The organism is Haloarcula sp. Atlit-7R (assembly GCF_003666065.1).
Taxonomy (GTDB): Archaea; Halobacteriota; Halobacteria; order Halobacteriales; family Haloarculaceae; genus Haloarcula; species Haloarcula taiwanensis.
Genome location: NZ_QXIK01000002.1, coordinates 500,221 through 552,782, shown reverse-complemented (window position 1 = coordinate 552,782; position 52,562 = coordinate 500,221). Strand labels below are relative to the sequence as shown.

Annotated in this window: 64 protein-coding genes and 1 tRNA gene (1 of these 65 running past the window's edge); 34 read left to right on the top strand and 31 right to left on the bottom strand. The window is 63.3% G+C overall.

The features are described 5' to 3' along the window. Positions 1–19: 19 nt before the first annotated feature. The 3 genes from D3D01_RS06780 to D3D01_RS06770 form a co-directional block, all read right to left on the bottom strand. Positions 20–271: a KEOPS complex subunit Pcc1 gene (locus D3D01_RS06780; protein WP_121511665.1), complete on the bottom strand. Its 252-nt coding sequence runs from the start codon at positions 269–271 to the stop codon at positions 20–22. 99 nt (positions 272–370) lie between these two features. Beyond that, entirely contained in the window at positions 371–505 is a 135-nt protein-coding gene (locus D3D01_RS06775; protein ID WP_004517024.1) for a DNA-directed RNA polymerase subunit P, read from the bottom strand. Between the two features lie 26 nt (positions 506–531). After that, the gene (locus D3D01_RS06770) at positions 532–840 is read right to left on the bottom strand and encodes a 50S ribosomal protein L37ae (protein ID WP_053967600.1); all 309 of its coding nucleotides are present in this window, start codon (positions 838–840) and stop codon (positions 532–534) included. A gap of 12 nt (positions 841–852) precedes the next feature. Here D3D01_RS06770 and D3D01_RS06765 point away from each other — a divergent pair, with 12 nt between their 5' ends. Together D3D01_RS06765 and D3D01_RS06760 are read left to right on the top strand one after the other, a co-directional pair. Beyond that, the gene (locus tag D3D01_RS06765) at positions 853–1,140 is read left to right on the top strand and encodes a hypothetical protein (protein WP_233563250.1); all 288 of its coding nucleotides are present in this window, start codon (positions 853–855) and stop codon (positions 1,138–1,140) included. Positions 1,141–1,175: 35 nt separating this feature from the next. Continuing rightward, positions 1,176–1,817: a hypothetical protein gene (locus tag D3D01_RS06760; protein ID WP_101350637.1), complete on the top strand. Its 642-nt coding sequence runs from the start codon at positions 1,176–1,178 to the stop codon at positions 1,815–1,817. A gap of 18 nt (positions 1,818–1,835) precedes the next feature. On the opposite strand, the gene D3D01_RS06755 is transcribed toward D3D01_RS06760, so the two are convergent. Continuing rightward, on the bottom strand, positions 1,836–2,564 hold the full coding sequence (locus D3D01_RS06755; RefSeq protein ID WP_121511664.1) for a DUF2103 domain-containing protein: 729 nt from the start codon (positions 2,562–2,564) through the stop codon (positions 1,836–1,838). Between the two features lie 62 nt (positions 2,565–2,626). After that, on the bottom strand, positions 2,627–3,463 hold the full coding sequence (locus tag D3D01_RS06750; RefSeq protein ID WP_101350639.1) for a pantoate kinase: 837 nt from the start codon (positions 3,461–3,463) through the stop codon (positions 2,627–2,629). A 135-nt stretch (positions 3,464–3,598) separates the two neighbouring features. On the opposite strand from D3D01_RS06750, the gene D3D01_RS06745 reads away from it, so the two are divergent. From D3D01_RS06745 to D3D01_RS06735, 3 genes are all read left to right on the top strand, one after another. Further along, the gene (locus D3D01_RS06745) at positions 3,599–3,901 is read left to right on the top strand and encodes a UPF0175 family protein (RefSeq protein WP_004957605.1); all 303 of its coding nucleotides are present in this window, start codon (positions 3,599–3,601) and stop codon (positions 3,899–3,901) included. Beyond that, positions 3,898–4,407: a hypothetical protein gene (locus D3D01_RS06740; protein ID WP_121511663.1), complete on the top strand. Its 510-nt coding sequence runs from the start codon at positions 3,898–3,900 to the stop codon at positions 4,405–4,407. Before D3D01_RS06745 ends, D3D01_RS06740 begins: the two co-directional genes overlap by 4 nt. A gap of 129 nt (positions 4,408–4,536) precedes the next feature. Then, a complete protein-coding gene (locus D3D01_RS06735) occupies positions 4,537–4,854 on the top strand; it encodes a hypothetical protein (protein WP_101351463.1) in 318 nt (105 codons plus the stop codon). Between the two features lie 13 nt (positions 4,855–4,867). Here D3D01_RS06735 and D3D01_RS06730 read toward each other — a convergent pair whose 3' ends face one another. Beyond that, complete coding sequence (locus D3D01_RS06730; protein WP_101350641.1) at positions 4,868–5,170, bottom strand: hypothetical protein; 303 nt, start codon at positions 5,168–5,170, stop codon at positions 4,868–4,870. A 270-nt stretch (positions 5,171–5,440) separates the two neighbouring features. Between D3D01_RS06730 and D3D01_RS06725 the strand changes: the two genes are divergently transcribed. Then, positions 5,441–5,830: a prefoldin subunit beta gene (locus D3D01_RS06725; RefSeq protein ID WP_053967593.1), complete on the top strand. Its 390-nt coding sequence runs from the start codon at positions 5,441–5,443 to the stop codon at positions 5,828–5,830. Positions 5,831–5,834: 4 nt separating this feature from the next. Then, positions 5,835–6,071, top strand: a complete 237-nt coding sequence (locus D3D01_RS06720) for a DUF3194 domain-containing protein (protein ID WP_101350642.1) — start codon at positions 5,835–5,837, stop codon at positions 6,069–6,071. Positions 6,072–6,124: 53 nt separating this feature from the next. Here the strand turns inward: D3D01_RS06720 and D3D01_RS06715 are convergent, their stop codons facing one another. Then, entirely contained in the window at positions 6,125–6,451 is a 327-nt protein-coding gene (locus D3D01_RS06715; RefSeq protein WP_121511662.1) for a hypothetical protein, read from the bottom strand. A 102-nt stretch (positions 6,452–6,553) separates the two neighbouring features. Then, positions 6,554–7,021, bottom strand: coding sequence for a hypothetical protein (locus tag D3D01_RS06710; protein ID WP_101350644.1), 468 nt, complete (start codon positions 7,019–7,021; stop codon positions 6,554–6,556). A gap of 295 nt (positions 7,022–7,316) precedes the next feature. Here D3D01_RS06710 and D3D01_RS06705 point away from each other — a divergent pair, with 295 nt between their 5' ends. The 5 genes from D3D01_RS06705 (at position 7,317) to D3D01_RS06685 (ending at position 12,830) form a co-directional block, all read left to right on the top strand. Beyond that, entirely contained in the window at positions 7,317–7,778 is a 462-nt protein-coding gene (locus D3D01_RS06705; protein WP_101350645.1) for a bifunctional nuclease family protein, read from the top strand. A 43-nt stretch (positions 7,779–7,821) separates the two neighbouring features. Next, a complete protein-coding gene (locus tag D3D01_RS06700) occupies positions 7,822–8,496 on the top strand; it encodes an HAD family hydrolase (RefSeq protein ID WP_101350646.1) in 675 nt (224 codons plus the stop codon). 90 nt (positions 8,497–8,586) lie between these two features. Beyond that, a complete protein-coding gene (locus D3D01_RS06695; RefSeq protein WP_121511661.1) occupies positions 8,587–11,040 on the top strand; it encodes a bacterio-opsin activator domain-containing protein in 2,454 nt (817 codons plus the stop codon). Between the two features lie 99 nt (positions 11,041–11,139). Next, a complete protein-coding gene (locus D3D01_RS06690) occupies positions 11,140–11,439 on the top strand; it encodes a HalOD1 output domain-containing protein (RefSeq protein WP_101350648.1) in 300 nt (99 codons plus the stop codon). A gap of 422 nt (positions 11,440–11,861) precedes the next feature. Further along, a complete protein-coding gene (locus D3D01_RS06685; RefSeq protein ID WP_121511660.1) occupies positions 11,862–12,830 on the top strand; it encodes a terpene synthase family protein in 969 nt (322 codons plus the stop codon). 74 nt (positions 12,831–12,904) lie between these two features. Here D3D01_RS06685 and D3D01_RS06680 read toward each other — a convergent pair whose 3' ends face one another. After that, a complete protein-coding gene (locus D3D01_RS06680; RefSeq protein ID WP_121511735.1) occupies positions 12,905–14,413 on the bottom strand; it encodes a (R)-citramalate synthase in 1,509 nt (502 codons plus the stop codon). A gap of 193 nt (positions 14,414–14,606) precedes the next feature. After that, on the bottom strand, positions 14,607–14,954 hold the full coding sequence (locus tag D3D01_RS06675) for a DUF192 domain-containing protein (RefSeq protein WP_121511659.1): 348 nt from the start codon (positions 14,952–14,954) through the stop codon (positions 14,607–14,609). 82 nt (positions 14,955–15,036) lie between these two features. On the opposite strand from D3D01_RS06675, the gene D3D01_RS06670 reads away from it, so the two are divergent. The 4 genes from D3D01_RS06670 to D3D01_RS06655 all read left to right on the top strand — a co-directional run bounded on the left by D3D01_RS06670 (position 15,037) and on the right by D3D01_RS06655 (position 19,305). Then, a complete protein-coding gene (locus D3D01_RS06670; protein ID WP_121511658.1) occupies positions 15,037–15,585 on the top strand; it encodes a hypothetical protein in 549 nt (182 codons plus the stop codon). 71 nt (positions 15,586–15,656) lie between these two features. Next, a complete protein-coding gene (locus D3D01_RS06665) occupies positions 15,657–16,754 on the top strand; it encodes an ATP-binding protein (RefSeq protein WP_121511657.1) in 1,098 nt (365 codons plus the stop codon). 69 nt (positions 16,755–16,823) lie between these two features. After that, positions 16,824–17,393: a GMP synthase subunit A gene (locus tag D3D01_RS06660; RefSeq protein WP_121511656.1), complete on the top strand. Its 570-nt coding sequence runs from the start codon at positions 16,824–16,826 to the stop codon at positions 17,391–17,393. Positions 17,394–17,448: 55 nt separating this feature from the next. Next, on the top strand, positions 17,449–19,305 hold the full coding sequence (locus tag D3D01_RS06655) for a DUF2070 family protein (RefSeq protein WP_121511655.1): 1,857 nt from the start codon (positions 17,449–17,451) through the stop codon (positions 19,303–19,305). Between the two features lie 187 nt (positions 19,306–19,492). On the opposite strand, the gene D3D01_RS06650 is transcribed toward D3D01_RS06655, so the two are convergent. Continuing rightward, positions 19,493–19,577: transfer RNA gene (locus tag D3D01_RS06650), tRNA-Ser, on the bottom strand. Between the two features lie 85 nt (positions 19,578–19,662). Here D3D01_RS06650 and D3D01_RS06645 point away from each other — a divergent pair. Beyond that, a complete protein-coding gene (locus D3D01_RS06645; RefSeq protein WP_121511654.1) occupies positions 19,663–20,610 on the top strand; it encodes a MoxR family ATPase in 948 nt (315 codons plus the stop codon). Here the strand turns inward: D3D01_RS06645 and D3D01_RS06640 are convergent. Then, on the bottom strand, positions 20,607–21,017 hold the full coding sequence (locus D3D01_RS06640; RefSeq protein WP_121511653.1) for a GtrA family protein: 411 nt from the start codon (positions 21,015–21,017) through the stop codon (positions 20,607–20,609). The genes D3D01_RS06645 and D3D01_RS06640 overlap by 4 nt on opposite strands. 6 nt (positions 21,018–21,023) lie before the next feature. Further along, positions 21,024–22,442 (bottom strand): sulfatase-like hydrolase/transferase, encoded by a 1,419-nt coding sequence (locus D3D01_RS06635; protein ID WP_121511652.1) that lies wholly within the window; start codon positions 22,440–22,442, stop codon positions 21,024–21,026. Positions 22,443–22,662: 220 nt separating this feature from the next. Between D3D01_RS06635 and D3D01_RS06630 the strand changes: the two genes are divergently transcribed. After that, the gene (locus tag D3D01_RS06630; RefSeq protein WP_121511651.1) at positions 22,663–23,190 is read left to right on the top strand and encodes a GNAT family N-acetyltransferase; all 528 of its coding nucleotides are present in this window, start codon (positions 22,663–22,665) and stop codon (positions 23,188–23,190) included. 18 nt (positions 23,191–23,208) lie between these two features. Here D3D01_RS06630 and D3D01_RS06625 read toward each other — a convergent pair whose 3' ends face one another. From D3D01_RS06625 to D3D01_RS06615, 3 genes are read right to left on the bottom strand one after another with little or no spacing between them, the layout of a single operon-like run. Further along, positions 23,209–24,927 (bottom strand): AarF/ABC1/UbiB kinase family protein, encoded by a 1,719-nt coding sequence (locus D3D01_RS06625; protein ID WP_121511650.1) that lies wholly within the window; start codon positions 24,925–24,927, stop codon positions 23,209–23,211. An 18-nt stretch (positions 24,928–24,945) separates the two neighbouring features. Beyond that, positions 24,946–25,302 carry an Hsp20/alpha crystallin family protein gene (locus D3D01_RS06620; RefSeq protein ID WP_101350660.1) on the bottom strand — a complete coding sequence of 119 codons (357 nt, stop codon included), beginning with the start codon at positions 25,300–25,302 and terminating at the stop codon, positions 24,946–24,948. Between the two features lie 47 nt (positions 25,303–25,349). Next, positions 25,350–26,126, bottom strand: a complete 777-nt coding sequence (locus D3D01_RS06615; RefSeq protein WP_121511649.1) for a GIDE domain-containing protein — start codon at positions 26,124–26,126, stop codon at positions 25,350–25,352. A 199-nt stretch (positions 26,127–26,325) separates the two neighbouring features. Between D3D01_RS06615 and D3D01_RS06610 the strand changes: the two genes are divergently transcribed. Next, on the top strand, positions 26,326–27,252 hold the full coding sequence (locus D3D01_RS06610; RefSeq protein ID WP_121511648.1) for a molybdopterin-binding protein: 927 nt from the start codon (positions 26,326–26,328) through the stop codon (positions 27,250–27,252). Here D3D01_RS06610 and D3D01_RS06605 read toward each other — a convergent pair. From D3D01_RS06605 to D3D01_RS06580, 6 genes are all read right to left on the bottom strand, one after another. Beyond that, positions 27,240–27,887 (bottom strand): HAD family hydrolase, encoded by a 648-nt coding sequence (locus D3D01_RS06605; protein ID WP_101350663.1) that lies wholly within the window; start codon positions 27,885–27,887, stop codon positions 27,240–27,242. The genes D3D01_RS06610 and D3D01_RS06605 overlap by 13 nt on opposite strands. A 107-nt stretch (positions 27,888–27,994) precedes the next feature. Further along, complete coding sequence (gene lwrS / locus D3D01_RS06600) at positions 27,995–28,414, bottom strand: LWR-salt protein (RefSeq protein WP_101351465.1); 420 nt, start codon at positions 28,412–28,414, stop codon at positions 27,995–27,997. A gap of 10 nt (positions 28,415–28,424) precedes the next feature. Next, entirely contained in the window at positions 28,425–28,703 is a 279-nt protein-coding gene (locus tag D3D01_RS06595) for a 4a-hydroxytetrahydrobiopterin dehydratase (protein ID WP_101350664.1), read from the bottom strand. Between the two features lie 41 nt (positions 28,704–28,744). Further along, positions 28,745–30,091, bottom strand: a complete 1,347-nt coding sequence (hemA, locus tag D3D01_RS06590; RefSeq protein ID WP_121511647.1) for a glutamyl-tRNA reductase — start codon at positions 30,089–30,091, stop codon at positions 28,745–28,747. Further along, on the bottom strand, positions 30,088–30,735 hold the full coding sequence (locus D3D01_RS06585; protein WP_121511646.1) for a bifunctional precorrin-2 dehydrogenase/sirohydrochlorin ferrochelatase: 648 nt from the start codon (positions 30,733–30,735) through the stop codon (positions 30,088–30,090). Before D3D01_RS06585 ends, hemA begins: the two co-directional genes overlap by 4 nt. 46 nt (positions 30,736–30,781) lie before the next feature. Beyond that, positions 30,782–31,837 carry an Lrp/AsnC family transcriptional regulator gene (locus D3D01_RS06580; protein ID WP_121511645.1) on the bottom strand — a complete coding sequence of 352 codons (1,056 nt, stop codon included), beginning with the start codon at positions 31,835–31,837 and terminating at the stop codon, positions 30,782–30,784. A gap of 111 nt (positions 31,838–31,948) precedes the next feature. Here D3D01_RS06580 and D3D01_RS06575 point away from each other — a divergent pair, with 111 nt between their 5' ends. After that, positions 31,949–32,239 carry a hypothetical protein gene (locus D3D01_RS06575; protein ID WP_101350668.1) on the top strand — a complete coding sequence of 97 codons (291 nt, stop codon included), beginning with the start codon at positions 31,949–31,951 and terminating at the stop codon, positions 32,237–32,239. A gap of 5 nt (positions 32,240–32,244) precedes the next feature. Here the strand turns inward: D3D01_RS06575 and D3D01_RS06570 are convergent, their stop codons facing one another. The 3 genes from D3D01_RS06570 to D3D01_RS06560 all read right to left on the bottom strand — a co-directional run bounded on the left by D3D01_RS06570 (position 32,245) and on the right by D3D01_RS06560 (position 33,223). Then, positions 32,245–32,655, bottom strand: coding sequence for a DUF5778 family protein (locus D3D01_RS06570; RefSeq protein ID WP_121511644.1), 411 nt, complete (start codon positions 32,653–32,655; stop codon positions 32,245–32,247). A gap of 176 nt (positions 32,656–32,831) precedes the next feature. Further along, complete coding sequence (locus tag D3D01_RS06565) at positions 32,832–33,026, bottom strand: cold-shock protein (RefSeq protein WP_004517064.1); 195 nt, start codon at positions 33,024–33,026, stop codon at positions 32,832–32,834. A 2-nt stretch (positions 33,027–33,028) separates the two neighbouring features. After that, on the bottom strand, positions 33,029–33,223 hold the full coding sequence (locus D3D01_RS06560) for a cold-shock protein (RefSeq protein ID WP_004517065.1): 195 nt from the start codon (positions 33,221–33,223) through the stop codon (positions 33,029–33,031). A gap of 115 nt (positions 33,224–33,338) precedes the next feature. Between D3D01_RS06560 and uppS the strand changes: the two genes are divergently transcribed. Then, positions 33,339–34,265 carry a polyprenyl diphosphate synthase gene (gene uppS, locus D3D01_RS06555; RefSeq protein ID WP_121511643.1) on the top strand — a complete coding sequence of 309 codons (927 nt, stop codon included), beginning with the start codon at positions 33,339–33,341 and terminating at the stop codon, positions 34,263–34,265. Here uppS and D3D01_RS06550 read toward each other — a convergent pair whose 3' ends face one another. Beyond that, entirely contained in the window at positions 34,266–34,874 is a 609-nt protein-coding gene (locus D3D01_RS06550) for an undecaprenyl diphosphate synthase family protein (RefSeq protein WP_101350671.1), read from the bottom strand. It lies immediately after the preceding gene. A 90-nt stretch (positions 34,875–34,964) separates the two neighbouring features. Here D3D01_RS06550 and D3D01_RS06545 point away from each other — a divergent pair, with 90 nt between their 5' ends. Together D3D01_RS06545 and D3D01_RS06540 are read left to right on the top strand one after the other, a co-directional pair. Next, positions 34,965–36,323 carry a DUF92 domain-containing protein gene (locus D3D01_RS06545; protein ID WP_121511642.1) on the top strand — a complete coding sequence of 453 codons (1,359 nt, stop codon included), beginning with the start codon at positions 34,965–34,967 and terminating at the stop codon, positions 36,321–36,323. Next, positions 36,320–36,736, top strand: coding sequence for an N-acetyltransferase (locus D3D01_RS06540; protein WP_121511641.1), 417 nt, complete (start codon positions 36,320–36,322; stop codon positions 36,734–36,736). Before D3D01_RS06545 ends, D3D01_RS06540 begins: the two co-directional genes overlap by 4 nt. On the opposite strand, the gene dnaG is transcribed toward D3D01_RS06540, so the two are convergent. Both dnaG and D3D01_RS06530 read right to left on the bottom strand, forming a co-directional pair. Continuing rightward, positions 36,733–38,061, bottom strand: a complete 1,329-nt coding sequence (gene dnaG, locus D3D01_RS06535; RefSeq protein ID WP_101350674.1) for a DNA primase DnaG — start codon at positions 38,059–38,061, stop codon at positions 36,733–36,735. The genes D3D01_RS06540 and dnaG overlap by 4 nt on opposite strands. Before the next feature lie 177 nt (positions 38,062–38,238). Continuing rightward, positions 38,239–38,949 (bottom strand): sugar phosphate isomerase/epimerase, encoded by a 711-nt coding sequence (locus D3D01_RS06530; RefSeq protein ID WP_121511640.1) that lies wholly within the window; start codon positions 38,947–38,949, stop codon positions 38,239–38,241. Between the two features lie 51 nt (positions 38,950–39,000). Between D3D01_RS06530 and D3D01_RS06525 the strand changes: the two genes are divergently transcribed. The 7 genes from D3D01_RS06525 to D3D01_RS23995 all read left to right on the top strand — a co-directional run bounded on the left by D3D01_RS06525 (position 39,001) and on the right by D3D01_RS23995 (position 45,833). Next, entirely contained in the window at positions 39,001–39,345 is a 345-nt protein-coding gene (locus tag D3D01_RS06525; RefSeq protein ID WP_121511639.1) for a tRNA-binding protein, read from the top strand. A gap of 75 nt (positions 39,346–39,420) precedes the next feature. Beyond that, the gene (locus tag D3D01_RS06520) at positions 39,421–39,630 is read left to right on the top strand and encodes a DUF3311 domain-containing protein (protein WP_101350677.1); all 210 of its coding nucleotides are present in this window, start codon (positions 39,421–39,423) and stop codon (positions 39,628–39,630) included. Between the two features lies 1 nt (position 39,631). After that, a complete protein-coding gene (locus tag D3D01_RS06515) occupies positions 39,632–41,158 on the top strand; it encodes a sodium:solute symporter (protein WP_121511638.1) in 1,527 nt (508 codons plus the stop codon). 90 nt (positions 41,159–41,248) lie between these two features. Continuing rightward, positions 41,249–41,671, top strand: coding sequence for a DUF2892 domain-containing protein (locus D3D01_RS06510; protein ID WP_121511637.1), 423 nt, complete (start codon positions 41,249–41,251; stop codon positions 41,669–41,671). Positions 41,672–41,742: 71 nt separating this feature from the next. Continuing rightward, positions 41,743–42,660, top strand: coding sequence for a DUF6293 family protein (locus D3D01_RS06505; protein WP_101350681.1), 918 nt, complete (start codon positions 41,743–41,745; stop codon positions 42,658–42,660). Between the two features lie 230 nt (positions 42,661–42,890). Continuing rightward, positions 42,891–45,563, top strand: a complete 2,673-nt coding sequence (locus D3D01_RS06500) for a valine--tRNA ligase (RefSeq protein ID WP_121511636.1) — start codon at positions 42,891–42,893, stop codon at positions 45,561–45,563. A gap of 93 nt (positions 45,564–45,656) precedes the next feature. Then, a complete protein-coding gene (locus D3D01_RS23995) occupies positions 45,657–45,833 on the top strand; it encodes a hypothetical protein (protein WP_004957739.1) in 177 nt (58 codons plus the stop codon). A gap of 36 nt (positions 45,834–45,869) precedes the next feature. Here the strand turns inward: D3D01_RS23995 and D3D01_RS06495 are convergent, their stop codons facing one another. Further along, positions 45,870–46,640, bottom strand: coding sequence for a DUF1405 domain-containing protein (locus D3D01_RS06495; RefSeq protein ID WP_121511635.1), 771 nt, complete (start codon positions 46,638–46,640; stop codon positions 45,870–45,872). 153 nt (positions 46,641–46,793) lie between these two features. Between D3D01_RS06495 and pdxS the strand changes: the two genes are divergently transcribed. Beyond that, positions 46,794–47,702, top strand: a complete 909-nt coding sequence (gene pdxS, locus D3D01_RS06490) for a pyridoxal 5'-phosphate synthase lyase subunit PdxS (protein WP_004517082.1) — start codon at positions 46,794–46,796, stop codon at positions 47,700–47,702. 89 nt (positions 47,703–47,791) lie between these two features. Then, entirely contained in the window at positions 47,792–49,015 is a 1,224-nt protein-coding gene (locus tag D3D01_RS06485; protein ID WP_121511634.1) for a mechanosensitive ion channel family protein, read from the top strand. 1 nt (position 49,016) lies between these two features. On the opposite strand, the gene D3D01_RS06480 is transcribed toward D3D01_RS06485, so the two are convergent. Further along, the gene (locus tag D3D01_RS06480; RefSeq protein ID WP_101350685.1) at positions 49,017–49,325 is read right to left on the bottom strand and encodes a hypothetical protein; all 309 of its coding nucleotides are present in this window, start codon (positions 49,323–49,325) and stop codon (positions 49,017–49,019) included. 214 nt (positions 49,326–49,539) lie between these two features. Between D3D01_RS06480 and D3D01_RS06475 the strand changes: the two genes are divergently transcribed. Together D3D01_RS06475 and D3D01_RS06470 are read left to right on the top strand one after the other, a co-directional pair. Next, a complete protein-coding gene (locus D3D01_RS06475) occupies positions 49,540–50,121 on the top strand; it encodes a DUF2150 family protein (RefSeq protein ID WP_101350686.1) in 582 nt (193 codons plus the stop codon). Positions 50,122–50,167: 46 nt separating this feature from the next. Beyond that, positions 50,168–52,174 carry a hypothetical protein gene (locus tag D3D01_RS06470; RefSeq protein WP_121511633.1) on the top strand — a complete coding sequence of 669 codons (2,007 nt, stop codon included), beginning with the start codon at positions 50,168–50,170 and terminating at the stop codon, positions 52,172–52,174. A gap of 20 nt (positions 52,175–52,194) precedes the next feature. On the opposite strand, the gene D3D01_RS06465 is transcribed toward D3D01_RS06470, so the two are convergent. Next, positions 52,195–52,562 carry the 3' portion of a CAP domain-containing protein gene (locus tag D3D01_RS06465; protein ID WP_121511632.1) on the bottom strand. The gene runs 382 nt beyond the window's last position, so only the last 368 of its 750 coding nucleotides appear in the window; its start codon lies beyond the right edge, outside the window; the stop codon is at positions 52,195–52,197.

Here is a 52,562-nt window from a genome sequence, read left to right as displayed (position 1 = left end):
TATTTCGGCGCTGCTTCTCTCACTGCCGTCCCACGAGAGCGGCTTCGGCAACGCCACGTAGCGTCAACCACGTGTTGATACCCGCCCGCAGTGCGACGAGGTCAGTCGCCTCGACCGTGAGTTCGACTCGCTGTCCATCCCGGCCGAGCCGCGCTGTCGTCCGGTCGCCCTCGATATCGTCGATTTCGGGACGAATGCTCCGCTCGATAGCGCGAGCCCTGGCAGCGCTGTCGTACTCGGCGGTGAGGTGGGTCTGATGTGGTGCAGTCATACTGTTGGTGGGTATCGAATCGGTCGCAGGACTGCCCCAGAAAAGCCGCATGTAACGTGGCGCAGTCGACCATCGACTGTCGGCCGTGAACCGACCGCCTCAGTTGACGTTGATCTCTTTGACGTCTGGCGACCGCTCCTTCAGCAGGACGCGGTGTCCGCAGTACGGGCAGCGAACGCCGCCGTACTCGTCCAGCGTCACGTCGCGCTTACAGCGTGAACACTTGTAGCTCATAGTTGAGAGATAGGAGCGGAGGTCCTTTACTCCTCGTCTTCGGACAGTGCAGCCCGAATGGAGCGTCGAACGGTCTTGCCGCCGGGCGTCTCCGGCTTGTAGCTGCCGCCGGTGAATTTGTAGTCACAGTACCCGCACTGCCAGATGCCCGTCCCCTGACGGTCGACGCGGTCCTCGCCGCAGTTCGGACAGGCGTGGTCCTCGTTCATCTCCGATTCAATCTCCGCGACGCGGCGTCGAGACACGCGACCGTAGCGAGCGCCGAAACGGCCCGAGCTACCGGTCTTTCCGCTCTTGCTAGCCATAGTAGTCTGTTGTCCGCCGAGCGGCCACATAAGGCCTTCGAGATGCGGTCCAGTCGGCCGACGGCCACAGGGATTAACACGCTCGGCCAGCAACGCCCGACCGACATGGACGAGATACTCGACGTCGTCGACCTCGTCGCGGACTCCGGATTCGAGGGTATCGTCACGTGGCTCGTGCGAATCGTCGGGCTCGTCGCGCTACTGGGCGGCCTCGGTCTGTGGCTGTTCACCGACATGGGACTGCTCGTCGTGCCAGCAGTGCTGCTACTCGTCGGTCTGGTCCTCCTCATTGCCCCCAGCGTCCTCCTGCTGGCCGCAGAGCTAGCCTAGAGCACTCAAGAGGGAGGCGAGCAAACCATCGGTCGATGGCAGCCAACGAACTCCGCAGTCGCATCCAGCGGGTCGCGCCAGCCACGAGCGGGCGGCTTACAGCATCGGAGTTCTTGCTCTCGGGTGCAGCGGCCGGGCTGGTCGGCTGGGGTGGTACGCAGGCGGTTGCGTGGTCGGACCACGCTACCGGCGCGCTGCTCGTCACGGTGCTGTGGGCCGTCCTGATCGGCGGCTTCGTCGGCCTGACCGTGCTTCACGCACCGGACTCCATCCGCTTCTCCGACGCGATGTTCGCCTGGGGAGCAGTCAACAGCACTGCGATGGCGCTGACCGTCGCTGGCCTCTTCAGTGTCGTCCCCGGACAACTGGCGTTCTGGCACGCGTGGGTCGGTGCGACAGCCGTTGGCTACTGCTGGACCGGCGGCGTCCTCGAAGGAGCCGGACAGCCCGTGCGCGGCCGCGGGTACCTCGGTGCCGGCGTTGTCGGACTCGGTCTGTTGGCCATCGGGGCGGTCGCGTTCCCGCTTGTCTCCTCGGCCGGCTACCTGGCGCTCGCCGCGCTCCATGCGCTCCCGATGCTTCTCGACGTCCGAACGGCGTTACCGGCTGCTCACCGGACTAGTGTCGTCGGTGTCGCGGTGGCCGCAGTGCTTGTTGCGGGCGTCGTGGTGGCGTGACCACAGGTGCTGCGGGTACTACTCCTGCAATTCGGCTTCTCTGAGTGCTTCGTTCAGGTCGGCCCGGACGTGTTCGCCGAGTTCACGGTCGCCGGCCGTCGTGACGACACGGTTCTCCTGAACGCTAGAGCCGTCGCGGATGAGCACCCGGACGTTGCCGTTGTCGTCGGCGCGGGTCGCCTTCGCCCGGACGCCCGTCGGCGAACTCGCGCCGCCGGCGTCGATGGGACCGGGGATGACCTTCTTGACGTGGGGGTGGCCGGCGACGGTCTGGATGACCCGCTGGCCCGACCGGCCGCCGATGAGCGTCGAGTGGCTCCCGCCGAGTTTCTCCGCCGGCGCGGCGTCGACCACCTCCAGCGCGGGTTCGCCCTGGCGGTCGATGACCCGCTGGACCGGGTCCTCACCCTCGACGCGGAAGAACTCGTAGTGCAACTGCGGGCGGACGGCGGCGATGACGTCGCGGTCGCCCGTGACGTACACCTCCTCGGGCCGCTTGCGCCGGACTTCGTCCGCGACGAGGCCGGCGAAGTTCCGCAGTTCGACGACGACGGCCTCGTCGCTGCCCTCGCCCTCCGGCGTCGTCGTCACCGCCCGCTGGCCGACGACAGCCCCGTCAAGCAGCGCTGTCACCGTCGCCCGCTCGCGGTCGAGTTCGAGGACGACGGCGTCCGTGTTGGCAGTGTGACAGACCAGGCAGTAATCGCCCGGTCGGTCGAGCGGCGTGGCACACTGCCGACAGTCCATAGCTGTGGCTACGGGTCCGCGCTGATAAGGGGGACGGTTCGGCAGTTTCCCGAGGCGCTGCGTCAGCCCTCGTCTTCGATGGTCGCCCCGGGCGGGTAGACCGTCGTAACGGTCGCGTCATAGCCGGCGTCGGAGAGCCCGGTACCGAGCGCGAACACCGTCTCGCCGAGCATCGCCATGGCGGCGTCACCGCCGGCTTCGGCCACGTCGTCGATGACCGACTTGACCTCCGGCGTCAACAGGTCCGCCTCGCGGGAAAACTGCCGAGCGGCCTGCATGAACGCCGATAGTTTCGGCTCTTTGACGACGGTAGAGAGCGCGCGCTCGCCGGCAGCCGTCAGCGGCTCCGTGTCACCACCGACCACGTCCGCCGTCGATAGCTCGCCGAGCGTGAGATATTCGACGCGGCTGCGGGCCGGGATGGCGTCGAGGTAGTTGAACTGCGGCCCGCCGGGTTCGAGGCGAAGCGGCACGCCGCCCCGGGCCTGCGCGACAACGTCGCCGAGGCCCGAGCCGGACTGGACTTCCGCGCCGTGGGCGATGGTCACCAGTTCGTTGTACGACAGGCCGTGGCCGAAGGCAGCGTTGGCCGCTAGCGCAGTGCCGAGCGCCAGTCCGCCAGAGACGCCGAAGCCGGACCCGAGCGGAAGCGGCGTTTCGGCGGTGACAGTCGCCGTTGTTCGCAGGGCGTCAAGCACTCGCTCGACAGCCTCCACCGCAATCGGCTCGCCGTTCAGCGTTATCTCGGTTTCAGCCTCGCGGCTGACAGTAACAGAAACGCCATCAGACAGGGTTAGCCCCCCGCCGCGAGAGCCGGTCTCGATCGGATCGTCGCCCCGGTCGACGGTAAAAAAGCCCGTGATGTGGCCGGGCACGAACGCGTGTGCTTCGTCGCTCATTGCCTCCCCGTGGGTTCCGGCGGCGTTAAGGGTTGGTGGTCGCCTCGTCTGCCCCGTCCAGACGTTCAGGCCAGCCGACAGGCAGTTCTCCGACCCGTAGTTTGATGTGCGTTTACGGCGGATGACTGTGCAAACATGCCGACGATAAGCGCGCGACTCCCGAGCGAAGAGAAAGCCGAACTGGACGATGTCGCCGAGTTGCTCTCAGAGGACCGGTCGACCACGATTCGAAAGGCCCTCCGGGAGGGACTGGAGACGCTCCGACTCCGCGTCGCTGTCGAGCAGTACCAGTCCGGCGACGTGTCGGCGGCCGAAGCCGCACAGCTTGCGGACCTCTCCATCGCGGAGTGGCTCGACGTGGCCCGCGAGCGGAACCTGACGACACAGCTCGAACTCTCCGATCTGGAACTCGATGCCGACACAGCCGCGGAGCTATGACTCGCATCTACGTCGGGCCGACGTCGCTGTACTCGCTGGGGCAGGTTGGGGAGCTGTCGCTGCTTGACGCCTTTGACGGCGACATCGTCATCCCAGAGCCAGTCATCGGCGAGGTACAGGTCGAACCGACCGCGACGAACCTGACCGAATACCGCGAGAACGGTGTCGACACCGGCGTCGACGAGGACCACATCGACCAAGCCAGGTCTCTGCTCGGCGATTCCGAACTCGGAGCCGCTGTGACAGTGCTCGCTGGCGTGTTAGCTCACCGTACCAGCGACGACCGCTCCGCCGTGGCTGTCGTCTCTGAGGATCGCACCGTCCGCCGGATGGCGCAGGGCCTCGGCGCGGAAGTAACGAGCAGTTTCGGCGTCGTAGTCCGGGCCGCTATCGAGGACAAGTACCTCAAACCGTCCCAGGCAAAGCGAATCGTCAGGCGAATCGACCAGCACGGGATGCATTTGACTGGGGAGTTGCGGGAACGGGCCGTCGGCGAGGTCGCATAGCGCCAATTGAACACGCGCCGGCGTTAGCCCATCTGTGCTGGGGTAAGGGACTAATAAACACGGTCCGTACTCCTTGCCGTGTCAGAACAACCCGCGCCTCAGTTTCTCGTGGCCTCGGCCGCCGTCTGCGTGCTGGGCTGTCTCGTCGGAGCACTGCTCCCGGTTGTTGTCGGGTCATCAGCCGCGTTTACCGGCAGCGTGACTTCGAGCGGGCTTCTCGGACTCGTTTTCACCGTCCGAAACCTCCAACTGCTCCGCGTGACCGGCGAGCCGAGTTTACCACCGGCTGTCCTGACGACGATTTTTGGCGGCTGGTTCATGCTCGCCCCGCTGTTGTACACGGATGTCGGCTTTCTCGCCACTGCGGGAACACAGCTCGCCGGAACGGTCATCTCGACGTTCGGACTGTACGTCACAGTCGCCGGCCTAGCCGACGGGCCAGCGTAGCTAGCCGCGACAACTACTCGCCGGCCGCGGCGGCCAGTTCCGTGGTAACGGCATCGACAGCGCTCTCGATATCTGGATATCGACCCGTTCCGACGTCTTTGCACCCCTGTTTTCTATCGACCCGGACCGCGCTGGCGTCGAAAAGCTCGGGTCGAACGACGAGTTTGGCCGCGGCACAGACGCCGTCGTCGTCCGGAATCCGATACTCGACGATACCACCGTTGGCATCAGTCCGCTGCCACGGTTCCAGCGGGTCCGGCAGTGCAGCGACCAGTTCATCCGGGTCAGCGGCTGTCTCCGGTGACGGGTGGGACATACCGTAGTCAGGGCTGTGAGACGCAAACGTGTTACGCTGACCCTCTCGGTGCTTTGTTCAGACACCGTCATGATGCCATGCTCTCAGGACTTCGTCTATCCCTGTGGTCCCGTGTCGTTCTACTGTCGGTGCGTTGGGCTGACTCTGCCCCCAGTTCGGACGTTTTACGCCGATATCGGACGATTCGGACCCTGAGCCTGCCGCGGTTTCGACACCTATGTTCGGAGCTAGATGCATGGGTTTAACACTCCGGCTCCCAACTCTGAAGGTATGCAGGGTAATCTTCCGCCTGAAGCACAGGAGAAGCTCGAGGAACTGCAGGACCTTCAGCAGACAGCACAGCAGGTCGCTGCACAGAAACAGCAGGCCGAGACAGAGCTCCAGGAGTCCCAGACGGCGCTCGACGAGCTCGACGACATCGACGAGGACGCGACCATGTACCGCGAGGTCGGCGAACTCCTCGTGAAGACCGAGTTCGACGAGGCACAGGACGACCTCGAGGAGAAGGTTAACAGCCTCGAAGTCCGCGTGGAAACGCTCGAAAAGCAGGAAGAGCGTGTGCAAGAGCAGTTCGAAGACCTCCAGAGCGAGCTCCAGCAGATGCTCGGCGGCGCGGGCGGCGCGGGTCCGGCCGGCGGCCCCGGCGCTGGCGGCGCATAAGGCGATGCCGACAGACGATGAGGTCGTCGAGACGGCCTCGGCCGCCGCCGAAGACGTTGTCTTCTCTCGGTACGACGTCGGCGCAGTCGAGGACCTCGACGTGACTGTCACCTTCGAAGACAGCGTGCTGGACGTCGACGTGTACGTCAACGCGCCCGACAGTCGTCAGGACGAGGCACAGGTCGCGGACGACGCCGCCCTCGCCGCCCGGGCTGCCGTCGACGACCTGTTCGAAGAATAGGCACCCGCACCGGCGCGGGCAGTCACTCGGTGTTCTACCGACGCCGAGAACCGTCAGTCGTGGCCATCGAGGGCTGGGTCTCCGGTCCGGTCGCTCGCGAATCCGGTCCGAAACGCGATCCAGCCGAGCACTGAGACGAACAGTATCGGCGGGAGAATCATGAACCCCCACAGCGGGTCCAGCCCCCAGCCGAGCAACAGGGCCAGGTCGAACAGCCCGATAGCGAGAAACGGCGAGACAAACAGAAGGGCCCGCTTCCGGTTCATCTCGCTCGACGATTCTGACGCCGACGAGTCCTCGTCACCCGCAAGGAGGTCCGCTGTCGTGCGGTCACCAGTTCCGTCGTCGGCGTGGACGCTGGACTCGGCGGTGTCATCCATACACACCACTCAGAGGTCAGCAAGCAAAAAAACCGCGCTTGGTCAGTCGTCGGTGGAGAGCCGGCGAGTCAGGGGGAGGTACGCGTCACTGTCGTCGTCAGTTCACTGGTCGCCGTCCGAATCCGTCTCGCCAGTCGGCTCCTCATCAGCGTCGTCCGCGTCACCGCTTTCGTTCGCAGTCGCATCGCTCTCCTCACTGGGAGTCAAGTCGCTGATCTGTTCGCCCAGATTCCCTGTGAGTTCACCGGCCTGCTTCTGGTCGATGAGCGTGTGAATCTCGCTGACGAAGTCAGGGACCTGTTCGGGAAGAGCCGATGGCGGGCCGCGCTGGTCGGCTGCCTGGCCGGCGTCAGCGGGCGGGCCGCGTCGGTCAGCCGCCTCGGCAGCGCCGCCCGATTCGTTCTCGTTTGCGGTCGTTGTTTCGTTCGCTGCCTGCTCCGTCGCGGTGTTCGCCTCTGCGTTGTCCGCGTGGGCATCGGCCTGTGCACCTGCTGCGCCGGGCAGTGCCGCCGCCGAGCCCGTGATAACGAGCACGGCGAGTAGGCCGCCGGCAATCGTAGTGAGTTTCATTGTGGTCGTTGCCTCCGCTTGGCTCTCTGGCCCAGTAGCATATGAAGGAGGGAAGCGGAAAACGCGGATTAAGCCGAATTTATCCGAATTGGGTTCTCTAACGTCCGTTTTAATTCGGTTTAATTCCGATTCGACGCCCGTTCACAGCTCAGTCACACTGTAGCCGGACTGCCGGATGAGATGGCTGGCATGCGCGCCGTGCTGCCGGTCCAGACGGCGAGCGAATCGTACACGGAACAGCTCCTGAAACCACCGGCGGGGTAGCTTTTCATACCCGCGAGCCCAACACTGGTCCATGGAACACGATGCCACGGTCGAAGGGGTCGGCGTCGGCGTCAGCGAGGAGGGGGGCGGCACGCCGGTCGTGCTGCTCCGGGCGCGTGAGGAGATCGTCCCAATCTTCGTCAGCAAGGACCAGGCCCAGTCGATGCAGCTGGCGATGGCCGGCGAGCCCTTCGAGCGCCCGCTCACCCACGATCTGCTGGTCGAGATGGTGACGGAATTCGGGGCTGCCATCGACCGCGTCCGTATCGACGACTTGGCCGACGGGACGTTCTACGGGAAAATCGACGCGGAGCAGTACACCGACGACCGGCGGAAGGACATGGTGTTCGACGCCCGCCCATCGGACGCTATCGCAATTTCCCTGCGAGTAGATTGCCCAGTCGTAGTAACCGATGACGTTATCGACGAGGCCGGGCGACCGCCGGAGCAGTTCGATCAGGGCGGAAGCGACAGTGAGGATCTCGGCCTGTGAGGACGCGAAACCTTTCTGCGCCTGTCCGTCCTAAAAATGCGTGATGGGGTACGAATCGGTCATCTTCGACAACGACGGCGTGTTGCTGACGCTGACGGACATGGATGCACACTACGTCGGCGCGCGGCAGGCCTTCGAGGAACTGGGGGTGGTCTCGCCGTCGACAGCCCACGTCGAAGCGATGAGCATCGGCGTGACAGTTTCTGAACTCACTGACATCTGTACGGAGTACGATATCGACCCCGAGCGGTTCTTCCGGGCTCGTGACGAGGCCCTGACCGCGGTGCAGCAGGCGCTTATCCGGGCCGGCGAGAAACAGCCCTACGCCGACGTAGCCGAGCTTGACCGACTTGACTGCCCGCTGGGTGTGGTTTCCTCGAACCAGCGCGAGACCGTCGCCTTCGCCTTCGAGCATTTCGATATCGGCCACTATTTCGACACCGTCTGGGCGCGCGAGCCGACAGTCGAGAGCCTTCGGCGGAAGAAACCCCGGCCGTACTACATCGAGCGGGCGATGGCGGACCTCGATGTCAGTGACGCCCTGTTCGTCGGCGACAACGCATCCGACATCGAGGCGGCACACCGGGCCGGCATCGACTCGGCGTTCATCCGTCGACCCCATAGGGTCGACACGCAATTCGACGTGACCCCAGACTACGATGTGTCCGGCCTCGAAGACGTAGTTCGAATCGCCGGTCGACGTAGCGGGAGCGACTGAGCCGTATCCGGACCCAACAGATACACAGTCGCCGCATTCTGGTACGTATACTGAAAGCAACCTTTCCCATGGCAAGTGCCGTGAAACGGTATGGAGAAGCCGGTCGGTGGAACGGATGAAGACGAACAAGCGGCACCTGACACACCGGCACAGCAGTCCCCCCCTGTGCTGTTGGAGACGCTCGCCGCGCGAATGCCCGAGCCAGTGGTCGTCGTCGCCGCGGACGGGGAGATACGGACCGGGAACGATCACCTCTGTGCGCTCCTTGACTCCGACCCGTCGGACGTGTTTGGAAGCCAGATAGCTGCGTTCTTCCCAGCTCTGCGTGACGCTGACCTCGGGACCCACTGCAGTGAGTCACCGGGAACACCGCTGACGTCGTCGTGTACTGCCGGCGACACGGAACGGTGGGTCGAAATCGCCTTCGAGCCCCAGCAGTGGGACGGCGAGGAACTGTATCTGGGTATTGTTCACGATGTCACCGAGCGCCACGAGCGGACGGAGATGCTCGAGCAGTACGAGCGCATCGTCGAGACCATCGAGGACGGCATCTACACGCTCGACGAGGGGTTCACGATGCAGACGGTCAACAGCGCCGTCGAATCGATGACTGGCTACGACAAGGACACGCTGGTCGGGTCAAACGCGACGCTGCTGGCGGACGAATCCGTCATCGAGGAGGCCGCGGAGATGTCGCGACAGTTCATCGAGGGCGAACGCGACGTGGGGACGCTGACGACGGACCTCCGGACCGCCGACGGCGAGACGCTCCCGATAGAGACCAAGTTCACCACATACGACCGCAAGGACGGGAGCTACCGGCAGGTCGGTGTCGTCCGCGACATATCGGACCGGAAGCGGTTCGAGGAGACGCTCGCAGCGCTACATGAGTCGACCCGGAAGTTGCTACACACGGAAACGAAGACGGCTGTGGCCGAACAGATACTCGACACCGCCGTCGACGTGTTGGAGTTGCCCGACGTAGAGATCTACCTGTTCGACCGGAGTGACAACACCCTCCGAAGCGTCGGCGACGTCGAGACGGATCGAAGCGCGTCTGTCGGACCGGGCGAGAGCACGGTGTGGGACGTGTTCGTACAAGACAGCCCAGTCGAAGTCGCCCCCGGCGACTCCATCGACCTCGGGGCGGGACCAGTAACGGCGGACGCGAAGCGACTCTGTCTCCCGCTCGAAGACCACGGCGTGTTTTACATCGAACTGGGTGAGCAACACAGCGACGCCAGAACGCGCGAGATGGTAGACCTGCTCGCCGCCAGCGCGGAAGCCGCACTCGCACGCGTCGACCGCGAGACGACGCTCCGAGAACGCGAGGCTGAACGCCGCGAACAGAACCGCGAACTGCGGCGGCTCAAGCAGGTCAACGCGATCATTCGACGGATCGATCAGGTACTCGTCGAAGCGGAGACCACCGAGGAGATCGAACAAGCGGTGTGTGACCAGTTGGCCGACTCACAGTGGTTCTCTTTCGCCTGGCTCGGCCGGCAGGATGCGACGGAACTCGTCCCCCGGGCGTGGGCGGGCGACACCGCGAGCTATCTGGACGCCATCTCGCTGTCACTCGAACGCGGCGGCGGACCGCCGGCCGTTCAGACCGCACAGTCCGAAACGATGACTGTTGTCCCGTCAGTGGCCGACAACCTCCGGGGCGACCACTGGCGGACTGAGGCGCTCTCTCGCGAATTCCAGTCGGCGCTCAGTATCCCGCTTGAGTACGACGACTTCGTCTACGGCGTCCTGACGGTGTACGCCGACCAGGAAGACGGGTTCGATGAGATGCTCCAAGAGGTGTTCGCCGAACTCGGTGAGACAATCGCGAATGCGATACGGGAAATCGAATCCCGGCAGCGACGGGCCGGCGACGGCACTGTCGAACTCGAACTATCGCTGTCTGCTCCGCAGTCGTTCCTGACCCAGCTCGCGGACCGGCTCGGCGTCTCTGTCGTCTGCGAAGGCGCCGTACAGCGAGGCGACGGTGCACTCCGTCTCTTCCTCGCTGTCTCGGACTGTGACCCGGTTGTTGTCGAGGAACAGCTGCTATCGATGGCTCGTGTCGACACCGCGCGAGCGATCTCTACCGACCAGCGGGACGGGCTTTACGAGGTTGTCGTGACTGGCCAGACCGTCGCAGGGACGCTACTGGAGCAGGGCGGGCGGTTGAAATCGATCCGAACGTCGACGGGCGGACTCACGGTGACAGTTGTCGTTTCGGGTGAGACCGACATCCGGAAGTTTGTCGAACAGTTCGACGAGCGCTACGCCAACGTCGCGCTGATTGCGCGCCGTGACGGCGCAGAGTCTGACAGTCAACAGGACGGGACAGTCCGGTCGGCGCTGGAAGAGCAACTCACAGACAGACAGTTTGAAGTCCTCCAAACGGCGTACCTGAGTGGCTTTTTCGACTGGCCCCGAGAGACGACCGGGCAGGAAATCGCGGCCAGTCTGGACGTGTCACAGCCGACGGTCAACCGGCACCTCCGCGTCAGCGAGCGAAAGCTGCTCGAACTCGTGTTCGGCGATAGCTGACGCCGTCGCTATACTATTAGTGGTCAGTCAACCGAGCTGTATCTGTATAGCCACAATCACCTTTTCAATCACTCATCAAACCACAAACAGCGACGAACAATGTCCCAGGCAAAACTGGTCTACAGACCGACACCCAACGAACCGCTGAGCGAAACCATCGTCCACGCCGTGGCTGACACGCTGGGTGTCGACCCCGTCGACCTCGATGATCGAATTAGTGACTGTATCGATCCAGATGCGCTGGACCGGCTGTTCCGCCCAGACACGGATGGGGCACCGAGTCCTGACGGCCTGGTCGTGTTCAGTATGGCCAACTGCCGCATCGAAGTTGAGGGGAACCGCTCAGTTCTGGTGACACCGTCCCGTGACGTTTCGGCCGCAACCGGACTCGAAGCGTAACTTGACCCCACGGCTGTTCTCCTGACACTCTCTATCGTGAGTGGTCCCGCCGACAGGTGGGTTATTATTACCTTATTTTCCTCTCTGAGTTGTATATCGCCGATACGTTTCAGTAAGTAGATATTTCTTTTCCGGTAGCAATTGAAAAACTGGTACGTAACCTGGAGTAAAACCGGTCAAATACCTTGTTAATAGTATACTACCAGCAGGCTAGGCGTCAGTACCACTATAGGCTCAACTTCGCCTTTCGGATGTATGGACGTCGGACACCAACTGATCGAAACCGGCTCGCAGTCGGGTAAGAACGCCAAGGCAGTGACCGTTCAATCCGAGGCAGTAGAGACAGCAAAACCTCAGTTAATCAGACATTATTCCACCGACTGTGCCGGAATAGAGGCTGCAAGCGTTGGAGGGCAGTCACGATGAGCGTTGAGTCTCCGTCGGTTGATGCACAGAGCCTTCTCGAAGAGGTTCGGACGACCAGCCTCCCGGACCGGGTTGCAGAACTGGCAGACGAGTACGAGCGGGTCTGTGGCGAGCGTGATCGGTTCCTCTGGCAGTGGATCTACTCGCTGTTCCCCGAGTTTACCCTCTCCTCTGTCCATCCGGCCCACGCAGACCACGTCCGGACACAGAAGACGATTCTCACGATGTACGTCACGATTCTGGACGATATCGTCGAGAACGACGGAGACCGAGACACCTTCGAAGAGGCCCGACGGCTTGTTCAGGACCCGTCAGCCGTTGACCCGAGCCGTGCGGCAGTAAGTGAAGACTATTTCTCCTTTATCGAGCGCGTCTGGCGGGAGTTCGAGGGGGGACTGACCGACGCGCCGCGCGTCAACGAGTTCTACGACGTGTTCACGTACGATATGCGACAGACGCTGAACGCGATGGACTACAGCGCAGTCGTCAACGAGAACCCCCGGATTGCGAACCTCAGCGGGGCAGAAACTTATGGGGCACATAACATGGTAATGTTCCCCTACGCGGCTGTTGACCTCATGTATTCGCCGGATTTCGAACTCGCTGACTACGGCACCGTTCGGGACCTCATCTGGGACCTACAGGAGATGGCCCGAATCGGCAACTGGCTCACGACATGGGAACGAGAGGTCAAAGAAGGGGACTACACTGCGGGAATCGTCGTGTTGGCACTTCAGGAAGGGTTCGTCACACCCGAAGAACTGGAAAATCCCGACGGGAAAGCCGAACTCATCGACAAAATCAAAGCCGAACAGTTCGAGGCCCGGTTCCGGGACCGGTGGGCCGACATCTACCAGTCCGTTCGCGACCGCGAGTTCGACACCGAGAGCGTGGACCTCGATGCGCTGGTTCGAGGCATGGAAACAGTGTTCCAGTACCACGAGGCCAGCCGCGGACACAAGTAACAGAACGATATTCCGTGTTCTGCGGAGAGGCCCGAACTGGTTTTGTGTGATTAAAACAGGAGTCTGCTGTGCCGTCAGTCGTCGGCGACGAGCGTTTCTTCGTCGTCGGCGACGAGACGGTCCATCGCATCGACCATCGCACGCACGGACGCCCGGGTGATGTCCGAGTCGCTGGCAGAGACGACAACGTGATCGTCACCGCGTGACATCTCGATTTCGACAGTGACGAGTGCGTCTGTCCCGCCCGTGATAGCGTCGACGTGATAGTCTTCGAGTGTCGCGTCGGCAGTGTGGGACAACGCCACTTCGGCGGCGTTCATCGCGGCGTCGACCGGTCCAGAGCCGACCGCTGCCTCCTTGCGTTCCTCGCCGTCGACCGACAGTCGGACGCTCGCTGTCGGCGTGTCAGAGCCCGAAACAGCGGTTAAGCCGAGGAGTTCGACCCGGCGGTCACGCGCATCGCCGGTCACCTCATCGGCGATAGTCAGCAGGTCGGCATCGGTGACTCGCTTGCCGCGGTCCCCGATCTCTTTGACGCGGCTGACAATTTCCGAGAGCTGGTCTTCGGTGACCTCAACATCGTGCTCGTCGAGGGCGGCCTCGACACCGGCCCGGCCCGCGTGCTTGCCGAGCGCGAGGCGGCGCTCGCGCCCCACCTTCTCGGGCGGGTACGGCTCGTACATCGAGTCGTCTTTGAGCGTGCCATCGGTGTGAATGCCGGACTCGTGGGTGAAGGCGTTCTCGCCGACGACCGCCTTGTTCGGAGCCAGCGGGATGCCGGTCCGGTTGGCGATGAGCTGGGCGAGGTCGTACACCTCAGTGAGGTCCATCGACTCGACGCCGTAGCCGTGGTCGAGCGCGATGGCGACCTCTTCGAGGGCGACGTTGCCGGCACGCTCGCCAATGCCGTTTATGGTCCCATGGACAAGGTCCGCGCCCGCTGCGATAGACACCAAGGCGTTGGTCACCGCCAGCCCCAAGTCATCGTGGGTGTGGGTGCTGACCGGACCCAGATCCGAGAGCCGAGAGACGCATTCAAGCGCGCGGTCCGGCGTCGCGTGGCCGACTGTGTCGGCCCAGCAGATGCGGTCCGCACCGGCCTCGGTGGCCGCTCCGAGCAGTTTTTCGAGGTAGTTTAGGTCGGCCCGCGAGCCGTCCTCTCCGATGACCTCAACCCAGAGCCCGTGATCGACAGCGTACTCCACCAGTTCGACGGTGTTGTCGACGTTCTCGGTCTTCGAGGTGCCGACCTTCTGTTCTACGTGCTTGTCGCTGGCCGGAACGACGAGGTTGATGCCGTCGACACCACAGTCGAGCGCGAGGTCGATATCGTTCTGGATCCCACGACAGAAGCTGGTGACAGTACTGTCGAGGTCAAGTCCCGCGACGCGGGAAATCGTCTCGCGTTCGCCGGGGCCAGTACAGGCGCTCCCGGCTTCGATGACATCGATACGCGCCGCATCGAGCGAGCGGGCGATGTCGGCCTTGTCGTCCGGCGTCAGCGAGACGCCGGGGGCCTGCTCACCGTCGCGCAGTGTCGTGTCGAGAAACTGTACCTCACCGACATCTGAGAGCGCACGCATCGCTGGGTGCCCCTCGAACAGTGTGTTCTGACTCACAGAAGATGCTCCATCACGCGCCACGAATTTCGCGGCCAGCCGCCTCGCGGCGACTTCCTCTATCCTCCGTCGGGTGTTCCGACATAGTGGTGACTACTCTAATCCTCACGGTCTAAAAGGTGACGGAACCGACGACCACACTTCATACCGGTCGTGTTCAGGATTCTAAGCGGACCATGTCACCCACAGAGACGTCTGATGCCGCGCCGCGAGGCAGTTCGATGACAGTGTCCGCGTTCGCGTAGCCGACCGAGCGCCAGGGTTGCATGGTTTCGACGGCTTGGACCTCCTCGTCGACGAGCCAGAGTACGTCCAGCGGGAACCGGACGAACAGCATGTGGATAAACTGTCGGCTGGCGCGGTTGAAGGGGAAGACAAGCGCGTAGTCGTCGGGAATCGATGACCGGAACATCAGCCCCCGGCTCTGTTCGAGTATCGATTCGGCGTATTCCACTTCCGTCGCGAGAGGGCGAGCCGCGCCGCCGGGGTCGTGGACGAGCCGCATACCACCGCGGAAGTCGTACGAAGTCAAAAAGTCTTCTGTCGGAACAGAGGGTTTGAGGGGGCATGGCCACGGACTATATGACATGGAGAAGGCTCCCGGGGGGACATCCGTCGGCGTTGACGACCCGTACGACCACGTGACGCGGTGTGACTTCGTTACCAGAGAGGGGAAGTGCCGCTGGGCGCGCGAACACGGCCGCCACGACCCCGAATTCGCCAACACACGGAGCGCTGACGACTTTCGCTGTCCGGCAGCAATCGCGCCCGACGACGCAGATGAAGACACAGAGCCGGAATGGGACTGGGCCGACTGCCCGCATTTCCGCTCCCGGAACCACGACCGGGAGTGTGTTCGCTGCGGACTCGAAGAGCGGCGTATGGCCCACTCCGACGAGCGGCCGCTACTGGAGGAACACCACCTCTCGTACCGCGGCGACGGCGACGAGCTATCGCACGAAATAACGGTGTTTCTCTGCCGGTGGTGTCACGCCAAAATCCACCAGTCCTGGGCGCGGCTCGACGACGACGTGAATCCAGACCCCGAAGCCATCGCACAGCGGGAACAGCGCCGCTCTAAGGAGCAATCCGAACTGGGGTTTGAATTGGCAGCCGACCGCTACGACGACTCGTAACTCCATCTTAATATCAAATTTGATATCTGGTGGCAGACCCATAAGTAGGATCACAGTAACTGAGTAGTATAGTGACCTCTCCGGCGCTCACGAAGCAGTCGCTGGGGACGGGATATGTCGTCGCAACCGGTGTTGTGATCACCGGCGCACTGCTCGCCCACGGCATCTCTACCGTCCGGCCGTCCCTGATTGACATAGTCATCCTCAGCGTGGGGCTGACACCGGCGCTAGCTCTAGTAGCGGCGAATTACTGGCTTCCGGTGAGCGGACTGTCCGGCGACCAGATATGGACTGCTGCGGAGTGGTGCGGGCTGGGCATCGCGCTGTTTACGCTCATCAAAATCGTCGTACTGCTCGCCCCGATGCCGCAGTCCTCGATGATCCCGTCGATACTCGCAAGCGGGGTCGCAGTCGGCGGGTTCGGCGGGATTTTGTTCGGATGGCTGCTCGAACTCCGGCGGTCCCGACGCCGACTCGCCCAGAGCAACGAAGTGTTGTTTCGAGTGCTCAGGCACGACCTCCGGAACAATCTCAACGTGGCACTCGGACACCTCGGCGAACTGCAGCGGGAGACGGCAGAACGCGGCAGCCCGAAGTCGCGTGCACACGTCGAGCAACTGAGCGGGACCATCAATGGCATCATCGACACCACAGAGAAGGCGAGACAGATAGAGTTCGCGTTCGATGCGGACCGCCGCGCACAGGAGCCGATTGACCTCGTACCGTGTATCAGAGAACAGGCGAAACAGATCACGCAGTCACACCCGGAGGCCACCGTCGAACTCGACCTCCCTGAACAGTCGCAGGTGTACGCCGACTGGATGCTCGACATCGTGTTCCGGAATGTTGTCGAGAACGCAGTCGTCCACTGCGAGGAGACCCCGACACTGTATATCTCGGTCGAAGAACACGGCCGAACCGTGTTCGTCCACATCGCCGATAACTGTCCGTCGATTCCACAGCACGAACGGGAGGTCCTCGACAGCGGAGAGGAGACGCAACTGCACCACTCGAAAGGAGTCGGACTGTGGCTGACGACGTGGATCGTCGAAAGTTACGGCGGGGCCGTACACCTCACGACCTCGGACGACGGCAATGTCGTGACGCTGGAACTGTGCGGCCCGACGGTCCTCGACGAGATTCGCCAGACCCTTCGAGAGTGGCCCTGAAACCGGACGCGAGGGGACCCGTCGACCGCATCAGGAGATATATACGCCTTCGCGGCCTTCGCGTCAGTAATGACCCGAATCGACGTTATCGACAATCACGGACAGTTCACACATCTGGAGCAACGCGCGCTCCGTGACATGGGCGTCGACGTTTCGCTCAGGGACAACACGACCCCACCCGAGGAGATTGACGCCGACGGCATCGTCCTCTCGGGCGGCCCGGATATGGACGATATCGGGAACTGTCCCGAGTACCTCGACCTCAACGTTCCCGTGCTCGGCATCTGCCTGGGCATGCAACTCATCGCCGACGAACTCGGCGGCCGGGTCGGCAGCGGCGAGTACGGTGGCTACGCGGACGTGACGGTCGACATTCTCGACGAGGACGACCCGCTCCTCGGTTCGCTGTATCCCGACACGCGTGTGTGGGCCAGCCACGCTGACGAAGTGAAGGAGGTCCCACCCGGATTCGAGCGAACCGCGACTTCCGATGTCTGTGGCGTCGAGGCCATGAGCAACACGGACGAGGCGATATACGGCGTCCAGTGGCATCCGGAGGTCGCTCACACCGAAGAGGGCGAAGAAGTGTTCGAGAACTTCCTGTCGGTGTGTGATCAGCAGTCTGTCGCCCGCCAGTAACCGCCGGGGAAGAATGTAACTGGTTTTATATTCGCTCGTAGGGTGTGATACAAAAATGACGGCGACACAGGGAAATCTTGCTAGCCTTTCTCGATTTATTTTCAGGGCTCCGACCTGGTATACGAGCCTCGCCTTCGCGCTGATCATCGCCGCGATGACTGGCATCGTTGCGTTCGACTCACGGTTCATCCTTGACGACGCATGGCAGGGCGTGTTTCTCATCGGCCTGCCGACTTCAATCGCCAGTGCCGTGACGCCGTGGGTCGACCGCCAGTTGGGCGGGCAACTCACCCCAAACCGGGCCACTTTGCTTGCAGTCATCTGTGAGCTCATCACCATCGCGATGCTGACCATCGCCGGCCTTATCGCCATCTTTACTGTCCGCCTTGGGCAGAACTTCGTCTTCGACGTGTTGCTAGTCGCGCTGGCGTCGATATTCGCCTTCCGGCTGCTGATACTGATGGCCGTCTCGCGGCACTCACTGCTGAAAGCGACGATTCCGGCGAGCGTCCAGACAGTCACTGCCGCCGTGTTGCTGGCGATATACAGCGGGGCGACCGCGTTCATCCTCGAAGACCCGATGCTCCGGGAGTACCTTTCTCGCCCCGAAGAGGTCCCGCCACAGGTCCAGGGGTTCATCCCGGAAGACTTCATCATTCTCGCGGTTATCTGTGTCATCTACGCGCTGGCGGTCTGGCTGTTCCTCGTTGTCATCGACCAACCGTGGCGCTCCTCGCTGGGCGTTTCCGCGCTAGATTTCCTCCGGGGCTTCATCGGCCACATCGCCGAGGGCACGCGTGAACTGGAGGAGTTCTTCGAGGATATCGGCGAAGAGGCCGTCGTTCCGGTCACCTTGCTGTCGGTCCGTCGGCCGGACGGTGAGGAGAAAGCCCGGTTCGTCCTGCCGATGATTCACCCCGGTCCGATGGGTGAGATTGGCGGGGGGAACCTCCCCAGACGCGTCGCCGAGTCGGCTGACGGCCTCGCATTCCCGCCCCACGCGACTGCCGGCCACGACTTCAACCTCGTCACAGAGCGGGAAGTCGACAAGATTCTGTCGACGGCCGAGACAGCGTACCAGCACATCGAATACGACAGCCATGCGACGGCAGGCCACCGAGTCACCGAGGGCGAGGCCACGCTGACGGGACAGGCGTTTGGCTCCGACGCGCTCGTCGTGAACACGTATGCGCCAGGCTGTGCCGACGACGTGGAGTACGCCGTCGGACTCTCAGCGATGTCGGAAGCGCGGGCCGACGGGCTGGAAGACGTGCTGCTGGTCGACGCGCACAACTGCAACGACGGACTCGAAGGCGACGACCTCGGCCACGTCGTGCCCGGCAGTCAGCGGTCCTTCGATATGCTCCACGGAGCTGGCCAGCTCGGGAGCCTGCTCACAGACGCCGAAACTGGCCAACTCCGCTGTGGGGTCGCCTGGGACGCAACGCCCTGGGAGCCTGCGGAGGGCATCGGCCCGCTCGGTATCCGGGTCTGTGTCTTCGAGGTCAACGACCAGCGGACGGCGTACGTACTCATCGACGGCAACAACATGGAACCGGGCCTCCGTCAGCGCATCATCGACGCCGCCGAAGGCGTGGATATGATGGAGGTGATGACCAGCGACACCCACATCGTCAATACTGTCGAGGCCGAGAATCAGGTCGGGCAGGCCATCCCCGAGAAGGAAATCGTTGCGCTCATCGGGGACCTCGTCGACAGAGCCGTCGCCGATCTCGAACCCGTCGAGGCCGGGATGGCGAGCGAACAGGTGACTGTGACAGTGTTTGGAAACGACCGAACCGAGACGCTGGCTTCGACCGCCAATGCAATGGTGTCGATGGGCGGGGCGCTTGCCGCGGCGTTTATTCTCATCGTCATGACCATCAGCGTGCTGATTTTCTTGCTGACCTGACGGGCAGTCGACCGGAGACGGTCCGCCTAGACCCAGTGCTATCGCCCGGTGTTCAGTCAGAGAGCCCGGGGAGCGGAGGCGAACCACGGGCGGTGGTCACAGCATCGCGCCGTGGCTCCTCATCCGGGTTTCGACTGTCTGTTACAGCATTCAGACTCGCGACGCTCACCGGTTCTGGTACAGAGAACGCCGAGGAGGAGATTTGAACTCCTGAGTCCGTGAGGACAGTTGCTCTCGAAGCAACCGCCTTGGCCAGGCTAGGCTACCTCGGCTCATCCATCAGTACCGCCGTTTGCTCTTTAGGGGTTTCGATTTCGGACTCGACACCCCTTTATCGGACCCGTAACATGACAGACTATGGACGCTACCGAGGCAAGCGAGGTGTCGAGTCAGATCCTCGACGAGATTGGGAGTGCCGTCATCGCTGACCGCGGTTTCTTCGAGACGGTGCTGGTGGGTGTTGTCGCGAAGGGCCACGTCCTCCTCGAAGACGTGCCCGGCACAGGGAAGACGCTGACCGCCCGCAGCGTCGCGACCGCGCTGGGACTGTCTTTCTCCCGCATCCAGTTCACGCCGGACCTCCTGCCGGCCGATATCACGGGAACACACATCTTCAACGAGGAGACCCGGAGCTTCGAATTCACTGAAGGGCCAGTGTTCGCCAACGTCGTACTGGCCGACGAAATCAACCGCGCACCGCCCAAGACACAGTCCGCGCTGCTCGAAGCGATGGAGGAAGGACAGGTCACCGTCGACGGAGACACGTACGACCTGCCCGAGCCGTTCTTCGTCATCGCCACGCAGAACCCGGTCGATATGGAGGGGACCTTCGAGTTGCCGGAGGCACAGGTCGACAGATTCCTGGCAAAGACGTCACTCGGCTACCCCGACGACGAAGGCGAGGTCGAGCTCCTCCGGCGGCGTGCCGGCCGGACGACACAGAGCCCGACCGTGGAACCGATACTCGACGCGGCATCGGTCACGGAACTCCGGAGTGTCCCGGAGACGGTCACCGTCGACGACGACCTGCTGCAGTACATGGCTGACCTCGTCCGGGCGACCAGGGACGACTACCGCGTGGATGTTGGAGTCTCACCACGTGGGACCCAGCGGCTGTTCGAGGCGACGCGAGCGATGGCGACAATCGCGGGCCGGGAGTACGTTGCGCCGGACGACATCAAGCGGGTCGCACAGCCGGTGCTGGCACACAGACTGGTGTTAACCCCTGATGCCCGCGTCGAGCAGGTGGACAAGGGAACGGTCATCCAGAGCGTGCTCGACGAGGTCCCCGTTCCGACGGTCTAACCCCACGTCCAGTGGGCGTCCAGCGCGTACCGGTACACGCCAGTAATGACGATTGCGCCGCCGTTCCCTATGAGGTACGTCACGCCGCCCCAGGTGACGAACGCATAGAGGAGGCCCAGTTGGAGCGGAATTGCTGTTCCCCGGACGAGGTTCGTCTTCCCCATCCCCAGCATGTACTCTTTGAGCGTCGAGTGTTGCGAGCGGTGAAACGTCCAGGCGTTGTTGAGGACGTACTGTAACAGTATCGTGAGTTCGATAGCGAGCGCCGCCCCGAGGATGTAGTTTAGACCGCCGACATCGACGAACGACCACAGCAACACCGTCTGGGCGGATGCCGCGACCGCGCCGACAAGGAAAAACCGGACGAGTTGCTGTCGCCGGGCCGGTGTGACGACAGCAGACGCCATACAGCCTTACTGATAACCGAGCGCCTTTAACCGTGCTGTTATTTCGTCGGACGCTTCAGTGGTTCCAGCTCCGTTCCCGTCGCTGTCGAGTGTGGCGAGGTGCTCAGCGACAGCATCCGAAAGCCGGTCGAGAACGGTCGCGGGCGGGTCGCCGTCCGTCGAGTCCGAACACAGGTCGACCTGCTCCTCGGGGTCGTTCGTCCGGTCGTACAGTTCTTGACGGCCCGACTCTGTGAACTCGATGTACGTGTAGCGCTCGTCACGTGCGCTGAGGAGGAGTTCCCCGTCCGCGCGGCTCCGTGGAATCGGTTGGCTGGTCACGCTCTCGCCCCGGACCGCTGCGGAGACGATGGGGCCGCGGTCCTCGATAGCCGCGCCGTGGACCGCCGGAGCGACAGACTCCCCGTCCCACTCCGCCGCGGGCGTGAGCGACAGCAGGTCACACACTGTCGGCGCGATTGTATCGAGGCCGACCGGCGTCTCGACCGACTGGTCCTCGCTGTCCGGCGTCGAGACGATGTAGGGAACGTCGATGAGTTCTCGATAGAGCTTGGGGTAGTGGGCGAGATGGCCGTGTTCGAGGAACTCCTCACCGTGGTCGCCGGCGACGATGATGGCCGTATCGTCGCGGTGGCCCTCGGTTTCGAGGGTGTCGAGTAGCCGACCGACGCTGGCGTCGACCTGCCGGACTGTCGCCTCGTACAGGGTCCGAAGTGTCTCCAGCGTCCGGTCGTCGACTTCCCAGCCCAGCCCGGTTCGGAGGTGGGACGTGAGCATCCGGAGAACGCCGAAGTGGTTGTCCGACACTTCGCGAATATGCCGCGGTGCCGGCACGTACGGCGTGTGCGTGTCCATATAATGGACCCACAGGAAGAACGGCCCATCGGTCGTCTTCAGGAACTCAGTCGCGTGGTCTTCGAGGTCTCCCATCCGGGACACGTCAGCGAAGGGGCGTTCGTCGGACCCGCCGCTGAGAACGGTCGCAGCGCGTCGGAACGGCGAGGTTCCCAGCTGGACCCAGGCCTGAATCGTCGGGTGGGCCGCCAGGTACTTGCTGTAGCCGCCGCTGTCGACGAACGGCTCGAACTCGTCGAACCCGCGGTCGTACCCCCAGTGATCGGTGAGAAAGCCGTTTGCGGCGTTGAAGCCTGCGGTCTCGATACCGGCATCGGACACCTGCTCGGCCAGCGTCGGCGTCGACGCCAGACCGATGTCCTCGCTCTCCGCGAACACTGGCCGTGACCCGTGGATGCTGGGAAACGAGAACGGCGTCCAGTTTCCCTGTGCGGCGGCGTTTTCGAAGACGACGCCAGATTCGGCGAGCGAGTCCATGACAGGGGAGACGCTGTCAGCGCCACCCAGTGCGTCCGCCCGCAGCGAATCAACCGTGACCAACACCACGTTGTTGGTTGCTGGGGCCGTCATTGTCGACTCACATGCCCCCTTGATCGCAATGGTATCGACGTATCGCGTCCGCAAACGGGGGGTTGCACCCAGCACGTGCCACCGAATTCTCTCATACCCCCTGTACCAGAGCCGGAATACTGAACGTTCCGGATAAATTCAGGCAGCTATAATAGAACCATACGCTGATAAGGTAGAATTAAAGCCTCACTTCGACAATGAGTCGTCCAGAGCGTATTCGATGACCGACCAGATTCAGTTTCGGTCCTACGACGACCGAGACGCCGCCGCCGTCTGGCGTCTCCACGAGCGGGCGATCCGTGCGACCGGCAACGACCCCAGCGACATCCCCGGGACGTCAGACCTGAAACACATCGAAACGCGGTATTTCGACACCGGCGGCGCGTTTCTCGTCGGTGTCGTTCCCGCCGTCGACGACGAACTGCCGGAGACGTTCGACGGCGGCCTCGCCGCGATGGGGGGGTTCCTCCCGAACGAGGTCGGCCACGCCGACGAGCGGACTGTGCCCGGCGCGGCCGAACTCCACCGGATGCGGGTCGCTCCGTCCCGGCAGCGGCGTGGCTACGGTCGTCGACTCCTGCACAGACTCGAACAGCAAGTGGCTGAGCGGGGGTACGAGGTCCTGCTTGCGACGACATCACAGAGCCAGCCCGCCGCGGTCGCGTTCTACCGCGACGAGGGGTATCAGGAGGTCGACCGGTCGACACAGGACGAGTACGAACTCGTTCACTTCGAAAAGCGGCTCTGACCCTCCCTCGGTCGGCGTTCAGTCGCCGCTGTAGGCGTCGTCGGTGTCCTCGCCGAAAGAGGTGTTGAGTCCGCCCGGACTCTCCCGGTCTTGCTCGCGCATACTCTGTCGCGTGAACTGCGGCTTGGCGCGGACGGCCTTCTTCGTACGGAACGACCACCACAGCGCCAGAGAGAGACCGACGGTTCCAGCGATGCCGACCCCGGTGGCCGGCAGCGACGCCTGCGTGTAGAGAAACGCCGTCGAGAACAGTGTGCTCGCGAGCAACATCCCGAGGATGAGCCGCTTGGTCATCGTCGCGAGCAGCCCATCGGAGTCCTCAATGTCGGCCTGCACGCGGAAGTCCTCACGCTCGACCCTGTCGAGGGCGGACTCCAGTTTCGGCGGGATCCGGACGGCCGACCGGGCGGCATCGGACACTTCGGTTGCGCGGTCCTCGACGAAGTTCCGCACGCCCTCGGCGATGTACCCCTCCTCGCGCAGGTAGTCGGTGGCGACGCCGATGAAGTCGAAGTCCTCATCGAGGGTGACACAGACGCCTTCGACGACTGTGGCGACGCGCAATACGAGCGCCAGGTTCGCCGGCAGTCGGAGCGGAAACTCGTAGATCGTGTCCTCGACCTGCTGGATGATCTGCTGGACGCGGTACTGCTCGATATCCTCGCCGCGAGCGTCGGCGATGGCCAGTTCCATCACATCGCCCATCACTTGCCGGTCGGCCTCCGGCGAGAGCGTCCCCATCTCGATGAGGGCGTCGAGGATGGCGTCGATGTCCTGGTCGGCGACGGCGGCGTAGAAGTCGATTATCTTGTCCTGGACGAACGGGTCGACCCGGCCGGACATCCCGAAGTCGTAGAAGACCAGCGTCCCGTCGTCCTGGACCGCGAGGTTCCCCGGGTGGGGGTCGGCGTGGAACACGCCGTCGTCGATAATCATCTGGAGGTACGCCCGCTGGAGCGTCTCAGCCAGCTCCGTCCGGTCGATACCGCCCGCATCGAGGCTGTCGATGTCGTTTATTTTCGTGCCGGGGACGTACTCCATCGTCAGAACCCGCTGGGTGGAGTGGGACTCCTTGACCTTGGGGATGCAGATGCGGTCGTTGTCCCGGAAGTTCTCCCGGATTTCGGTGAGCATCCGCCCCTCGCGCTGGTAGTCCATCTCCTCGCGGATGGTCTTCGAGAACTCGTCGGCGAGCGTCTCCAGCGAGAACGACCGGGAGTCGTCGATGAAATACATCAACAGCGGCAGCGACCAGCGGACGACCCGCAGGTCAGCCTCGACCAGCGCCTCAATGCCGGGGCGGCGAATCTTGACCGCGACCTTCTCGCCGTCGACCTCCGCCAGGTACACCTGCCCGAGCGACGCGCCGCTTATCGCCTCCGTCTCGAACTCGTCGAAGCGGTCGTCGACAGGGCCGAGTTCGTCTTCGAGGACGACCCGCGCCTCGTCCCAGTTAGCCGGTGGCACGCGGTCCTGTAGCTTCGAGAACTCCTCGATGTACTCCGGTGGCAAAACATCCGGCCGCGTCGAGAGGATCTGGCCGAGTTTGATAAAGGTCGGGCCGAGCGTCAACAGCGAGTCCAGTAGTTGCTGTGCTCGTTTGCGACGCTGTTCGGACGTGACGCGGCGCGATGAGCCGATCACGAAGAACCGTTTTCGGTCTCGTGCGTACGCGACCAACAGGGGCAGGAAGTGACGAGCGACGACGAGGAACCGCCAGTACGCGCGAAGGTTCACCGGATTGCCACCTCTGAGTCAGTCCCCGTCGATCGGAATCGTCGTACTCGGTGCGGCTGTTGCCTTCGGCAGGCGGAGTTCGAGGACGCCGTTTTCCACGGTTCCCTCTCCGCCCTGACCGGTCGTGTCCGGCGGGAGCGGGAGTTCGGCATCGAGGAAGACAGAGCGGTCCTCGCGGACGAAGGTGAACTCTCCGGGCACATCCTTGGTCCGTTGCCCGTCGATGCGAAGGCGGCCCCCTTCAACGGTCACGTCGATTGTATCCGCGGTCACACCCGGCAGGTCGAGCACGAGCAGGTATTCGTCCTCGGATTCGAGCACGTCCGCGAACACGGCATCGGGAAGGTCCCGAAGCGCTTCACGCAGGGCAGACATACGCTCGTCTAGGTGGTAGGCTGTGGTAAACCCGACGGTCTTCGCTACTACAGGAGGACGGAGAGGAGGACGGCAGCGCCGATGAGGACTGCGACAAGTCCGAACGCGACTTCGGCGATACTGCCCCGAACAATCCGTCGGGCAGTACCACGCTCGCTGGTGTCGGAGATAACGAATACCGGCGTCGCGTTGCCGTTCCCGACAACAGCGTCGACCAGATTGCTCCCCCATTCTGTGGCGGGGCCGCGCATCGCCTGGCCGTAGACGTACACGTCCTCCCCAACGTCCAGTCGGCGCTCGGTAAAGCGCTGTTTGTTCCCCAGGCTGATCTCCGTCACGAGCAGGTTCACGGAGCCGTCCTGCGCCTCGACGCCCTCCGTTCGCTCGACGTAGTCGGCCAAGCGCTCGGGGAGTTCAGTTCCGGGAGACACCGTCACTGACTGAGACTCGAACCGCACGTCCGCTCCATCGGGGTTCACTCGGACGCGGGCGTTCCCGTCGTCGACGACGAAGTCGACGCCGTTCTGTCCCTCGTCCAGCGTCTCCCAGTGTGAGTGTTTCCCGGACGACCGGTACTCCTCGACCTCGTAGGTGTATGCCAGACACTCGCTGCCGGTGAAGGGGGCCGTAACGGTCTCGCCCTCCTCGTGGGCGACAGCCGTACCGGTGATTTCGACGGGGCCGGTGTGGCCATCGAGCGAGCGCACCGGGACCGGATCGTTCCGGAGGATGTGAAACACCGTTTGGAGTTCCTGGCCGCCGCGGAAGAGGACGACGCTACCGATGAGCAAGAAGACGGTGGCAACCAGTTGCGGGAGGACCATACGTCGATGCCGGACCCGGCTGAAAAAAATGTTCCCAGTTATGCCGACCGACGGCTAGGGCGCGGCAGCCGGCTGAGAGCAACGTCGCCACACGCGGCAGCCAGCACAAAGCAGCGTCGCCGCGGTGGCTGAACCGGCACCGCATCGCGACAGCGCCACTACGCAGGGTACTTTTGATAGAGCGGCTGCTAGTACGGGTATGGCTGGCCCCTCGTCGTCGGATGCTGCGTCGCTCTCGCTGGAGACCGCCCGCCGCCGAATCGGCAGTGTTGCCGGACCCATCGACCGGACGGACAGAATTCCGCTCTCCGTCGCCGTCGGACGCATTCTGGCGACAGATACGACAGCGAACGAGCCTGTCGAGGAGGCAGATATCTCGGTCGACGATACTGTCTTCGAACAGGGCCATCAGGTACGGCCCGGCGACGTGGGGCTGCTGCGGGCAACCGGCGTCTCCGAACTGCTCGTCCGCCAGCGACCGCAGGCCGGAATCATACCAACCGGTGACGAACTCCGACCGGATGCCAGCACGGCCAGCAAGGTCGAGACGGCGGGGTTCACGCTTGCTCAGTACGTCGACCGGTGGGGCGGGAAGGTGACCTACCGGGACCCAATCGCCGACGACGCGCCGGCGCTCCGGATGGCCGTCCAGCGCGACCTTACCCGTGATATGATCGTCGTTACCGGAACGGAGCCGGGTGATACGCTCCGAGAAATCGTCGCCGAACTCGGCGAGGTGCTTGCGGACCGCCTCGCGATCGACCCCGGCCGTCGGGCCGGACTAGCCGTCGTCGAGAACCGACCGGTAGTACTGCTGCCGGAGTCGGCAGGCGCGGCCCGCGTCGGCGCTGTCCAGCTCGTTCGTCCACTCCTGAAGACGTTCGCCCACGCCCCACTGCCCGCCCATCCAGAGACACGAGCGACGCTCGCAGCGCACGTCGACAGTCAGACCGGCATCGAGACGTTTACTCCGGTCGCCGTAAGCGACGGGACGGCAACGCCGCTGCCCGGTGTTGACCTCGCGACAGCGACCCGGGCTGATGGCTGGGTGTCCGTGCCCGCGGACGAGGCCGGTATCGATGCCGGAACGGCCGTCACCGTCGAGGACTGGGACTACCTGCCCTGAGACGACGCCAGATCGAGCAACGTGGCGACGCGTCTGTCGCCGCGCACGCACCGTCCCGTCTCCGCCGGGGACCGCCGACCAACGTGGACGCCATCAAGGCCTGCGTTCCACGCCGCACCGATGTCTGACGGATTGTCCCCTGCCAGCACGCCGCTGTGGCCGTTGTACCAGACACCCAGCTCCCGCATCGCCAGTTCGACCGGTTTCGGGTCGGGCTTCCAGCCGATATCGTCGTCACAGCAGACGACTGTTTCGAACCAGTCGGCGATGTCGAGATGGTCAAGCACCGGTTCGGTGAGGTACTGCTGGCAGTGTGTGACCAGTCCGACCGGTGTATCGAGGGTTGCGAGGAACGCCTCGGCGTCGTCGTAGAGATACGTCGCCTCCGCCCGAGCGACGGGGTCTTCCTCCTCGTGGAACAGCCGCCAGAACTCCTGCTGGTCGACGCCGCGCTCTGCAAGCGTCCGTGACCGTGTCCCACCGAATCCGTACCAGAGTGCATCCCGTTCGCGGTCGGTGAACTCGACGCCGAGGCGGTCGCCGACAGCACCCATCACCTTCCGAGGGTAGGCTGGCTCGATGTCGACGAGCGTCCCGTCGAGATCAAACAGCCAGAAGTCGTAGTCGGTGGTCATGAGGATACATCATTTGGAGACTCTCTAATAAAGTCTTTCGGGCCCTACGACCGGTTTTATTGCGTATAACTGCTCTGTAGCCATTGACTACGCAGCGGCGGCTCGTTTCACGTCACCCGGATCGAGCTACCGAGGTACTTGTTGGTCACGTCGCTGACCGAGTCGGCATTGAACAGCGACAGGTCGTCCGCAATCTCGGCTTTCAGCGCGTCGAAATACGCCTCGTCAGTCCTGAGTTCACTGAACGACGCCGAAACGACCTGACAGCCGAGTTCGTCTGCGACGAGCCGGCGGAAGTGCGGTTCGTCAGCGATTTCACCCCGCCAGAGCGTGTCCCGGAAGAACAGCCAGCCGCTTGTCCCCGGGTCGTCAGCCGCCCGGTACAGCGTCGTCTCGAACCGGTCAGGGTCGGTCCACAACCCATCTGCGGCTGGCTCCAGTCGGACCTCTACCCGGAAAACGTACCGCGCGGTCGCGCCGTCGGGCGCAGTCGGCTGGAGGGCAGCGAGTCTGTCAGTCGTGTCCACGGTCACACTGTCAGTCGTGGATGCCGTTCAAGCGCTCGGCGAGATCAATGTCGTTCTCGGTGATGCCACCGGCGTCGTGGGTCGTGAGTCGAACTTCGACCTCGCCCCAGCGGATGGTCATCTCCGGGTGATGCCACGCGTCCTCAGCGATGCCAGCCGCAGCGCTCAGAAAGCCCGACGCGTCGAGATAGCCGTTGAACTCGAAGACGCGGACGATCTCGTCGCCTTCCCGGGTCCACTCTTTCGGTAGTCGGTCGCTAATCTCTTCGTCAGAGAGCAGGTCTGCCATATCGACCACGTCGGACGGCGTGGGCAAAAAGGTGGGCGTGGTCAGTCGTCGGAGAGGCGGTCGAGCACCGCGTTCGGGATGTCGTCGCGCATGCCGTCCGGGATGTCTTCGACCGACATACCCTGGGTGAATTCGGGCTGGGTAGCCTGGTCGGGGCCGCCGAAGTCCGGGTCGAACAGCTCCAGCGCCGTGTGAATTGTCGACCAGTCGTCCTCCTCCGCGGCGTCGCGCAGGCTCTTGGTCGGTGCGGCGAGAATCTGCGAGACGATAGCGTCGGCCATCGCTTCGATGACTTCTGCCTGGTCCTCGTCGAAGTCAGCCGCGGAAAGTGCGCTGTTTATTTCTGCGGCTTTGACCTGTTCGGCGCTCTCGTACATCGTCGAGATGACCCTGTCTGCGCGCTTGCGCTTGTACTGCGTGAGCAGCCGGTCGAACTCCTCGTCGACGATACGCTCGACCGCTTCGGCGGCTCGCTGTCGCTTGTTCCGCGTTTCGGCGGTCACCGACTCCAGCGCGTCGAGGTCGTACACCGTCACCGACGGGAGGCGGTCCGCGCCGGCCGGAACGTCGCGCGGTTGTGCGATATCGACAATTGACACCTCGCCGGCATCGCTGAAAGTCCCGATATCGAACACCTGATCGCCGCTTCCCGTCGCCGAAATGACCGCACTGGCCTCGGAGACCGCCGCCTCGATGCCGTCGAGCGCCACCGCACTGGCGTCGATGTCGACCGATTCGGCGACGTGCTCGGCGTGTGGGACCGTCCGGTTGGCCACGAGCAGCCGGTCTACCTCCTCGCTGAGTGCATCGGCAGCGAGTTGGCCCATCTCGCCAGCCCCGACGACGAGCGCTGTCTCGTCTGACAGCGAACTCTCCTGTTTGAGAAGACGCACCGCGGCGGAGGCAATCGAGACGACGCCCTCGTTGATTTTTGTCTCCGTGCGGGCGCGCTCGCCGACGTGAATCGCTTTCGTGATGCCGTCTTCCAGCATCGGGCCGATGCCGCCGACGCCGCGGGCGGTCTCGTAGGCGGTCCGGAGCTGGCCGAGGATCTGGTCCTCGCCCAGCACAATCGATTCGAGCCCGGCGGCCACCCGGAGCAAGTGACGGAGACTCTCCTCGTGACCCATCTCGACGACAACTTCGTCGGGCACGGCTCGGGTAAACAGTTCGAGCGCGTCGAGCCCATCCTCGTGATCAGAGACGACAACGTACCCCTCGGTACGGTTACACGTCTGCAGCGCAATCGCTTCTTCCACTGCGGGATTCGCGAGCAGGGATTCGACGGCGTGGCGCTCGCTGTCCGCCGCAGCAGTCTCTAATTGGTCGACGCTTGCGCGTTCATGGGAGATACAGACCCCAACGATTGCACCAGTGTCCCCTCTCACGTTTGATCACCAGGTAACTCTCCGGTCACGTCTCTAGCTACTTGCTCACCCTTGGACCTGCCACTATCTAAAGCCTTCCAAACTTCCCGTGACCTGACAACGAACCTAACGGCGTCACGCCGTTTGGCCGGCGGGACCCCTCGCTCGCGCAGGTCCTCACGGAGGTCGCCGACGAGTTCCGCCATCAGACCAGCGTTTCCGAACTCGTCTTCGAACTCCTCGCGAAGGTACTTCGATAGCGCTGGTGCGCGCCCGCCGGTTGCAATCGCGAGCGTCACCGGGTCGTCCCGTACCGTGGCCGGTACGACGACATTGCCAAACGACTGGTCACCGTGGTCGTCAGCGCGGTTGACGAGTGCGCCGTGGTCATTGGCGGCAGTGCTGAAGGCGTCGTTCAGGTCCGGGTCGTCCGTCGCGGCGACGACCAGCGCCGGGTCGGTCCGCTTGACCCAGTCCATGGCGTCCTCCGGGGTCGGTGCGGCCCGGACTTTTTCCGCGTCCGCGAACGCGCGATCATCGAACTCGGGACTGAGGACGACGACGCTCGCCTCCGCGGCGAACGTTCGGGCCTTGCGCGCGCCGACCGGACCGCCGCCAACGACGAGTACCGTCTCACCCTCAAAATCGTGCATGAGCGGAATCATCGGTTAGGGCTCCCTGATTCGACACTCCAGTCCGAGATGCGTACGTTCACGCGGTCTCGGTGTTCTGTCGCGCTCGTTCGTCCAGCCTGATACCTGTCTTTTTCAGGATGCGAGTCGAGAACAGCGTGTCCCAGTCGTCCTCGGTCACGTCCCAGTGGTCGGCCATTCGGTCGCGGACCTGCTGGATGCGCTCCTGGCTCTCCGCTTCACTTCGCCCGTGGGTCATCGCGAAGAAGTTGTACGGCCAGACGCCGTCGTGGCGCGGCCGTTCGTAGCAGTGGGTCACAAAGTCGAACTCGGCGATGGCCGGTCCCACTTCGTTGATGACCGCGTCGGGCACGTCCCAGACGGTCATCCCGTTCTCACTGTAGCCGAGCGCGTAGTGGTTCGGGATGACGCCGACGCGGCGGACCTTTCCTTCCATGTTGAACCGCTGTAGCGTCTCCAGTACCCAGTCGACATCGGCGCCGATCTCGTCGGCCACGTCGGCGTACGGTGTGGCAGTGACTGGGAGGCCATCTTGAATTTCAAGCACGAGATCAAGTTCGTCGGCGGTGAGAGACTGGCTGTCAGTCGGTGTCACATCCGGCCCTAAGTCCGAACAGTCGACTGCCTGCGTCTGTGGACCCTCGACGGGGAATTTCGCGCCGACGTGGAACTCCTGCTGTTTCGGGAGATTGTACGTCTCCTCGCCGGTTTCAGCCTCGATGTCGGCCAGGACTTCCTCGACACGTCCTTCTTCAGCCACCGAGACCACGAACCACATGTTCAGATGCGGATGTGCCCGCTCGTAATTGTGCGCGACCTCCGGGTACGCGTTTATAATTTCGGCATGGTCGTCATAGCTCTCCTCGGGGGCGTGGGTCGCGACGAGCGTGGCAGTGCCGCCAATCGCTTCGGCGTTGATGAGTGCCCCGAACCGCGTGAGCACGCCCGCGTCGTCGAGGTCCTGTACGCGCGTCAACAGTTCGTCCGCGTCGATGTCGACACCGTGGTCGGTAAGCGCCGACGCGGCCGGCTCGAACGGCCGTTCGACGACCGGGAACCCCCCCTGAAAGGCGTTCAGCACGGCCCGGTCTACTGTTCCGAGGTCTTCGCTCATAGCGCTATCTGGGGGTTCTGCGAATAAAAGCAGTCCGGGACAGGCGGGCGAATGCAGCCCGCACGCCCGGGTCGCCGGAGCGTTTTACCTCCTTGCGTCCCTACCCCGGATGTGGTAATCTCGACAGCCGAACTGACGGTCCGGCTGCTGGTCTACCTGTTCGTCTTGATAGGGGTGCCGCTGTGGTTCGTTCTCATGTTCCGGCTCATGGACTACGCCGCACACGACACGCTTGTCGAGCAGTTCAGCGGCCAGCCCAACGGTCGCGACACCGGCCAGCTCAACGCCTACTTCGAACAGGCCGCCGTCGAAGCAACAAACTGCCGTATCTGTGGCGCAGCGAACGGCCCTGACTACACCTACTGTCACAACTGCCAGGAACGGCTGGTGACCAGCGACTAACGTAGCTACTCGCCTTCGACCCCGGTGACAGCGTAGCCGGCGTCCTCGATAGCTTTGAGAATCCCGTCGTGGTCGGCGCTCGCCTCGTAGTAGAAGACTAAGTCGAAGGAGCCGTTGCGCAGGAGCTGCTGGCACTCCCAGACGAACTCTTCGTCGTCCAGCGTGAGGCCCTGATGCTGGTTCGAGGCGAACTCGGGGTCGTCGCTACCGGAGTAGACGAACGTGTCCGTCGGGTCCAGCCCCGCGCCCTCGGCGATGATTTCACCGACCTCGATGGTGGCCTGCATCATCTCTATCTCGTCACTGCCGTCGTACTCCGTGTGGACGACAGCGCCGTTGAGTTGAATCTCGCCCGGCTCGAGTAGTTGTTTGGTCCGGCGGTAGAGGTCCTCGTCGAGTGCGTCGGCCTCGCTCATACCATGCGGTCGGCGGCCCTGTCCCTAAGACACTTCGGATTCCGAGCGCTGGTCGGCTCTACCCGAAGATATTCGGGCCGTGAGACGGCGCGGAGATAGCGATGAGAAGACACGCGCTACCGGAACGCGCCGCTCCATCGAGCAACACTCCTCATCGAAAAGCGAGTCGCTCTCGCCTACAGCCGCGTGAGGTTCTTCGCCCGCGGGCCTTTGTCTGCCTGTTCGATCTCGAATTCGACTTCTTGCCCTTCTTCGAGGTCCGGGCCGCCGACGTCTTCCATGTGGAAGAACACGTCTTCGTCGGCATCGTCGGTTTCGATGAAACCGTAGCCACCCGTATCGTTGAAGAAGTCTACAGTGCCTGTCGCCATGGTTACAGCCGCGTGAGGTTTTTCGCGCGCGGGCCTTTGTCGGCCTGCTCGATCTCGAATTCCACTTCTTGCCCCTCCTCGAGGTCAGGACCGTCGATGTCCTCCATGTGGAAGAAGACATCCTCGTCGGAGTCTTCGGTATCGATGAAACCGTAACCGCCTGTGTCGTTGAAGAAGTCTACCGTACCGGTCGCCATTGCAATTTGAACGTTAAGCCGGGGTATATTAAAACTATGCGCATATATTTCACCATATTAGGCAGGAAATAACTGTACCCAGTCCCTTCCACAAAGCCCTTATTGAGTGGTTGAAATGATTACAACGATGCTATCGAGGGGGAAGCGACTGGGATATGCGGCCTACGAGCGATTGCTCCAGTGGGAACTATCCGGGACGCCCGACCACGTCGCTGTCATTCAGGACGGGAACCGCCGTTACGCCGAGAAACAAGGGACGAAGAAGCAAAAGGGCCACACAGAAGGGGCTGAAACGACGGAGGCGCTCCTGAACTGGTGTGACGAACTCGACATTCGTGAAGTGACCCTGTACGCGTTCTCGACGGAGAACTTCGATCGCGACCCCGAGGAACGCGAACACATCTTCGACCTCGTCGAACAGAAGCTCCGGACGTTTGCCGACGCTGACCGGGTCCACGAGGCAGGCGTGTGTATCCGCGCCATCGGCGAGACAGAGATGCTCCCCGAGCGGGTTCGTGACGCCATCGACTACGCGGAGGGACGAACCGCCCAGTACGACCAGCTCAATCTCAACGTCGCGCTGGCCTACGGCGGCCGGGCCGAACTGCTCGGTGCGGCCCGGGACGTCGCCACTGCCGTCGAGGACGGGGCCCTCGATCCGACGGACGTCTCCGCGGAGACTATCGAAGCGCGGCTCTACGAGGGGCCGACCCGCGACGTCGACCTCATCGTCCGGACCGGCGGCGACGAACGCACCTCGAATTTCCTGCCGTGGCACGCCAACGGCAACGAGGCCGCCACGTTCTTCTGTACCCCTTACTGGCCCGAGTTCCGGAAAGTCGACTTCCTGCGAGCGATCCGGACGTACCAGAACCGCGAACAGTCCTGGCGGACGACCCGTGCCGAGCGGTCGCTGGCACTGGTTCGTGCTATCGAGCAATCGGAACTGCCGACAGCCAAACGGATGCTCGGACGGTTCAGGGACGCGCTCCCGAGTACCGAACGCGAGCAACTCGACGAAGAGTACGACCTCGCGGACTGATTACCGCCCGAACCGCCGCTGTCGCTCCTGATAATCCCGCAGCGCCCGCAAGTAATCCCGCTGCCGGAAGTTCTGCCAGTTCACGTCGGTAAAGTACAGTTCCGAATAGACGGACTGCCAAATCATGAAATCGGAGAGCCGTTCGGCCCCGGTCTTGATGACCAGATCCGGGTCGGTCGGGAAGACGAGGTGCTCCTCGACCGCGGCCTCGTCTATGTCGTCCGGGTCGAGTGAGCCCGCATCGACGTCTTCCGCGAGTTTCTGGACGGCCGTCGCGAACTCCGACTGCCCGCCGAGTCCGATTGAAATCTGAATCGGGGCGTCGGCCGTCGTCTCGTCGTCCGGTACTCTGACCGCTATCTCCCGTGGCGCGGTGACATTTTCGAGCTCACGCTGCAGCGTCGGAATCGCCTCCTCGTCGAGGACGCTCACGTAGACGACGACGGTGTCAGTGCCGTACTGAACAGCCCAGTCGAAAAACCGCTCCAGGGTCCGATATGCACCGTCACCCAGCAGGTCTCGCTCTGTAATCACCAGCGCGACCGTTTCGGGCAGGTCGGCGTCGCTGCGCCGAACACGCGTTGCGAGATATCGGTCGTATAGTCCCACGTCCGCCGGTATGCTGACAGCCCCAGTAAATCCCACGGTCCCTTCGACAGTTCGGAAAGGGTAAGTGCCTCTCGGGGATACCGGTGGGACGTGACTGGCACAGTCCGTCGGGCAGGTGCGTTCGCCGCCGTGGGGACCCTCGCGGTCGCCGTTCCGGCCGCAACGGGCTTTCGCTCGCTCGAACTCGCGACTGTCGCCGCTATCGCCCCCTTCGTCCTCGTCGCCGCGCTCGGCGTGACGGTCATCGGGCAGGACTCGCGGCTGTTCGACCTGTTCGCGCGCCCCGGTGACTACGAGGACGGGAAACTGTACGGGCTGGCAGCCTTCTCGCTTGCCGCCGCCGGCCTCGCGCTACTTGCCGTCCGATTCAGTCTGCCGGTGCCGATGTTCGTCGGCGTCGTCGTCATCGTCGCCTACGGCAACCTCGGCCAGCGGCTCGCATACACCGTCCGCTCCGACGAAGTGGTCGCAACCGCGGGCTTCGTCCTCGTCGGCTTCGTCGCCGGCGTCGCGGGGCAGGTGCTCGGAACGCGGATTCAGGCCGCCGTCGGTGAGGGAGCGGCCGCCGTCGACCTCCCGCTCGTGCTGTTTCTTGCCGCCAGCGGTGCGTTCGTCGCCGCCCTGCTTCGCTCGGTCCTGTTCGAACGGGACGACCCGCTGGTGATACTCACCGTGGGACTGCTGCTGTGGCTGTTTTTCGAACTCGACCCGTCAGTGACGACACGACGCGTCGTCATCGCACTCGCCGTAACAGTACTGCTTGGCTACCTCTCCTACGCGCTCGACACCGCGTCGCTCCCCGGAATGCTCACCGGCGTCCTCCTCTCCTTTTTGACCATCGTGCTCGGCGGTTTCGGCTGGTTCGCCATGCTGATAACCTTCTTCGGGCTCGGCGGCCTCTCGACGAAGTACCGCTACGACGAGAAACTGGAACGAGGCATCGCCGAGGAAAACGAGGGGGCACGCGGGAGCGGGAACGTGCTGGCGAACTCCATCGTCGCGCTCTTTGCCGTCGTCGCCGCGGCGGCGAGCCCGAGCCACATCACCGTCGACCCGCTGCTGTTCTTCTATGCCTTTGCCGGGGCCGTCGCCGCGGCAATGACCGATACGTTCTCTAGCGAGTTCGGCGGGCTCTACGACAACCCGCGACTCATCACGACGCTCAAACCCGTCGAGCCGGGTACTGACGGGGGTGTGACCTGGCAAGGCGTAGCTGCTGGGGCTGTCGGCGCGGGTATCATCGCCGGCATCGCCGCACTCACACAGGACATCACCACGGTCGGCAGCGGTGTTATCCTCCTCTGTGGGCTGGTCGGCATGACCGTCGACAGCCTGCTGGGTGCGACCGTCGAGGGGTCAGTCGTCGGCAATCAGGGTGTCAACATGCTCGCGACCCTGGCGGCCGCATTAGCCGGAGTCGGCGTCGTGTTGGTCGTCGGCCTCTTATGATCCGTGAGGCCCGCCCTGAAGACGAAGCCCGGCTCCGGGCGATCCAGACAAACACGCTTGACGAGCCGTGGCCGGAACTACTCGGTGTCGGAATCGACGGTCCGCCGCTCGTGCTGGTGCTCGACATCGGTGAACCGCTCGGCTACGCGCTGGTCGTACCGGACCCGCCAGTCGCGTATCTGGCGGAGTTCGCTATCGCCCCCGGCAAACAGGGACAGGGCCTCGGGACGGCACTGATGGACGGGCTACTGGACAGGCTCCGGACTCGTGAGTTCGAAACAGTTAGACTCACCGCGCGCACGGACGACGAGCAAGCGCGCGGCTTCTACGACGGGTTCGGGTTCTCGGTCGCCGACGAACTCCCCGGCCACTACGACGACGGCGACGGCGTGTTGCTCGTTCGGGACCTCTAACCCTCGATACGGACCTGCACGGCCGTCGGCTGTTTGACGTACTCACCGTGGCCGGCGGCGACGACAACATCGACGCCGCACTGGGCGGCGACGTCGAGGAGCTTCTGCGTGCAGTCGCCGTCGACGACGACCGTCCTGGGAACAGTCTCGGCCGACGCAAGCAACGAGACGACATCGTCGGTCTCGCCCTCCGCGAGCAGCGTCGCGTCCTCGTCGAGCAGTCTGGCCGTCCCGCTGTGGTTCTGGATGACAGCCTCGATGTGGTCTGAGAGCGACGGGATGGCCGGGTTGTCGGTGGCATCCTCGTCGGTCGCGTCGGCCGCCGGAGGGGCCGTATCCGACTCGTCGGACGCCGCCGTCGCCTCGTCGGCTGTTTCGGCCTGTGCCGACCCAGCCTGTGTGCTGGGTGTTGGCTGGGTGTCAGCGGTGTCGTCCGACATCGCAGTCGCCACGGCACCGCCATCAGCGGTCGTCGATTCTCCTGTCTGGGACATCTCCTCGCGGATGGTGTCGAGGCTCTGTGCGCTTGCGACCGTCTCGTAGGGCACCTTGTCCCGGAGCGCCGCCATCACCTCGCTACGCGAGAGGTCCTCGACGGACTTGCCGGTGGGCGTGACCGCGACGTAGTCCACGTCGCCGACCTGCGCGAGTTCCTTCAGGATGAGGTCGCCGCCACGGTCGCCATCGAGGAACGAGGTCACCGTGCGGCCAGCTGTCAGGTCTGCGATGGCGTCGGGGACGTCCGTGCCCTCGACCGCCACGGCGTTTTTGATGCCGTACTTCAACAGTTGCATCACGTCCGAGCGGCCCTCGACGACGACGATTGCGTCGGAGTCGGCCACGCGCGGTCCGGCCGGGAGCCCCTCGTAGTCGGTCACGTCGGCGACCCGGACCTGCTGTCTGACCGTCTCGACGATGTCCGCGGTCTGGATGGACTTCTCCTCGAAGTCGTTCAGCAGTTCCGTCGCGCGCTCGACGACCTCGCGCCGCTTGGCGCTACGCACGTCCTCGATTTCGGAGACCTCTATCTCGGCCCGACACGGTCCCACCTGTTCGATGGTCTCCAGTGCCGCGGCGAGAATCGCGGTCTCGACCCTATCGAGGCCGCTTGCGACGGTTATTTCGCCAAAGGACTGTCCACCTTCGGAGCGTATTTCCACGTCGATGCGGCCGACCTTCTTCGAGTCCTGCAAGTCCCGCAGGTCCAGTTCGTCGCCGAGTAGTCCCTCCGTCTGGCCGAACACCGCGCCGACGACGTCGCTCCGCTCGACGACTCCCGCCGCCGTGATGTCGGCATGTATCAGATATTTCGCCGTATCTTGCATGATTGTCCTGTTTTCCAGCCCGTCAACCGGTGTTCCGACGGACTGCTGTCACTATACTGATGTTGGGATGTACAGCGGAATAACCTTGCGCACCCGACTCGATGGGGGAATCGTCCCACAGCTGCGTGGTGAGTCAACACTGCCGCTGTGAAACACTCTCTCCGACAGGGCAGCCACTCACTCTAGCAACGGGCGCATGCCGTCGATACCAGCCCGGATAGCGTCGACTGGGTCCGTTGGATTGTCGTGTTCGAAGACGAGCCATTGAGTCCCAGCCTCGCGGGCCGCATCGACCACCGCCTGGAGCGGCACCACGCCGTCTCCGAGGGCAGTCGGTTCCCCATCCGCAGTCATGTCCTTGAGGTGGACGACAGGAACGCGCCCGTCGAGTCGCCGAAGCAATGCGACAGGGTCCTGTCCCGTCGCATGCGCCCAGCCGGCGTCGAACTCGAACCCAATTGTCGTCTGGTCGAAGAGCGCGTCGAAGGCGGTGCCGTCGCCAAGCGGGACGAACTCGTGGTCGTGGTTGTGGTACAGCAGGGGCCGGTCAAAGTCCGCCGCGAGCATCCCGAGCAGCGTCGCCGTCGACTCGACCGCGCTTTCGCTTGCGAAGTGGTCGTCGTCGAGATACGGGAGAACAATGTACGGCGCATCGAGCGTCCGGGCCTGATTGCCAACAGTGCGCGGGTCGGACTGCAGGTCGTCCAGCGGGACGTGGACGCCGGCAATGTCGAGCCCCGCATCGTCGAGTGCGCGCTGAGACGCACCCGGGTCGCCGATACCGGCGAACTCTACGCCGTCGTAGCCCGCGGCGCTGATGCGGTCGAGCACGTCCGATAGCGGTTCCCGGAGCTCGCGGAGTGTCCAGAGCTGGATCGCTGTCTGCATATCGTTGCTGCGAACGCTGTCGTAAAATAACTGGACGGGCTATCGGGGGGCATGGGATTCACTGAAACCGAGATCGACCCCGCACGGTTCCTCGAAGACGTAGAGATGCGTATCGGTGAAATCGTCGATGTCGAGCCGTTTCCCGAAGCACGCAAGGATGTGTACAAGCTCGACGTGGATTTCGGCAACGAGACCCGCCAGTCGGCCGCAGGGTTGACCGACGTGTACGAGCCTGCGGACCTGCTGGGTTCACAGGTCGTCGCCGTCGTCAACCTCGGGACAGTCTCTATCGCCGGGTTCGAGAGCGAGTGTCTGGTGACCGGCGTCGACAGCGAGGACGGCGTCGTTCACCTGACCCCCGAGCGGGAGGTCAAGCCCGGCACCCGGGTGTATTGAAGAAGATAGTTCTTCAACGAGAGTTGGTGAAGGTTCGTTACCCATTAGTACGGCCAGCGGCTAGCCCGTTGTAATATGAGTACGGTCAGGGCCGCTGGGTGGACAGTCGTCGCGCTCGTGTTGATGGCGCTGGCAGTGCCGTGGTTCCTCTGGGACACCAGCACAGTCACGGCTGGGCTACCCGTGTGGCTGTGGTGGCACATCGGATGGATGGCGCTCGCGAGCATCGTCTTCGCCGTTTTCGCGCGCACCGACTGGGGTCTCGGGGTCGAGGAGGTGCGGTGAGATGGCTGACACCGCGCTCCAGTTGGGTATCGTCGGTGCGTACATGATCATCGCGCTCGCGGTCGGCGCAGTCGCCTACCGTTTGACCGACCGGACCGCCGAGGACTACTACCTCGCCAGCCGGACGCTCGGGACAGTCGTCCTGCTGTTTACCACGTTCGCGACGCTACTGTCGGCCTTTACGTTCTTCGGCGGCCCGAACCTCGCCTTCAGCGCCGGTCCCGAGTGGATTCTCGTGATGGGGCTGATGGACGGCATCATCTTCGCGGTCCTCTGGTACGTGCTGGGGTACAAGCAGTGGCTCGTCGGCAAGCGCCACGGCTACGTCACGCTGGGGGAAATGCTGGGCGATCGCTTCGGCTCGACGGCGCTCCGCGTTGTTGTCGCCGGCGTGAGCCTTGTCTGGCTGTTCCCGTACGTGATGCTCCAGCAGAAAGGAGCCGGACAGGCCATCGTCGGCCTCACGAACGGCGCGGTCCCGTTCTGGGTCGGGGCCGGCGGCATCACGCTGTTCATGATTGCCTACGTTGCGCTCTCAGGCATGCGCGGCGTCGCCTGGACCGACACGCTTCAGGGGCTGTTCATGCTCTCTTTAATATGGGTCGCCGTCGCCTGGGTCCTCTCTGCCGTCGGCGGCGCTAGCGAGGCGACGGCCCTGTTGGCGTCCAAAGAGCCAGCCTTCGTCGGTCTCGGCGGCGGCCTCTACACGCCGCAGTACATCATCTCGACCGCGGTCAGCATCGCCTTCGGCGTGACGATGTTCCCCCAGATCAATCAGCGCTTCTTCGCCGCCGGCTCGAAGAAGGTGCTCAAGCGGACGTTCGCGCTCTGGCCGGTGCTGGTCCTGCTTCTGTTCGTGCCGGCGTTCATGCTGGGCGCGTGGGCGGCCGGCCTCGGTGTCACGGTGCCGGAGGGCGGCAACGTCATCCCCGCGCTGCTGGGCGAGTACACGCCGACGTGGTTCACCGCGCTGGTCATCGCCGGCGCGATGGCCGCGATGATGTCCTCCAGCGACTCGATGCTGCTGTCGGGCTCGTCGTACCTGACTCGAGACCTCTACCGCCCACTGACCGGCCGTAGCAACGCTAGCGACGAAGCGACCGACCGGCGCGAGGCGCTCGTTGCCCGCGTCGGCGTGATCGTCTTTGCCACCCTCTCGTTCGTTGTGAGTCTCTACTCGCCGGGAACGCTGGTCCAAATCGGCGAAACGGCCTTCAGCGGGTTCGCACAGCTTACCCTTCCTGTCGCACTTGCGCTGTACTGGCAGGGGACCACGCGAACGGGGATGTACGCCGGCGTGATCGGCAGCCAAGTGTTCTATGGCCTGCACGTCTTCCCGGTGCTCTCGACACTTGGCGGACTTGTCGGTATCAGCGTTGCCCTGCCGACGGCATACCTGGGCTGGACGCCGGGCATCGTCGGTATCATAGTCGGTCTCGTGCTGACGGTCGGCGTCTCGCTGGTGACTGCTCCCGCTGCGACCGAGAACCACACCGTCTACGCCGTCTCCGGCGTCGAGAGCGACTGAACAGGGCGCTCCGTTCTACACGGGAACCGCCGGACGGCGGCCACCGGCCGACATGTAAACCTACAAAAGCATCCAGACTAATGTGTCAATATGGACTCCGATAAGAATGTCGGCGGTCGCGACCGCCTGATCCGAGCGGTGCTGGCAGTTGTCCTGACAATCGTCTCCCTGCGCTGGCTTCGCAGCGGGAAACACAAGCGCGGCCTGCTCGCCGGAATCGGCGCGCTCGGCCTGGGTTTCAACGCCTCAACCGGCTACTGTGGTTTCAACGATACGCTTGACATCGATACGACGGCCGATGACGACGACGTGTTCGCTCCGAACGTGGACGACGAGCCAGCAGATGAGTCGACGGACGTGAGTGTGGATTTCACGTCGTCCGACGACGCCGAGGCCTCGAACGGCCACGCCAGCGGGAAGCTGACCTGTGCCGTCTGTGAGGACCCAATCGTTCCTGGCGAGCGCCGCGGACCGAACGAGGAAGGCGCTATCGTGCACGAAAGCTGCGAATAGCGGTCGCCCGTAGGCGCGTTCGGCAGCCTGAGTCTGGTCCTTTTTATAATCACCGCCCCAGTCATGCACGTATGCAGACCCACATCGTCCCGGTCGGGTTCGACTACGACCGGCTGATCGCGCCGCTGGTGCGCGAGCAACTCGACGTTGACCGCGTCATCCTGCTCGAGGGGGCGGTCGGCAGCGAGGCTAACGTCGAGTACTCGCGCAACCTCGCCGAGAAGCTCGAAAAGGACTACCAGAACCTGCTCGGGGCCGAAACCGAGCGGTTCGTCGTCGCCGACGTGTACGATTACGACGAGGCCTTCGAGCAGGCCTTCGAGCTCATCAACGCGGAACTCGACGCGGGAAGCGAGGTGTGGGTCAACGTCTCTGCGATGCCCCGGACTGTCTCCTTTGCCTTTGCGACCGCGGCCCATTCGATTATGGTCGAGCGCGAGGGCGACAGGGACCGCATCCACACCTACTACACGGTTCCCGAGAAGTATCTGGAGACGGAACTCGCCGAGGAACTGCGCAAACAGATCGATATGCTGGAAGACATGCGCACGGGCGAGGATGTCGACGAACGCGTCGATGACCGACTCGAAACCGCACGGGATCTGCTGGCGGAGTTCGACGAACGCGGGACGACCATCGGCGCGAAAGAGATCGACGGGTCCCACATCGTCGAGCTCCCGGTTGCCTCTTTCTCGAACGTCAAACCCTTCGAAGAGGTCATCCTCTTCACGCTCGGCGAACACGGCGAGTTCGAGTCCGTCTCGGAACTGGCCCAACAGCTGGCCCGGGACATGGGCGAGGAGTACACCGACTCCTTCCGGTCAAAGGTCATCTACAACGTTGACCGGCTCGGCCCCGGCGGGAAGGGGTATATCGAGCAGGAAGAGCACGGAAAGTCCTACCGGACGACACTCTCGCGTATCGGACAGCTCTGGGTCCGTGCTCACTCCGCCGAGGACCGCGAACATCGCGAGCCCGACCTGCCGTGAGCCGGTCGCTGGTGTGAGCCCGCCGGGGCGCCAGTGAAAACCGAAGTCATTAATCCTGCCGTTGGTCGAGTATTGTACAGATGGTGCGTCGACTCTCCCGAACGCTGGTTCTCGCGCCCGTCGGTGTAGGGGCCCCCACGCCCCACACCACCTCCCCAAATCGACGCACGCACCGCTGATAACCACGCCGCAGTCAGATGCGACCCGGGTGTTACACCCACAGTTTGAATATGAGTGATACACAGGACCCACCGCAGGACGAATCGACCGCAGACGAATCAGAAAACGCCCTTGAGGGGGAGTACGACCCTCGCGAGGTAGAGCCGGAGTGGCAAGACCAGTGGGTCGCGGACAAGACCTACGCCTACGACGGGGACGCCGACACCCGTTTCACTATCGACACGCCGCCGCCGACGGTGTCGGGGAACCTCCATATGGGGCACCTCTATCAGTTCACCCTGCAGGACTTCGTCGCCCGCTTCCACCGGATGCGCGACGACACCGTCTATTTCCCCTTCGGTTACGACGACAACGGCATCGCCTCGGAACGGCTCACCGAGCGCGAACTCGGCATCCGCCACCAGGATTACCCGCGCCGAGAGTTCCAGGAGAAGTGTCGCGACGTGTGTACACAGTTCGAGGACGAGTTCACCGAGGACGTGCAGTCGCTTGCCATCTCGGTCGACTGGGACAACACCTACAAGACCATCGCGCCGGACGTCCAGCGGGTCTCCCAGCTATCCTTCCTCGACCTCTACGAGCAGGGCCGGGAGTACCGCCAGCGCGCACCGACCATCTGGTGTCCGGACTGTGAGACGGCCATCTCACAGGTCGAACAGGAGGACAAGGACAAGCACACGAAGTTCAACGATATCGCCTTCGACCTCGTGGAGACGGGCGAGGGGCCTGCCGACGAGGACGCGACGTTCACCATCTCGACGACGCGGCCCGAGCTACTTCCGGCCTGTGTCGCCGTCTTCGTCCACCCCGAGGACGACGACAATCAGCACCTCGTCGGCGGGACGGCCCGGGTCCCCATCTTCGAGCAAGAGGTTCCCATCATCGCCGACGAGCGCGTCGACATGGAGACCGGCAGCGGCATCGTGATGTGCTGTACCTTCGGCGACCAGAACGACATCGAGTGGTACCAGGCCCACGACCTGCCGCTGCGGCTCGCCATCGACGAGTCCGCGACGATGACCGACCTCGCCGGCGACTACGAGGGGATGCACACCACCGATGCCCGCGAGGCCATCATCGAGGACCTGCGCGAGGAGGGGTCGCTGCTGGAGAGCCGCGACCACGACCACACCGTCCAGGTCCACGAACGCTGTGAAGAGGAAGTCGAGTACCTCGTCACCGAGCAGTGGTACATCGAACTGCTCGACAAGAAAGAGGAGTACATCGAGGCGGGCCGCCAGATGGAGTGGTACCCCGAGAAGATGGCCACCCGCTACGAGCACTGGATAGAGGGACTTGAGTGGGACTGGTGTATCTCCCGCCAGCGCGATTCGGGCATCCCGATTCCGGTGTGGTACTGCGACGACTGCGGCGAGCCCGTGATGGCCGAGCGCGACCAGCTCCCGGTCGACCCGCTGTCAGACGACCCGCCGGTCGATAGCTGTCCTGAGTGTGGCCACGACTCGCTGACGCCCGAGGAGGACGTGTTCGACACCTGGGCGACCTCGTCGCTGACGCCGCTCGTGAATGCCGGCTGGGACTGGGACGCCGACAGCGAGTCGTTCACCATGGAACTGCCGGAGCTGTACCCCTTCGACCTGCGCCCGCAGGGCCACGACATCATCTCGTTCTGGCTGTTCCACACCGTCGTCAAGTGCTACGAACACACCGGCGAGGTGCCCTTCGAGAACGTGATGATAAACGGGATGGTCTTAGACGAGAACCGCGAGGCGATGTCCAAGTCCAAGGGCAACGTCATCCCGCCAAGCGAGGTCCTAGAGAAGTTCCCGGTCGACGCCACCCGGTACTGGGCCGCCGGTACTTCCATCGGCGACGACTTCCCATACAAGGAGGGGGACCTCGAAGCTGGTGAGCGACTCCTCCAGAAACTCTGGAACGCCTCCCGGCTGGTCGACCAGCTCACGCCCGCGAGTCAGCCAGACGAGCCCGACGACCTCGCCGCGGTCGACGAGTGGCTGCTGGCTGAACTGGACGCGACCGTCGAGTCGGTCACGACGAAGTTCGAGGACTACGAGTTCTCGAAGGCCCGGAACGAACTCCGGTCGTTCTTCTGGAACACGTTCTGTGACGACTACCTCGAAATCGCCAAGCAGCGACTTTCAGATGGCGGAGACGCCTCGACCGAGTTCACACTGCTGCAGGCCCACCGGACCTTCCTGCAGCTGTTCGCGCCGTTCCTCCCCCACATCACAGAGGAGCTGTGGGAGCGGTGCTATAACGAGGGTACCTCAATCCACACGACGGACTGGCCGACTTCGGGCGGCTACGACGCCGACCTCGAAGCGGGCGAGACGGCGATGGAGGTCGTTTCCGCGCTCCGGCGGTACAAGACCGAGAACGGTCTGCCGCTGAACGCCGACCTCGACCACGTTGAGGTATTCGGCCACGTCGCCGGCTTCGAGGACGCCGTCGCCGAGGCGATGCACGTCGCACAACTGGACACCTACGACGAGGCCCCGGACATCACGACCGAGGTCAGCGGCATTGACCTCGATTACTCGCTGGTCGGCCCCGAGTTCGGCAGCGAAGTCGGCGCTATCGACGCTGCTATCGAAGATGGCGACTACGATATCGACGACGACGAACTGCACGTTGCCGGTGTCACGCTCACCGACGAGATGTTCACCGTCGAAGAGTCCCGGACCTACTCCGGCGAGGGCGAAATGACCGAAACCGAGAGCGCCGTCGTCGTCGTTCGGTAGACTCGGCTCGTTTTGCAGGTGTTCCCGGCGGTCACTGACCGCACATCGCCGGGACCAGTAGCATCAAGACCTGCGGGTCCGGTCATTTGAACCATGCGAACAGAGGAAACGATTCGGGACCGCATCGAGGCGCTGCAGGACGAGTACGACAAGCACGATCCGCCGTCGACCGAACTGGAAGACGAGGCGGAGGTCGCCATCCTGCGCGCTATCGAGGAACTGGAGTGGGTGCTCGACGAGCGCGAGGCAGAGGACGGATTCACGACCTGAGACACTACCGAAACCACTGGCGGGGGACCGAACCGTTCACGCCTGTCGTTTTACTTTCTCTACACGCGTCGCCAGCGCGAGAAATGTCGCCAAGAGCGTCAGTACGACCGCCCAGCCGGCCGCAAGGTCGTGGGCGAGCACCGTGTGGTCGAACTCACCGGTGGCGGCGAGAGGTTCAGCACGCAGCCAAGTGTGGTGGGGACCGTCCAGAATCGGGAGGAAGTAATCCACGATGTCGTTGAAGCCGTACCAGAACACCGCAACGGCAACCGAGATGACCGAAAAGCTCGCGTAACGGTGGATGAGAAACGCCTCCAGCGCCATCGCCAGATGGCTCAGAATCAGGAACCAGTAGAGCCACAGCGGAATTCCGCCGGGACCATTGAGAGCGAGCTGGACGTACGGCGTCCAGAGGCCGAGCTTGATGCAGCCGAAGAAGCCGAGCATGTGGAGCCACTCAGCGTTCCAGTCGAGCCGCCAGGCCACCAGCGAGAGCCCGATGAACATCGTCGCCACGGGTGAATCCGGAATCAGGGGGTAAGCAGCTAGCGGAGCCGCACCGAGCTGCCCCTCTATGAGCGGCGGCGCTGTGTTCAGCGGCCGGCCGGCGTAGTACCAGAACCCGAACAGCGTCCCGACCAGATTGACGAGCGCGATTGGCCAGGCGAGTCTGAGGCCGACGTTCTCTAGCCACGCCGGCAGCGGCGCGACGTACCGCGGAAGCCCTTCGGTATCGGGGAGCCGCCGGCTGAACACCCGCGCGACAGCCGCGTCGATGCGTCCGCCGACACCCTCATCCGGAGCCATGTCGATGGAGTGGGGAGACGCGATGAAAACGGTAGTGGTCTCAGCTTCGTCCTGTGATCGCTGGCCCGATACCGGGTCCCCGCGGGTGGGTCAAACGGCGTTCTGTCCCTCGAAAGGACACGCGTTAAGTAAATCCAGCACTAAGTCTGGATAATGACTGAAGAGACCGACCTCGAGGACCTCCGTCGCGGGACTGACCTCGTCAAACGCGGCTTCGCGAAGATGCAGAAAGGCGGCGTCATCATGGATGTCGTCAACCGTGAGCAAGCCCGGATTGCCGAGGACGCCGGCGCGGTTGCCGTGATGCACCTAGAGTCGGTGCCGGCCGATATCCGCAAGCGAGGCGGTGTCGCCCGGATGGCTGACCCCAGTAAACTCGAAGAGATAATCGAGGAAGTGTCGATTCCAGTGATGGGCAAGGCCCGCATCGGCCACACCGCCGAGGCCCAGATTCTGGAAGCGGCTGGCGCGGACATGGTCGACGAGTCGGAAGTGCTGACCCAGGCCGACGACCGCTACCACATCGACAAGCGCGAGTTCACCGCTCCATTCGTCTGCGGGGCGCGGAACCTCGCCGAGGCACTGCGTCGCATCGACGAGGGCGCAGCGATGATTCGTACGAAGGGCGAGGCGGGTACCGGCGATGTGAATCAGGCCGTCACGCACCAGCGTAACATCCAGCGTGCTATCGGCAAGCTCGAAGGGATGGCCTACGAAGAGCGCGACGAGTGGGCCCGCGAGCACGGCGCGCCCCGGCGGCTCGTCCACGAGACGGCCGACCGCGGTCGGCTTCCGGTTGTCAACTTCGCGGCCGGCGGCATCGCCACGCCCGCCGACGCCGCGCTCATGATGCAACACGGCTGTGACGGCATCTTCGTCGGCTCGGGTATCTTCGGCGCTGAGAACCCACAGGCGATGGGTGAGTCCGTCGTCGCGGCAGTCAACAACTACGACGATCCCGAACAGCTCAAAGAGATCGCAAAGAACCCCGGCAAAGGGATGAAAGGCCAGGCGAACGCGGACCTAGACGAGGAAGAGCAGTTGCAGGGTCGCGGCGTCTAACTGGAGCCACAACGAGTCGCTTTTGACCGGTTTCAGATACTTACAGACCGTCTCAAAGACGAAGACACAAGTTCCTACGGCGGCGATACGTGGCTGTGCAGGGGACGGCCACGCCTACGCCGACGGCCAACGACACCGGAGAAAGCCTTCTGGACCTCTTTACCGTGTTACAGCGGTCGCTGGACCAGTTGGTCGCAACGCAGGGGCGACTCGTCGCGACGCTCATTCTCCTGACTGTGCTCCTTCTCAGCGTCGTCGTCGTTCCAGCAGTCCTCTCCCGGCTTCGAACTGTCGCATCGGCCCGAACCGGGGACTGGCTGCAGCTCATGGCCGACTACACGCCGACGACCATCCGGGGCGTGTTTCTCAGAATCGCCCAGTTCTCGATGGTCGTTCTCGTCGTCGTCTCGTTTCTCATCGTCTGGGGCGTTCTCGATATCGTCCAGACAGTCGGGCCGTACCTCAACGGGAGCGATCGGTCAGTACTGGCGACGATACAGACGGTCGTTCTCGTCATGCTGGCCTTCGTCCTGTCTGACCAGATGCAGCGGTGGATTGGACGGTTCAGCCAAGCTGTTACCGGCTTCACCGAACATCAGGAGGAGATCCTCCTCCGACTGGGGCAGGTCACCGTGTTCGTCACCATCGGTGCAACGATCTTCGCCGTCTGGGGTATCGATCTCAGTGGCCTGCTCGTCGGGGCCGGGTTTCTCGGTATTGTTGTCGGTCTGGCCGCCAGACAGACGCTCGGCTCGCTCATCGCCGGCTTCGTCCTGATGTTTTCCCGTCCGTTCACTATCGGCGACTGGGTGCTCGTCGGGGATCAGGAAGGGATCGTGACCGATATCACGATCTTCAACACGCGGCTGGAGAACTTCGACGGCGAGTTCGTCATCATACCGAACGACCGCGTGAGCGACCGCGCGGTGACGAACCGCAGCCGGAAGGGACTGTTGCGGCTCACAGTCGACATCGGTGTGGACTACGACACCGACATCGACCGGGCGATGGACCTTGCCCGTGAAGCGATGGCGGACATCGAGCACGTCGTCGATTCGCCGACGCCGGACGTTGTCCCGAAGGACTTCGGCGATTCCGCCGTGGTGATGGAACTCCGGTTCTGGATCGATCACCCGACGCCACCGCGGAAGTGGCGCGCCATCTCGGCGGTGGTCCGGGGCGTGAAAGCCACGTTCGACGAGGAAGACATCTCGATCCCGTTCCCTCAGCGGACCCTCTCGAACCGCGTGGACGCGGCGGACGAGGAGTCACTGCAAGGCAGCGTGGAGATGCGTCCGGACGGCGACGGCTGACCTACAGGTCGAGACCGTCGAGAAGGAGCCCCAGCCCGAGAGCCCAGCATCCCAGCGCGGTCCCGAGCGCACTGACGTAGAACAGCCGAGACAGGCCCTGCGCTGCTGTCAGCGGCCCGCTCATTGCGCCGGCCGTGGCATCGGTCGCGGCCGAGAGCGACCCGGCGGTAAGGGCCATGCCGGCGAACGCACCGACTGCAACCGGCAGCGCCACGGCGACCAGCGCCAGACCAACACGTTTGGCCAGCACGGCGACTGCAGCCGGCTCGAGTGGGCCGTCATAGGTCGGAACTGGCTGTCGCTGTGCCATGACAGAACATAACATGTTCGGCTGACATAAAAGTGCGTCCCTCGACCGAGACCGTAGCAGGCCTTCGGAGCGTGCAGACGATCCGGAAATCCTCACAAAGGAGCTGTTTCAAGCGCTAAAATAGTGGTTCGCTTGTCCCTCTCTACGAGAAAGCCCGCGCGCCAGAGCGACCGCCGGTCGAAACTACTATCCCCAACGGCACGAACGGACTGGTATGAGCACTCCGCCGGGGGAGTATTACACCGAAGAACGCTGGCAGAACTGGCTAGACCGTATCGAGGAAGAAGACGTCGACCCTGAAGACGAGGATTCGGCGCGTCTCCTGTTGAACCTCCAAGACGACGCCGCGATCGCGGTCGCGAAGATTATCACCGACTACGAGGACGGACCACTTGACGAGGAGGCGACGCTCGACGAGCTTACCGGGGTCCGGGAAATCGTTCTCGATGACATCAACATCGACGACGAGGAGACCGTGATGCTGATCGACGGCGTCCAGACCTCGCTTTTGTGCGTGTTCTACGCGGCCGAGGAGTTCGTTGCTGAGGGGGCCGCGGACGACGCGACCATCACGGACTACATTGAAGCTGCCGCAGACGCGGAAGCCCAAGAGGATCTCGATGCGGCGCTCGGGTACTGTGTGCAGGCCGGCACGCAGATCATCGGCGGGTCGGAGCTCCCGATGGAGGTCGCTGAGGACCTCGAATACGGACTCGTCTCCGAGTGGGTCAATGGACTCGACAGTCTCCAGACTGCGATGAGCGATCCGGAAGTCGTCGAAGAAGACGAGAGTTGATAATTCGGCAGTCAGGTTTTTACCGCCGTCTCCGCAACTCATCGCCATGACTTTCATGGGCGATGAGCGTGCGCAGTCAGTACAGGTCGGGGCTGTACTGCTGTTTGGCGTGCTGATCATCGCCTTCTCATCGTACCAAGCGTTTGCCGTGCCGGAGCAAAACCGGGAGGTGGAGTTCAACCACAATCAGCAGGTCCAAACGCAACTACAGGACCTGCGAAACGCAATCGTCTCTGTCCCGGGACAGCCGAGCCGGCAAGCCGTCTCGGTCCAGTTGGGGACGCGATACCCGAGTCGGCTGGTGGCGACGAATCCCGGGCCACCGTCGGGGTTGCTGTACACAGATGGGACCAGCAACGAGTCGCAAAACCTCACGGTTCGCAACGCTGAGGCGATTACCCCTGAAACGGCAGATTACTGGGACGGAGCCACGCCGCGACACTACAACACGGGCGCTATCGCCTACAAGCCAGAGTACAACGTCTACGGGGAGGCCCCAAGAACTGTGTACGAGCACTCGGTCGTCTACAACAAGTTCCGCGAGGGGAACATCACGCTCTCGGAGCAGGCGATGGTTGATGGCCGCGACATCACGCTCGTCGCACTCAACGGATCGCTGAGCCGCTCGGCAAGCGATTCGGTCACGGTCGACATAGAGCCGAAATCCCAGTCGTCCCGGACGGTTCGCATAACAAATACGACGGCGACATCGAACGTGTCGGTCTCGTTTCTCTCTCGGCTCCCAGCGTCGGAATGGAGTGTCCTTCTTGAGGACCAAATCGACCCGAATCCGGGCGACATGAGCAACGAACGATACGTCGCGAACGTCACCGAGGCTGATGGACCCGGATCGCTCTACAACATCACCATCGTCTTTGAACGAGGGACGAACTACCGCCTGAAGATGGCGAAAGCAGGTGTCGGTACTCGGGTTACCTCCGAGAGCGAGGCGTACCTCACGACGGTCGACAGTGAGAATATTACTGTCGCGAAAGGCGAAAGCGGAGAGGTTGTGCTGGAGGTTCGGGACGCGTACAACAATCCCAGAGGCGATATCCAAGTCAACGGCACAGTCGACGGGAGTAACGCCGGCTCGCTTACCACGGGTACAGAAGTGTCCGACAACGACGGTCGGGTCAAGTTCGTCTACGAAGCGAACCAGTCGACGGCAACTGGAACATACACCGCACAGTTCAGCCTCGGTGAAATCGACGGGTCGTTCGATGGGGAGACCCCAGAAAATGTCTCGATTCCGGTAACGGTGACGGAGGCAAACCAAGGATCCGGTGATGGGTCCGGCACCAGTGGTCTCATTTACAACGAGGACGCTGTTGCCCTCGATAGCAACGGGGACACTGACGGTGGCGTCCAGTTTACTGTCACCAATGAATTGGATGAGGAGATCACAATAACGACGGTGGCAATCGACCCCGTTAATGACGATATAATCCGACTCAGCGACAGCTTTAGCAACGACCGTCCCCCGGCACCACAAGAGAATGAGATATATATCCAGGCAGACACGGACGGATATACCGACTTCGGTGGCGGAACAGATATCCCACGAACTGTTGATGTCGACAGTGATGGCAGCCTGAACGGTCCAAACCCGGTACTGTCCGACACATCAACTGCGACGTTCTACCTGTTCGAGTTCATCCAAGACACTCTCGTTGGCTCCTCCGAGGTGGATATGGCCGGCGAGAGCGTCACGATAACAGTCACCTACGAGCTGGCAAGCGGCGGGACTGATTCGAAGATGTTCACGGTCACACCGGACGGCGCGAACACGGACGAGCAACCGAACGCCGACTTCACGATAGCCTCCAATGGACCGGAATCGAACGACAAGTGGGACTTCGATGCCAGCCCATCCAGCGACCCGCAGGGCGACATCGCAGCCTACGAGTGGGACCTCGACGGCGACGGTATCTTCGACGATGCAACCGGACAGATGGTAGAGAACAGAAAGGTGGACTCCGGCACAGTAGTCGCACTCCGCGTTGTTGACTCGGGAGGAAATGCCGATACTGTTCGCAAAGAGGTGCCGTAACGGCCGCTCTGTCGCCGGTCTCAGCAGAGATTCACAGTAATGTAGACGACGCCGTCGGCGGTCGCCGCGCCGACGCCGATGTGGTTCGCGTTCGCCACGTACAGCGTGTCACGGGGGCCGGAGAGGTCAAACCAGTGGTCGGCGACAGCGTTGGCCGTCCGGGTCGCGTTCGCGCCGTTGGGGTCGACGCTTGTGACCAGTTCGAGGTCGGTTACCGGGCGGATATACGCGTTCCCTTCGTGGCGGAGGCGACACTGCTCAGACAGTCCAGCGGCTGCGTATCGATCTGTCGTATCTGACCCGTTTGCAATCGGGGAGGCAGACCCCTGTGCGGCCATCCGCTCGCTGTGGTTGCCGGCCATTGCTGATAGCTTCTGTCCGGTTTTGG

What these genes read in the sequence shown, in the direction of transcription:
- D3D01_RS06635 (WP_121511652.1), bottom strand. Translation starts at nt 22,442, where the DNA reads ATGACGGCCCCAGCAACCAACAACGTGGTGTTGGTCACGGTTGATTCG.
- D3D01_RS06670 (WP_121511658.1), top strand. Translation starts at nt 15,037, where the DNA reads ATGGAGAAGGCTCCCGGGGGGACATCCGTCGGCGTTGACGACCCGTAC.
- D3D01_RS06640 (WP_121511653.1), bottom strand. Translation starts at nt 21,017, where the DNA reads ATGGCGTCTGCTGTCGTCACACCGGCCCGGCGACAGCAACTCGTCCGG.
- D3D01_RS06580 (WP_121511645.1), bottom strand. Translation starts at nt 31,837, where the DNA reads ATGAGCGAAGACCTCGGAACAGTAGACCGGGCCGTGCTGAACGCCTTT.
- D3D01_RS06660 (WP_121511656.1), top strand. Translation starts at nt 16,824, where the DNA reads ATGACCCGAATCGACGTTATCGACAATCACGGACAGTTCACACATCTG.
- D3D01_RS06765 (WP_233563250.1), top strand. Translation starts at nt 853, where the DNA reads ATGCGGTCCAGTCGGCCGACGGCCACAGGGATTAACACGCTCGGCCAG.
- D3D01_RS06745 (WP_004957605.1), top strand. Translation starts at nt 3,599, where the DNA reads ATGCCGACGATAAGCGCGCGACTCCCGAGCGAAGAGAAAGCCGAACTG.
- D3D01_RS06705 (WP_101350645.1), top strand. Translation starts at nt 7,317, where the DNA reads ATGGAACACGATGCCACGGTCGAAGGGGTCGGCGTCGGCGTCAGCGAG.
- D3D01_RS06645 (WP_121511654.1), top strand. Translation starts at nt 19,663, where the DNA reads ATGGACGCTACCGAGGCAAGCGAGGTGTCGAGTCAGATCCTCGACGAG.
- D3D01_RS06685 (WP_121511660.1), top strand. Translation starts at nt 11,862, where the DNA reads ATGAGCGTTGAGTCTCCGTCGGTTGATGCACAGAGCCTTCTCGAAGAG.
- D3D01_RS06755 (WP_121511664.1), bottom strand. Translation starts at nt 2,564, where the DNA reads ATGGACTGTCGGCAGTGTGCCACGCCGCTCGACCGACCGGGCGATTAC.
- D3D01_RS06520 (WP_101350677.1), top strand. Translation starts at nt 39,421, where the DNA reads ATGAGTACGGTCAGGGCCGCTGGGTGGACAGTCGTCGCGCTCGTGTTG.
- D3D01_RS06500 (WP_121511636.1), top strand. Translation starts at nt 42,891, where the DNA reads ATGAGTGATACACAGGACCCACCGCAGGACGAATCGACCGCAGACGAA.
- D3D01_RS06715 (WP_121511662.1), bottom strand. Translation starts at nt 6,451, where the DNA reads ATGGATGACACCGCCGAGTCCAGCGTCCACGCCGACGACGGAACTGGT.
- D3D01_RS06690 (WP_101350648.1), top strand. Translation starts at nt 11,140, where the DNA reads ATGTCCCAGGCAAAACTGGTCTACAGACCGACACCCAACGAACCGCTG.
- D3D01_RS06530 (WP_121511640.1), bottom strand. Translation starts at nt 38,949, where the DNA reads ATGCAGACAGCGATCCAGCTCTGGACACTCCGCGAGCTCCGGGAACCG.
- D3D01_RS06565 (WP_004517064.1), bottom strand. Translation starts at nt 33,026, where the DNA reads ATGGCGACAGGCACTGTAGACTTCTTCAACGATACGGGTGGCTACGGT.
- D3D01_RS06700 (WP_101350646.1), top strand. Translation starts at nt 7,822, where the DNA reads ATGGGGTACGAATCGGTCATCTTCGACAACGACGGCGTGTTGCTGACG.
- D3D01_RS06750 (WP_101350639.1), bottom strand. Translation starts at nt 3,463, where the DNA reads ATGAGCGACGAAGCACACGCGTTCGTGCCCGGCCACATCACGGGCTTT.
- D3D01_RS06760 (WP_101350637.1), top strand. Translation starts at nt 1,176, where the DNA reads ATGGCAGCCAACGAACTCCGCAGTCGCATCCAGCGGGTCGCGCCAGCC.
- D3D01_RS06610 (WP_121511648.1), top strand. Translation starts at nt 26,326, where the DNA reads ATGGCTGGCCCCTCGTCGTCGGATGCTGCGTCGCTCTCGCTGGAGACC.
- D3D01_RS06770 (WP_053967600.1), bottom strand. Translation starts at nt 840, where the DNA reads ATGTGGCCGCTCGGCGGACAACAGACTACTATGGCTAGCAAGAGCGGA.
- D3D01_RS06730 (WP_101350641.1), bottom strand. Translation starts at nt 5,170, where the DNA reads ATGTCCCACCCGTCACCGGAGACAGCCGCTGACCCGGATGAACTGGTC.
- D3D01_RS06540 (WP_121511641.1), top strand. Translation starts at nt 36,320, where the DNA reads ATGATCCGTGAGGCCCGCCCTGAAGACGAAGCCCGGCTCCGGGCGATC.
- D3D01_RS06595 (WP_101350664.1), bottom strand. Translation starts at nt 28,703, where the DNA reads ATGGCAGACCTGCTCTCTGACGAAGAGATTAGCGACCGACTACCGAAA.
- D3D01_RS06680 (WP_121511735.1), bottom strand. Translation starts at nt 14,413, where the DNA reads ATGCGTGCGCTCTCAGATGTCGGTGAGGTACAGTTTCTCGACACGACA.
- D3D01_RS06515 (WP_121511638.1), top strand. Translation starts at nt 39,632, where the DNA reads ATGGCTGACACCGCGCTCCAGTTGGGTATCGTCGGTGCGTACATGATC.
- D3D01_RS06655 (WP_121511655.1), top strand. Translation starts at nt 17,449, where the DNA reads ATGACGGCGACACAGGGAAATCTTGCTAGCCTTTCTCGATTTATTTTC.
- D3D01_RS06510 (WP_121511637.1), top strand. Translation starts at nt 41,249, where the DNA reads ATGGACTCCGATAAGAATGTCGGCGGTCGCGACCGCCTGATCCGAGCG.
- D3D01_RS06725 (WP_053967593.1), top strand. Translation starts at nt 5,441, where the DNA reads ATGCAGGGTAATCTTCCGCCTGAAGCACAGGAGAAGCTCGAGGAACTG.
- D3D01_RS06585 (WP_121511646.1), bottom strand. Translation starts at nt 30,735, where the DNA reads ATGATTCCGCTCATGCACGATTTTGAGGGTGAGACGGTACTCGTCGTT.
- D3D01_RS06775 (WP_004517024.1), bottom strand. Translation starts at nt 505, where the DNA reads ATGAGCTACAAGTGTTCACGCTGTAAGCGCGACGTGACGCTGGACGAG.
- D3D01_RS06620 (WP_101350660.1), bottom strand. Translation starts at nt 25,302, where the DNA reads ATGTCTGCCCTGCGTGAAGCGCTTCGGGACCTTCCCGATGCCGTGTTC.
- D3D01_RS06695 (WP_121511661.1), top strand. Translation starts at nt 8,587, where the DNA reads ATGGAGAAGCCGGTCGGTGGAACGGATGAAGACGAACAAGCGGCACCT.
- dnaG (WP_101350674.1), bottom strand. Translation starts at nt 38,061, where the DNA reads ATGCAAGATACGGCGAAATATCTGATACATGCCGACATCACGGCGGCG.
- D3D01_RS06525 (WP_121511639.1), top strand. Translation starts at nt 39,001, where the DNA reads ATGGGATTCACTGAAACCGAGATCGACCCCGCACGGTTCCTCGAAGAC.
- D3D01_RS06560 (WP_004517065.1), bottom strand. Translation starts at nt 33,223, where the DNA reads ATGGCGACCGGTACGGTAGACTTCTTCAACGACACAGGCGGTTACGGT.
- D3D01_RS06710 (WP_101350644.1), bottom strand. Translation starts at nt 7,021, where the DNA reads ATGAAACTCACTACGATTGCCGGCGGCCTACTCGCCGTGCTCGTTATC.
- uppS (WP_121511643.1), top strand. Translation starts at nt 33,339, where the DNA reads ATGATTACAACGATGCTATCGAGGGGGAAGCGACTGGGATATGCGGCC.
- D3D01_RS06675 (WP_121511659.1), bottom strand. Translation starts at nt 14,954, where the DNA reads ATGCGGCTCGTCCACGACCCCGGCGGCGCGGCTCGCCCTCTCGCGACG.
- D3D01_RS06570 (WP_121511644.1), bottom strand. Translation starts at nt 32,655, where the DNA reads ATGAGCGAGGCCGACGCACTCGACGAGGACCTCTACCGCCGGACCAAA.
- D3D01_RS06480 (WP_101350685.1), bottom strand. Translation starts at nt 49,325, where the DNA reads ATGGCACAGCGACAGCCAGTTCCGACCTATGACGGCCCACTCGAGCCG.
- D3D01_RS06780 (WP_121511665.1), bottom strand. Translation starts at nt 271, where the DNA reads ATGACTGCACCACATCAGACCCACCTCACCGCCGAGTACGACAGCGCT.
- D3D01_RS06475 (WP_101350686.1), top strand. Translation starts at nt 49,540, where the DNA reads ATGAGCACTCCGCCGGGGGAGTATTACACCGAAGAACGCTGGCAGAAC.
- D3D01_RS06615 (WP_121511649.1), bottom strand. Translation starts at nt 26,126, where the DNA reads ATGGTCCTCCCGCAACTGGTTGCCACCGTCTTCTTGCTCATCGGTAGC.
- pdxS (WP_004517082.1), top strand. Translation starts at nt 46,794, where the DNA reads ATGACTGAAGAGACCGACCTCGAGGACCTCCGTCGCGGGACTGACCTC.
- D3D01_RS06495 (WP_121511635.1), bottom strand. Translation starts at nt 46,640, where the DNA reads ATGGCTCCGGATGAGGGTGTCGGCGGACGCATCGACGCGGCTGTCGCG.
- D3D01_RS23995 (WP_004957739.1), top strand. Translation starts at nt 45,657, where the DNA reads ATGCGAACAGAGGAAACGATTCGGGACCGCATCGAGGCGCTGCAGGAC.
- D3D01_RS06505 (WP_101350681.1), top strand. Translation starts at nt 41,743, where the DNA reads ATGCAGACCCACATCGTCCCGGTCGGGTTCGACTACGACCGGCTGATC.
- D3D01_RS06605 (WP_101350663.1), bottom strand. Translation starts at nt 27,887, where the DNA reads ATGACCACCGACTACGACTTCTGGCTGTTTGATCTCGACGGGACGCTC.
- D3D01_RS06470 (WP_121511633.1), top strand. Translation starts at nt 50,168, where the DNA reads ATGACTTTCATGGGCGATGAGCGTGCGCAGTCAGTACAGGTCGGGGCT.
- D3D01_RS06740 (WP_121511663.1), top strand. Translation starts at nt 3,898, where the DNA reads ATGACTCGCATCTACGTCGGGCCGACGTCGCTGTACTCGCTGGGGCAG.
- D3D01_RS06720 (WP_101350642.1), top strand. Translation starts at nt 5,835, where the DNA reads ATGCCGACAGACGATGAGGTCGTCGAGACGGCCTCGGCCGCCGCCGAA.
- D3D01_RS06630 (WP_121511651.1), top strand. Translation starts at nt 22,663, where the DNA reads ATGACCGACCAGATTCAGTTTCGGTCCTACGACGACCGAGACGCCGCC.